This is a genomic window from Sphaerisporangium sp. NPDC049457 (assembly GCF_055586705.1).
Map to the genome: position 1 here is coordinate 137,489 of NZ_JBVJHR010000016.1, position 57,218 is coordinate 194,706.

At 71.2% G+C, this 57,218-nt stretch carries 49 protein-coding genes, 1 tRNA gene and 1 pseudogene (1 of these 51 cut by a window edge); 19 read left to right on the plus strand and 32 right to left on the minus strand.

The genetic code is table 11. From position 1 onward, the window contains the following. From ACZ6QO_RS24960 to ACZ6QO_RS24970, 3 genes are all read right to left on the minus strand, one after another. Positions 1–2,831: sialidase family protein (locus ACZ6QO_RS24960; RefSeq protein ID WP_465854010.1), on the minus strand; the 2,831-nt coding region annotated here is incomplete at its 3' end. Continuing rightward, complete coding sequence (locus ACZ6QO_RS24965; protein ID WP_465854011.1) at positions 2,828–3,082, minus strand: hypothetical protein; 255 nt, start codon at positions 3,080–3,082, stop codon at positions 2,828–2,830. The genes ACZ6QO_RS24965 and ACZ6QO_RS24960, both read right to left, overlap by 4 nt. A gap of 383 nt (positions 3,083–3,465) precedes the next feature. Next, positions 3,466–4,083: a hypothetical protein gene (locus tag ACZ6QO_RS24970; RefSeq protein WP_465854012.1), complete on the minus strand. Its 618-nt coding sequence runs from the start codon at positions 4,081–4,083 to the stop codon at positions 3,466–3,468. A gap of 269 nt (positions 4,084–4,352) precedes the next feature. On the opposite strand from ACZ6QO_RS24970, the gene ACZ6QO_RS24975 reads away from it, so the two are divergent. Beyond that, entirely contained in the window at positions 4,353–4,676 is a 324-nt protein-coding gene (locus ACZ6QO_RS24975) for a MazG-like family protein (RefSeq protein WP_465854013.1), read from the plus strand. A 120-nt stretch (positions 4,677–4,796) separates the two neighbouring features. Here ACZ6QO_RS24975 and ACZ6QO_RS24980 read toward each other — a convergent pair whose 3' ends face one another. After that, positions 4,797–5,357 (minus strand): TetR/AcrR family transcriptional regulator, encoded by a 561-nt coding sequence (locus tag ACZ6QO_RS24980; protein WP_465854014.1) that lies wholly within the window; start codon positions 5,355–5,357, stop codon positions 4,797–4,799. 59 nt (positions 5,358–5,416) lie between these two features. Here ACZ6QO_RS24980 and ACZ6QO_RS24985 point away from each other — a divergent pair, with 59 nt between their 5' ends. After that, the gene (locus ACZ6QO_RS24985) at positions 5,417–6,562 is read left to right on the plus strand and encodes an FAD-dependent monooxygenase (protein WP_465854015.1); all 1,146 of its coding nucleotides are present in this window, start codon (positions 5,417–5,419) and stop codon (positions 6,560–6,562) included. Here ACZ6QO_RS24985 and ACZ6QO_RS24990 read toward each other — a convergent pair whose 3' ends face one another. The 5 genes from ACZ6QO_RS24990 to ACZ6QO_RS25010 all read right to left on the minus strand — a co-directional run bounded on the left by ACZ6QO_RS24990 (position 6,563) and on the right by ACZ6QO_RS25010 (position 11,309). Next, positions 6,563–6,721, minus strand: a complete 159-nt coding sequence (locus tag ACZ6QO_RS24990) for a hypothetical protein (protein WP_465854016.1) — start codon at positions 6,719–6,721, stop codon at positions 6,563–6,565. Between the two features lie 96 nt (positions 6,722–6,817). After that, positions 6,818–7,015: a hypothetical protein gene (locus ACZ6QO_RS24995; RefSeq protein ID WP_465854017.1), complete on the minus strand. Its 198-nt coding sequence runs from the start codon at positions 7,013–7,015 to the stop codon at positions 6,818–6,820. Positions 7,016–7,307: 292 nt separating this feature from the next. Then, a complete protein-coding gene (gene ilvA / locus ACZ6QO_RS25000; RefSeq protein ID WP_465854018.1) occupies positions 7,308–8,522 on the minus strand; it encodes a threonine ammonia-lyase in 1,215 nt (404 codons plus the stop codon). 186 nt (positions 8,523–8,708) lie between these two features. Beyond that, entirely contained in the window at positions 8,709–9,728 is a 1,020-nt protein-coding gene (locus tag ACZ6QO_RS25005) for an ROK family protein (RefSeq protein ID WP_465854019.1), read from the minus strand. Positions 9,729–10,115: 387 nt separating this feature from the next. Next, positions 10,116–11,309 (minus strand): FIST signal transduction protein, encoded by a 1,194-nt coding sequence (locus ACZ6QO_RS25010; RefSeq protein WP_465854020.1) that lies wholly within the window; start codon positions 11,307–11,309, stop codon positions 10,116–10,118. Between the two features lie 170 nt (positions 11,310–11,479). Here ACZ6QO_RS25010 and ACZ6QO_RS25015 point away from each other — a divergent pair, with 170 nt between their 5' ends. The 4 genes from ACZ6QO_RS25015 to ACZ6QO_RS25030 all read left to right on the plus strand — a co-directional run bounded on the left by ACZ6QO_RS25015 (position 11,480) and on the right by ACZ6QO_RS25030 (position 15,933). Then, the gene (locus ACZ6QO_RS25015) at positions 11,480–12,949 is read left to right on the plus strand and encodes a sigma 54-interacting transcriptional regulator (protein WP_465854021.1); all 1,470 of its coding nucleotides are present in this window, start codon (positions 11,480–11,482) and stop codon (positions 12,947–12,949) included. 142 nt (positions 12,950–13,091) lie between these two features. After that, positions 13,092–15,050, plus strand: a complete 1,959-nt coding sequence (locus tag ACZ6QO_RS25020) for a vWA domain-containing protein (RefSeq protein ID WP_465854022.1) — start codon at positions 13,092–13,094, stop codon at positions 15,048–15,050. Between the two features lie 213 nt (positions 15,051–15,263). Continuing rightward, complete coding sequence (locus tag ACZ6QO_RS25025) at positions 15,264–15,425, plus strand: hypothetical protein (protein WP_465854023.1); 162 nt, start codon at positions 15,264–15,266, stop codon at positions 15,423–15,425. Positions 15,426–15,501: 76 nt separating this feature from the next. After that, complete coding sequence (locus ACZ6QO_RS25030; RefSeq protein WP_465854024.1) at positions 15,502–15,933, plus strand: hypothetical protein; 432 nt, start codon at positions 15,502–15,504, stop codon at positions 15,931–15,933. Positions 15,934–15,966: 33 nt separating this feature from the next. On the opposite strand, the gene ACZ6QO_RS25035 is transcribed toward ACZ6QO_RS25030, so the two are convergent. Beyond that, positions 15,967–17,112 (minus strand): cystathionine gamma-synthase, encoded by a 1,146-nt coding sequence (locus ACZ6QO_RS25035; RefSeq protein ID WP_465854025.1) that lies wholly within the window; start codon positions 17,110–17,112, stop codon positions 15,967–15,969. 367 nt (positions 17,113–17,479) lie between these two features. Between ACZ6QO_RS25035 and ACZ6QO_RS25040 the strand changes: the two genes are divergently transcribed. After that, positions 17,480–18,664: a sensor histidine kinase gene (locus tag ACZ6QO_RS25040; RefSeq protein WP_465854026.1), complete on the plus strand. Its 1,185-nt coding sequence runs from the start codon at positions 17,480–17,482 to the stop codon at positions 18,662–18,664. A gap of 2 nt (positions 18,665–18,666) precedes the next feature. On the opposite strand, the gene ACZ6QO_RS25045 is transcribed toward ACZ6QO_RS25040, so the two are convergent. Then, the gene (locus ACZ6QO_RS25045; protein ID WP_465854027.1) at positions 18,667–20,046 is read right to left on the minus strand and encodes a cystathionine beta-synthase; all 1,380 of its coding nucleotides are present in this window, start codon (positions 20,044–20,046) and stop codon (positions 18,667–18,669) included. Between the two features lie 287 nt (positions 20,047–20,333). Between ACZ6QO_RS25045 and ACZ6QO_RS25050 the strand changes: the two genes are divergently transcribed. The 3 genes from ACZ6QO_RS25050 to ACZ6QO_RS25060 all read left to right on the plus strand — a co-directional run bounded on the left by ACZ6QO_RS25050 (position 20,334) and on the right by ACZ6QO_RS25060 (position 24,163). Next, positions 20,334–21,392, plus strand: coding sequence for an SGNH/GDSL hydrolase family protein (locus ACZ6QO_RS25050; protein WP_465854028.1), 1,059 nt, complete (start codon positions 20,334–20,336; stop codon positions 21,390–21,392). Between the two features lie 51 nt (positions 21,393–21,443). Beyond that, positions 21,444–22,796, plus strand: a complete 1,353-nt coding sequence (locus ACZ6QO_RS25055; RefSeq protein ID WP_465854029.1) for an outer membrane protein assembly factor BamB family protein — start codon at positions 21,444–21,446, stop codon at positions 22,794–22,796. Between the two features lie 146 nt (positions 22,797–22,942). Further along, the gene (locus tag ACZ6QO_RS25060; protein WP_465854030.1) at positions 22,943–24,163 is read left to right on the plus strand and encodes an acetyl-CoA C-acetyltransferase; all 1,221 of its coding nucleotides are present in this window, start codon (positions 22,943–22,945) and stop codon (positions 24,161–24,163) included. Positions 24,164–24,187: 24 nt separating this feature from the next. Here ACZ6QO_RS25060 and ACZ6QO_RS25065 read toward each other — a convergent pair whose 3' ends face one another. From ACZ6QO_RS25065 to ACZ6QO_RS25090, 6 genes are all read right to left on the minus strand, one after another. Further along, positions 24,188–24,598 carry a PPOX class F420-dependent oxidoreductase gene (locus ACZ6QO_RS25065; RefSeq protein ID WP_465854031.1) on the minus strand — a complete coding sequence of 137 codons (411 nt, stop codon included), beginning with the start codon at positions 24,596–24,598 and terminating at the stop codon, positions 24,188–24,190. A gap of 279 nt (positions 24,599–24,877) precedes the next feature. Continuing rightward, a complete protein-coding gene (locus ACZ6QO_RS25070; RefSeq protein WP_248961667.1) occupies positions 24,878–25,111 on the minus strand; it encodes a DUF4287 domain-containing protein in 234 nt (77 codons plus the stop codon). Positions 25,112–25,326: 215 nt separating this feature from the next. Then, positions 25,327–26,115, minus strand: coding sequence for a Bax inhibitor-1/YccA family protein (locus ACZ6QO_RS25075; protein WP_465854032.1), 789 nt, complete (start codon positions 26,113–26,115; stop codon positions 25,327–25,329). Positions 26,116–26,830: 715 nt separating this feature from the next. Beyond that, positions 26,831–26,903: transfer RNA gene (locus tag ACZ6QO_RS25080), tRNA-Leu, on the minus strand. Between the two features lie 230 nt (positions 26,904–27,133). Then, the gene (locus ACZ6QO_RS25085) at positions 27,134–28,492 is read right to left on the minus strand and encodes an NAD(P)/FAD-dependent oxidoreductase (RefSeq protein WP_465854033.1); all 1,359 of its coding nucleotides are present in this window, start codon (positions 28,490–28,492) and stop codon (positions 27,134–27,136) included. 174 nt (positions 28,493–28,666) lie between these two features. Next, positions 28,667–29,461, minus strand: coding sequence for a uracil-DNA glycosylase (locus ACZ6QO_RS25090; protein ID WP_465854034.1), 795 nt, complete (start codon positions 29,459–29,461; stop codon positions 28,667–28,669). Positions 29,462–29,638: 177 nt separating this feature from the next. Between ACZ6QO_RS25090 and ACZ6QO_RS25095 the strand changes: the two genes are divergently transcribed. Continuing rightward, entirely contained in the window at positions 29,639–30,262 is a 624-nt protein-coding gene (locus tag ACZ6QO_RS25095) for a DJ-1/PfpI family protein (RefSeq protein ID WP_465854035.1), read from the plus strand. A 15-nt stretch (positions 30,263–30,277) separates the two neighbouring features. Here the strand turns inward: ACZ6QO_RS25095 and ACZ6QO_RS25100 are convergent. The 9 genes and pseudogenes from ACZ6QO_RS25100 to mfd form a co-directional block, all read right to left on the minus strand. Then, positions 30,278–30,511: pseudogene (locus tag ACZ6QO_RS25100) on the minus strand (Ppx/GppA phosphatase family protein); the annotation flags it as partial. A 42-nt stretch (positions 30,512–30,553) separates the two neighbouring features. Then, positions 30,554–32,314 (minus strand): RNA-binding domain-containing protein, encoded by a 1,761-nt coding sequence (locus ACZ6QO_RS25105; protein ID WP_465854036.1) that lies wholly within the window; start codon positions 32,312–32,314, stop codon positions 30,554–30,556. A 188-nt stretch (positions 32,315–32,502) separates the two neighbouring features. After that, the gene (locus ACZ6QO_RS25110; RefSeq protein WP_465854037.1) at positions 32,503–33,525 is read right to left on the minus strand and encodes a Ppx/GppA phosphatase family protein; all 1,023 of its coding nucleotides are present in this window, start codon (positions 33,523–33,525) and stop codon (positions 32,503–32,505) included. A 76-nt stretch (positions 33,526–33,601) separates the two neighbouring features. Further along, positions 33,602–34,165, minus strand: a complete 564-nt coding sequence (locus ACZ6QO_RS25115; RefSeq protein WP_465854038.1) for a DUF501 domain-containing protein — start codon at positions 34,163–34,165, stop codon at positions 33,602–33,604. 161 nt (positions 34,166–34,326) lie between these two features. Continuing rightward, positions 34,327–34,749 carry an FtsB family cell division protein gene (locus tag ACZ6QO_RS25120; RefSeq protein WP_465854039.1) on the minus strand — a complete coding sequence of 141 codons (423 nt, stop codon included), beginning with the start codon at positions 34,747–34,749 and terminating at the stop codon, positions 34,327–34,329. A gap of 57 nt (positions 34,750–34,806) precedes the next feature. Next, positions 34,807–36,084 (minus strand): phosphopyruvate hydratase, encoded by a 1,278-nt coding sequence (gene eno / locus ACZ6QO_RS25125; RefSeq protein ID WP_465854040.1) that lies wholly within the window; start codon positions 36,082–36,084, stop codon positions 34,807–34,809. Positions 36,085–36,420: 336 nt separating this feature from the next. After that, complete coding sequence (locus ACZ6QO_RS25130) at positions 36,421–37,422, minus strand: nucleoside triphosphate pyrophosphohydrolase (RefSeq protein WP_465854041.1); 1,002 nt, start codon at positions 37,420–37,422, stop codon at positions 36,421–36,423. Position 37,423: 1 nt separating this feature from the next. Further along, the gene (locus ACZ6QO_RS25135; protein ID WP_465854042.1) at positions 37,424–38,062 is read right to left on the minus strand and encodes a SurA N-terminal domain-containing protein; all 639 of its coding nucleotides are present in this window, start codon (positions 38,060–38,062) and stop codon (positions 37,424–37,426) included. An 86-nt stretch (positions 38,063–38,148) separates the two neighbouring features. Further along, positions 38,149–41,718 carry a transcription-repair coupling factor gene (gene mfd / locus ACZ6QO_RS25140; protein ID WP_465854043.1) on the minus strand — a complete coding sequence of 1,190 codons (3,570 nt, stop codon included), beginning with the start codon at positions 41,716–41,718 and terminating at the stop codon, positions 38,149–38,151. Positions 41,719–42,150: 432 nt separating this feature from the next. On the opposite strand from mfd, the gene ACZ6QO_RS25145 reads away from it, so the two are divergent. Further along, positions 42,151–42,882: a class I SAM-dependent methyltransferase gene (locus ACZ6QO_RS25145; protein WP_465854044.1), complete on the plus strand. Its 732-nt coding sequence runs from the start codon at positions 42,151–42,153 to the stop codon at positions 42,880–42,882. A 54-nt stretch (positions 42,883–42,936) separates the two neighbouring features. Here the strand turns inward: ACZ6QO_RS25145 and ACZ6QO_RS25150 are convergent, their stop codons facing one another. Both ACZ6QO_RS25150 and ACZ6QO_RS25155 read right to left on the minus strand, forming a co-directional pair. After that, the gene (locus tag ACZ6QO_RS25150) at positions 42,937–44,196 is read right to left on the minus strand and encodes a hypothetical protein (protein WP_465854045.1); all 1,260 of its coding nucleotides are present in this window, start codon (positions 44,194–44,196) and stop codon (positions 42,937–42,939) included. Continuing rightward, positions 44,193–44,723: a SigE family RNA polymerase sigma factor gene (locus ACZ6QO_RS25155; protein ID WP_465854046.1), complete on the minus strand. Its 531-nt coding sequence runs from the start codon at positions 44,721–44,723 to the stop codon at positions 44,193–44,195. The genes ACZ6QO_RS25150 and ACZ6QO_RS25155 overlap by 4 nt, the downstream gene beginning before the upstream one ends. A gap of 93 nt (positions 44,724–44,816) precedes the next feature. Between ACZ6QO_RS25155 and cysC the strand changes: the two genes are divergently transcribed. Beyond that, entirely contained in the window at positions 44,817–46,076 is a 1,260-nt protein-coding gene (gene cysC / locus ACZ6QO_RS25160; protein WP_465854047.1) for an adenylyl-sulfate kinase, read from the plus strand. A gap of 15 nt (positions 46,077–46,091) precedes the next feature. Here cysC and ACZ6QO_RS25165 read toward each other — a convergent pair whose 3' ends face one another. Next, positions 46,092–47,159 carry a glycosyl hydrolase gene (locus ACZ6QO_RS25165; protein ID WP_465854048.1) on the minus strand — a complete coding sequence of 356 codons (1,068 nt, stop codon included), beginning with the start codon at positions 47,157–47,159 and terminating at the stop codon, positions 46,092–46,094. A gap of 328 nt (positions 47,160–47,487) precedes the next feature. On the opposite strand from ACZ6QO_RS25165, the gene ACZ6QO_RS25170 reads away from it, so the two are divergent. The 6 genes from ACZ6QO_RS25170 to ACZ6QO_RS25195 are packed head-to-tail and all read left to right on the plus strand — an operon-like array spanning position 47,488 to position 55,174. Next, complete coding sequence (locus tag ACZ6QO_RS25170) at positions 47,488–48,744, plus strand: hypothetical protein (protein WP_465854049.1); 1,257 nt, start codon at positions 47,488–47,490, stop codon at positions 48,742–48,744. Next, positions 48,741–50,267, plus strand: coding sequence for an O-antigen ligase family protein (locus tag ACZ6QO_RS25175; protein ID WP_465854050.1), 1,527 nt, complete (start codon positions 48,741–48,743; stop codon positions 50,265–50,267). Before ACZ6QO_RS25170 ends, ACZ6QO_RS25175 begins: the two co-directional genes overlap by 4 nt. Next, entirely contained in the window at positions 50,264–51,481 is a 1,218-nt protein-coding gene (locus tag ACZ6QO_RS25180; RefSeq protein ID WP_465854051.1) for a hypothetical protein, read from the plus strand. The genes ACZ6QO_RS25175 and ACZ6QO_RS25180 overlap by 4 nt, the downstream gene beginning before the upstream one ends. Next, complete coding sequence (locus ACZ6QO_RS25185; RefSeq protein WP_465854052.1) at positions 51,478–52,335, plus strand: sulfotransferase; 858 nt, start codon at positions 51,478–51,480, stop codon at positions 52,333–52,335. The genes ACZ6QO_RS25180 and ACZ6QO_RS25185 overlap by 4 nt, the downstream gene beginning before the upstream one ends. Further along, positions 52,302–54,161 (plus strand): lipopolysaccharide biosynthesis protein, encoded by a 1,860-nt coding sequence (locus ACZ6QO_RS25190; protein ID WP_465854053.1) that lies wholly within the window; start codon positions 52,302–52,304, stop codon positions 54,159–54,161. The genes ACZ6QO_RS25185 and ACZ6QO_RS25190 overlap by 34 nt, the downstream gene beginning before the upstream one ends. Continuing rightward, positions 54,158–55,174 carry a sulfotransferase gene (locus ACZ6QO_RS25195; RefSeq protein WP_465854054.1) on the plus strand — a complete coding sequence of 339 codons (1,017 nt, stop codon included), beginning with the start codon at positions 54,158–54,160 and terminating at the stop codon, positions 55,172–55,174. Before ACZ6QO_RS25190 ends, ACZ6QO_RS25195 begins: the two co-directional genes overlap by 4 nt. On the opposite strand, the gene ACZ6QO_RS25200 is transcribed toward ACZ6QO_RS25195, so the two are convergent. The 3 genes in view from ACZ6QO_RS25200 to ACZ6QO_RS25210 are tightly spaced (each overlapping or abutting the next) and all read right to left on the minus strand, a layout consistent with a single transcriptional unit that may run on beyond the window. Beyond that, positions 55,107–55,994 carry a WecB/TagA/CpsF family glycosyltransferase gene (locus tag ACZ6QO_RS25200; protein WP_465854055.1) on the minus strand — a complete coding sequence of 296 codons (888 nt, stop codon included), beginning with the start codon at positions 55,992–55,994 and terminating at the stop codon, positions 55,107–55,109. The two genes, ACZ6QO_RS25195 and ACZ6QO_RS25200, sit on opposite strands and share 68 nt — an antisense overlap. After that, positions 55,994–56,890 (minus strand): glycosyltransferase family 2 protein, encoded by an 897-nt coding sequence (locus ACZ6QO_RS25205; protein WP_465854056.1) that lies wholly within the window; start codon positions 56,888–56,890, stop codon positions 55,994–55,996. The genes ACZ6QO_RS25200 and ACZ6QO_RS25205 overlap by 1 nt, the downstream gene beginning before the upstream one ends. Then, positions 56,887–57,218 carry the 3' portion of a sulfotransferase gene (locus tag ACZ6QO_RS25210; RefSeq protein WP_465854057.1) on the minus strand. Its footprint extends 637 nt past the window's final position, so only the last 332 of its 969 coding nucleotides appear in the window; its start codon lies off the right edge, out of view; its stop codon occupies positions 56,887–56,889. The genes ACZ6QO_RS25205 and ACZ6QO_RS25210 overlap by 4 nt, the downstream gene beginning before the upstream one ends.

Consider the following 57,218-nt stretch of genomic DNA (forward strand, 5'->3'; position numbering starts at 1 on the left):
CCCAGACCCGCCCCCTGCTCAGGATGCCCCGCCTGCTGATGACGCGCCGCCAGCACATGCAACGACCACGCGAACTGCTGCTGACGCTCCACCACCGCCGGATTGGCATTGGCCTGGTCCCGGAAGATCTGTGTCGCGGTAGAAGCGGCGTTGATCGCGGTGTCGCCGGGGACGATGTACCCGGTCACATAGTTGATGTCGGCGGCGACGCTGAGTCTCCCGGAGGGGGTCATCTCGGGCAGGGCCTCTAGGTAGAGCGAGAGAGCCTGCTGACCGGGCTCGTTCCCGGCGCTCGCGGCCTGGGCGGGCGGAGCCGCCGTGTAGCGGCGGACGGCGAGCAGGTAGAGGGCGGAGGCCAGCGCGAGTCGGTGCGCGGGGTCGATGGCGGCCAGCCGGCGGTAGAGTGCCACGCCCGCCTCGGCCGCTTCCACCGCCGGCTCCGGTGGAAGGTATCCGGAGAAGGCGACCAGGTCGCCGGCGACCTCGGGCGTTTCCGCGTCGGGATCGGTACGGGCGAGTGCCCGATAGGTCTCAAGGGCGTGCAGGGCGTTCTGCCGTGCGCCCTCGGTATCGCCGTCGGCCCATAACCGCTGGGTGAGGGTGAGCATTCGGCGTAGTTCCGGGATCAGGCGCACCTCTTGGGCGTGAACCGGCGGAGGAGGCTCGGTCGGCAGATCGCTGGCCCAGATGGACCATCCGTACGTGGACAGGTAGACGCGGCCGCCGGTGGTGTTCGCACGGAACCGCAGGTCGGCGCAGCGGGGATAGCGGGGAAGCCCGTCCGAGGCGACATACCAGGTGTGCCCCCAGTCATAGCTGGAATGGACCGCGGTCTCCGTCGCCGCCACGAGGACGGCTCCGTGCGCCTGATCGCCGCACACTTCGAAGGCCCAGATGGTGTCGCCCGGCTCGAAGACGGGCCGCCACGCGAATCCTCCGGACTGGTAGTGCAGGATCGACCCCTTGGCGGTCCGGTTGACGGCGAAGGCCGAGAGGTCCTCGAGTTGAACGATGCGGTGAATGACACCGGCGTTACGCGGAAGGTCGAGCACCCCGAATTCGGAGCGGTTGCCCTTACGGTCGAAGCTGAACATTCGCCGGTTTCCGGTGCCGGCGTAGACGAGGTCGCCGTTGTAAGAGCCCGCCGCCCACAGATGCAGGCCATCGGGTGCGGACCCGAGGTATCTCCACGCGGGGGTGCCGCCGCCCCAGATGACCTCGGGGCCGCCGCCGGAGGAACCGCCGCCGCCGAGGCCCGGTTCGGCGACCAAGCCGTACAGGTTCCCGCCAACCGTCGCCACCGCGTGCATGGCAGGGTCGTGCGAGTGCAACCGGGGACGCGGCACGGCCTCCACGCACAGCGGCGCGCGCAGCGGGTCGCCCACCTTCTGCCCGGGGCCGGCGGTTATGATCTTCGGCTCGTACGTCGCGTCGAAACGTTGTTCGGTCTCGTTCCAGTGGTGCGCGACGATGGGTGACGGGCTGGGCTGCAGGGACAGGACGGTGAGCACCCACGGAATCGTGGTGAGAGCGGCGCAGAATCCGCCGTCCCCGCCGGTGAGCGGCCGGTACTCCTCTCCTCCCGGCTCGACCCTGGCGAACACGTTGCCGTTGTCCTGGGTGCCGGTCGCTATGAGACCCGGGATCTGCGTGCTGACCCCGGCTCCTCCCCATGACTCCCGGGCGCCGTCGCTGCTGTAGCACTGCAGTGTCGGGAGGAACTTGTTCCACGCGCTGCGATAGGAGCCGCCCATATCGTCGGTGGAGAACACGCCGCCATCGCAGCCGACGTAGACCCGGCCGCCGCCGTCGGGGGCGAAGACGATCGCGTGCTTGTCGGCGTGGACGTCCCCGTCAGGGCGGGTCCAGGTGACTCCGGCGTCACTGGAGTAGGCAGGCCCGCCCAGCCAGCCCACCGCCAGCCTGTCGGGGCGGACGCGGTCCACGCCGATCGCGGAGTGGTACTGCCCGGCGTCGCCCAAGAAGCCGTCGAGCCGGCCGAACTCGTCCGGCTCGTAACGGCACACGTCCCAGGTGTCGCCGCCGTCGTCGGAGCGCAGGACGGCCAGCAGCCGCCCCGTCCGTCCGCTGACCGCGGCATAGAGGCGGCTCGGCTGCCGCTCGCAGGCCGCCACGGACACTACCGACATGTCGCTCGCGCTGACCCCGTTGACCGTGGCCTGCGTGAACTGGAGGGCTCCGCCGCGCCAGTCGCCGACCCAGATGCCGCCGCCCGCGGCGCCCAGGACGACCGTGGTGTCCTGCAGCCCGGTCGGCCGGGCCCGCAGGTTCCGGTCCCGCGACCCCATCGCCATGGTGAACACGCCAGGGGCGCCGGTCGCCGCGTTCCAGACGTATCCGTCGGTCCACCCGCCGGGAGCGGGCGCGGCCGGTATGTCGGACCACAGCACGCCCGCGCCGCACGCCACCACCAGGCGGCGCGGCTGGTCGAGGACGTTCAGCGCGATGACGCCTTGAGGGTTGTTCGCATCGATCGAGGTGATCTGATGCCAGCTGAGCAACGGCAGAAAGCTCGACTGGTCGGTGACGTACAGTCCGCCGCCCCCGGCGAAAACGTGTCCCTCGCCGTCCGGACCGAACGCCATGGCCCTGACCTCGGGATGCTCCCACGCCGCGCTGAGCGCCAGCCCGGCCCGGCCGTCCTCGTCCGTGACCCATACGCCGCCGGTCTCGGTCCCCGCCAGGACCCGGCCGTCGGATCGGACGAGCAGGCTGCACACCCGCCCTGACCACCATCGGTCGGCGGCATCGTCCACCTGTATGCCGAGCGAGCTGGCACGGGACCAGTGGAATCCGCCGTCACGGTTCATGAACGCTCGGCCGATCGGTGACGCAGCAGCCGGGTCACCCAAATGGTCGCGAACGCGGTGAGCGCCACCAGCGGGATGTCGAAGAGCAGGAATGCCCAGCTGATCTGGAACTCCCCGCTGACGAAGGTGGCCATGCCGCCCAGGAGGAGCGCGAGCAGCCCGCCGACCCAGAGCCGCGCCGCCGGCCGGATCAGCTCGATCAGCAATCCGCTGAGGATTCCGCTCACGATGGGGAACAATTCGCTGTCCACGCGGCCGTCCTTCGCTGCTAGACACGACAGGCGAGCACCAATTGCCGACATAACCGCCATAAGGGACGGGCCGGCCGAACAAGTGATCCCCCACTTGACTTCTTCTCGGTCTGAACGCCGCAGGGAATAGCAGCGAGGCTCGTTCCTTGCCGGCGCCGTACTTCAGCAAAAAACACCATCAGAGAAATGTCCAGTGGGTTTTGTCATCCTCGGTCCGAGGGTGGCCCAGGGTCTGAGAGGCGACCGGCCGCAGCGTGATCGCGGGGTCGGCGACCGGCCTCGAACGTGGCGAAGCGTTGGACGCCCCTCTCATCGTGATCGATGTTCGAGGTACTTTCCACGTGAACGACCAAGCCGGGTGAATGCGGTGCGGAGGCCGCGGGTCAGGTCCAAAGAATTTTCAAGGCGTCCAGCACGATGCTGGCGACGAAACCCAGGATGACGCCGTACAGCATGTACCGGCGCTGGGTTCCCCTCCCCCTTTGGTCGACCTTCTCGGCGACAGCGTCGATCTTGCTCTGCAGGAGCCGGTCGAACGCGTCGGCCTCCTCCTTGCGAAGCTGCGCGACCTCCCTGCTGGCCTCGGCCTCCATCTTGTTGCTCTCGGCCTCGGCCGCCAGCCTCCTGGCCATGGCGGCACGGGCGTGCATAGCGGCTTCGAGCTCTTCCAGCTCCGCGAACGTGCCCTCCAGCCGCTCGGCCAGGTCGATGAAGCGCGATTCCAAGTTCTCGTCGTCGCCCACCGCCGGGATGCGCGCCCGCTTGGACGACGCGTGGATGAGCTCCTCGATACGGCCCAACTGGGTCTGGGCACGAACTCCGTCGCGCAAGATGACGAGGCCGAAGAACCCCAAGACGATCAGGATGACGCTTTCGGTGACCGTGCCGGCGGGCAGCAGGTCCAGGGTGATGACAGCGACGATCACCGCCATGACGAGGCCGATCAGGGCGTCAACGTTCGAGGCCAGCCAAGCGAGAGAACGCCGGAGGGCGTGTGGCATGAGCACCACGATGCCGCTTGCGGCACCGGTGACGGAAGGGGCGGACGCGACCCCCTTCCGTCTCACGCGCCGGGGCAAGGCACCAAGAATTGGTGCAAGTACGCGAGGTATGCCATCCACCCCGAGCCGGCTTGGCAGGCCCGTCCATCCGAATGGATCGATCCGCACGCCCACGTCGAGCAGAAGGCGCCGCCGCCATGGCAGGCGATTCGGACGGCCAGCGAAAGGCGTTGTCGCGCCCTTCACGGCAGGCGGTAGCCTCGCGGGCCATGGATGCCGATGCGTGGGGAAAGATCGACCGACTGGTCACCTGGCTGGACACGGCGAGCACCCTCGCCCCTGAGACCACACTGCTGTTGCGGCTGATGAAGGTGTCAGAGGAGACGGGCGAGGTCGCTGAGGCCGTCATCGGCGTCCTTGGCCAGAATCCCCGCAAGGGGATCACCCACACCTGGGAGCAGGTCGACGGCGAACTCTGCGACGTCATCCTGTCCGCCATGATCGCTCTGAGGTCGCGGAACGCCGACGCGGCGGACGTCTTCGGAAAGCATCTCGCCCACGTGGTGAGCAGGGCGCTCAACCCGCCTGCCTAGACGAATAAGTCCTAAATCTGCTATCGGCATCGGGAGTTCGTCAGCGAGCTGATGATGGCTGCTCATGACGGGGCCGGGGTCCAGAAGCTGCGCTAGGTGCGGCGGTCCTGCCGTACCGATTCAGCAGGCACAGCCGTGCACGATGACCTGAACCACGTCCTGGACGACGTCCCTCCTAACGCTCCCTGGCGGCGCGGTGACCAGGGCGAACAGCGCACCCCCGTAGAGCGCGATCAGCGCGGGGATCTTCTCGCGTGGGATGGCGAGGCCGAGTTTGTCGTGGTGCCCGGCGGTGATCTGCAACGACGTGTCCTGCAGGCCTGCGAGCGCCGAGGCGAGCAGCGGCCGACGCTCGGCCTCCAGTTGAAGTTCGAAGATTGCCAGATAGCGGTTGCGCAGTGTGGTCGCTGCTGTGAGCAGCGACTCTGTCAGCAGGTCGACCATCGTCGCGGGCTGCTCGGTGGCCCGGTCGGTATCGGCGTGATGCAGCTCGGCGATGCGCTCCGCGGCGGCCACCAGCAGCGCTTCCCGGCTGCGGAAGTAGTTCGAGGCCGTTCCCGGCGGGAGGTCTGCTTCCTTCTCCACTGCGCGGTGGGTCAGTCCATGCACGCCCGACGACGCCAGTAGCTCGATGGCGGTATCGGTCAGGGCTCGGCGACGGGCCGGATTGGTGGGCGGCATGCGACCATGCTACCAATAGCCGTACTAGTACGACCGTAGTGAATCGGCGAGGAGGTCCCATGAGGGTCGTGGTGGTCGGTGCGGGCCTCGGTGGAGTGGCGGCCGCGGTGGGGCTGCATCGCCTGGGTCATGAGGTGACACTCTTCGAACGGGGCGCCGAGCTTCGGGAGGCGGGCACGGGGATCGTGGTCATGCCCAATGGGCTTCGCGCGCTGGACGCGCTGGGGCTGGCTGAAGACGTTCGCGGGCACGTCATGCCTGCCGCCCGCGCAGGATTGCGGGACTGGCGCGGACGGCCGCTGCTGGTGACCGATGCGGTCCAGGCGCAGCGGGAGGTCGGGACACCCGCCATCATCGACCGCGCTGAACTGCACCGGGCGCTACGCGCCCCGCTGCCCGCCGACCTGGTGCGAACCGCGACCCCGGTCGAGCGCCTGGAGCCCGGCCCCACCGGAGTGACCGTGATCAGCGGCGGAAACCCCGTCACGAGAGCGGATGCCGTGATCGCGGCCGACGGCATGGGCAGCAAGCTGCGCGGACAGCTCATTCCCGGCCACCCCGGGCTGCGGCGGACCGGCCGGATGGACCTGCGCGGCATGCTGCCACGCCCTCGCGGGCTGGTAACAGACCTGCTCGCCAGCCAGTTGGTCGACCGCCGCAGCGGGGCGATGTTCGGCCTGTTCCCCGTCGGCGAGGACCGCCTGTACTGGTTCACCGACTCCGTCCTGCGCGGCATGCCGCCCGGCGCGGACCAGGCACGCCGGCAGATGCTGTCCCTGATGGCCGACTGGCACCCCCTCGTCACCGCACTGATCGAGGCCACCCCACCCGCCGATATCCACGTCGACCCGATCACCCGCCTGGCCGAACCTCTGCCCTCGTTCGCGGTCGGCAGGATCGCGTTCCTCGGCGACGCCGCGCACGCCATGCCGCCCGACCTCGGCCAGGGCGCCAGCCAGGCCTTCGAAGACGCGGCCGCACTAACCCGCCACCTGACCGGCGCAGAGCCGGCAGACGTCGCCCAGCGGCTCCTGCGCTACGACGCCGAGCGCAGGCCCAGCGCCAACCTCATGATGCGGGCGGCGTCCCGGCAATCGCGGCTGACTTCCCAGACCGGCGTCGCCGCGTGGCTTCGCGACGTATTGCTGCGCGCCATACCGTCCCGGCTAGCCACCCGGCAGCTTGCCGCCCTCTGGCACGCCTAGTCAGTGGTCGTAGGCGACCAGCGATCGGGTGATGGGCGTCAGATCGACCAGGGTCAGGCCCGACTCGAAAGGCCGCAGGAAGGCCGCCTCCGCTTTGCTTCCCTGCCGCTTCTCGACGAGCTGGCACACCTCGGTCACCACAGTGGTGGGAACGAGCAAAAGACCCAGGATGAGTGCGCAGGAGACGAGTACAGGTTTCGTGGTGGTCGTCTCGGCTGTTCAACGCGGCGACGAGCGGGCCAGAATCGATCACGATCACAAAGAGTGATGGTCCTCCGCGGAGAGGATCTCCTCCGAGCGTTCCGCGAAATCGGGCTCCGCCTCCAGCAAGCCGACGAACGGCAGGTCACGAACGATCGGCCGCGCTTCGAGCTGATCACGAATCAGACGGAGGAGAGGAGCCACCTTGTCCTCTGGCAACCGGTCCACAAGATCGTGGAACTCCTCACGCATGACGCTCAAGTGTAGGCAGAGAGGCTCCCTTTCCGCAGTCCGCAGCCTGTGTCAGGGGTGGGGCAGAGCCTTCACCTCACCCCCATCGATCTACGTCACCTGAAGAAGCCGCCCGATCACCCGGATCCCTCGCCGCCAGAGCTACCGACGGCCGGACCGGCCCCATGGGGTCTACGCCGCCTCGGCGCCGCAAGCGGAGCGCCGGTCAACCCGCTCGCCATCTTTTAGTGAGTGCCGTGACCGAAACTGCTGGTGGGTGCCGTGACCGGAACACGGCGAAGCCGTTCCCGTATCAGCCGAAGATGAGTTTGTAGCCGTAGCGGCGCAGGCCGGCGAGGACCTCGTCGCAGTGGACGGGGCCCTTGGTCTCCAGATGGAGCAGGACCTCGGCCTCGTCCAGGTGCAGGCGGGGGTCGACCCGCTCGTGGCCGACGTCGATCACATTCGCCCCGAGATCGGCCAGCCGGGCGAGCAGCGTCGCCAGGGCACCGGGGCGGTCGGGGAGCCGCAGCCGGAAGGCGAGGTAGCGACCGGCGGCCGACAGGCCGTGGCGCAGCACCCTGGACAGCAACAGCGGGTCGATGTTGCCGCCGGACAGCACCGCGACCACCGGCGGCTCGAACGCGTGCGGCCAGTCGAGCAGCGCCGCGACCCCGGCCACGCCGGCCGGCTCGACGACGAGCTTGGTGCGTTCGAGGCAGAGCAGCAGCGCCCGCGACAGCGTCTCCTCCGAGACGGTGACGACGCTGTCGACCAGGTAGTGGATCATCTCGAAGGTGATGTCACCCGGCCGGCCGACGGCGATGCCGTCGGCCATGGTGGACGCCGGGTCGACCACGACCGGGTGTCCGGCCGCGAGCGAGGCCGGGTAGGCGGCGGCCCGTTCGGCCTGCACTCCGACGACCCGCACCCCCGGGCGCATGGACTTGACCGCGAGCGCCACGCCGGCGGCGAGCCCACCGCCGCCGACCGCGACCGTGATCGTGCCGACGTCGGGAAGCTGATCGAGGATCTCCAGGCCGACCGTGCCCTGCCCCGCCACGACGTCGGGATGGTCGAAGGGGTGGATGAACACCGCCCCGGTCTCCTCGGCGTGCTGCCTGGCCGCCGCCAGCGCCTGGTCGACCGTCGTCCCCGCGAAGATCACATCGGCCCCGTAGGCGCGGGTGGCCTCCACCTTGGGCAGCGGGGCGCCCTCGGGCATGAACACCGTGGACTTGCAGCCCAGCAGCCCGGACGCGAGCGCCACCCCCTGGGCGTGGTTGCCCGCGCTCGCCGCCACCACGCCCCGCGAACGCTCTTCGTCGCTGAGGCGGGCGATGCGGACGTAGGCGCCCCTCACCTTGAACGAGCCGGCCCGCTGGAGGTTCTCGCACTTGAGGTAGACCGGGCCGCCGATCATCTCCGACAGGACGCGCGAGTGCAGCAGCGGGGTGCGGATCACGACGTCCTTGAGCAGATCACGGGCGGCGACCACGTCGTCGTAGGTCACCTCAGAGCGCGCCATGCCCGCAGTCTCCCACCGAACCCTCCTTGATCCCCCACCGGCCCGCCAGGCGCGCGGACGACGCCTGGATGGTGGGCGGAGGCCTGCCGCCCGGCGCGTGCAGCTCCCGCATCGCCGTCCGGAAGATCCGCCGTCGCCTCCAGAGCTGGGCGGACCGGGCTCGCGTGGACGAAGGGTGGCGAAGCGTTACATGTCGGATGGGCCGGTCCAGTAGCGGGACGGGTGGAGGATCAGGGCGGCGGCGCCGATGAGGCCGGCGTCCTGGCCGAGGTGGGCGGGGACGACGCGGACGCGGCGGGCGAAGTCGAGGCGGGCGTGCGCGCGCAGGGCCTCCTCCAGGGGATCGAACAGCGGCGCGCCCGCCTGGGACAGGCCGCCGCCGATGGTCACGACGTCAAGGTCGCACAGGTGGGTGGCCGAGGCGATGCCGACGCCGAGGGCACGGCCGGCGCGGGCGAGGGCGCCGAGCGCGATGGGGTCTCCCGCGGCGGCGTCCGCCGAGAGCTGCCGTCCGCTGGCCTGCGCGGCCTCCACGTACGGGCCTTCGGGACGGGCGCCGGTGGCGCCGGGCCGCCACCCCTGTTCGAGGGCCCAGGCGGCCAGGCCGGGGCCGCGGCTGATGGCCTCCAGGCATCCTCGGCCGCCGCACTGGCACGCGGGGCCGTCCGGGTCGACCACGACGTGCCCGATGTGCCCGGCGTTGCCGGTGCCGCCGTCGATCAACCGGCCGCCGAGGATGAGGCCGCCACCGACGCCGGTAGACACGACCATGCCGAGCATGTTGTCGCTCCCCTGGCCTGCGCCCTTCCAGTGCTCGGCGGCCGCGACGCAGATCGCGTCGTTGTGGACGCGCACGGGCACGCCCGGGAACCGCTCGGCCAGCCGTGCGCGCAGCGGGAACCCTCGCCAGCCGGGCATGTTCAGCGGGGACACGGCCCCCTCGGGCCAGGTCATCGGACCGCCGCAGCCGACGCCCACACCGGCCGGGTTCGTCCCCGGCCGCCGCGCGAGGACGGAGTCGATCAGCGCGGTCAGGGCCTTCCACAGCGTCTGGGCGTCGCCCCCGGGCGGGGTGGCCACGCGGTCGGCGACGACGATCTCACCCTGGACGCCGACCAGCCCGGCGGCGAACTTGGTGCCGCCGATGTCGATCGCCAGCACGGAATCGAGGCCGGGCACGGCGTCCCGCGTCAGCTCATATGCCACCGACCACGCTCCAAGATCTTCCCAAGCGACCACCGCGACCCCGGAGACACGAACCCGCGCCTCCCGCCCCTCCAAGGATCACACGCCCCCGACCACAGAGGACGGCCATCCCTCGAAGCACCCGAGACAAAGTCAACACCGCCCGGCGCGCGGCGAAACCAGGAAACGCGGCCAGTGCCGTCTACGGGTGTTCGCCGGGTCAGCCGCCGTGCGGCGGCGCCGGCATCGCCGTACCACGACCCGCCGACCCGGCGCCGACAAGATCCGGCACACACCGGCGGAGCACGGTGGCCGCCCGCACACACCGGCGGAGCACGGTGGCCGCCGCCGCGCGTGGCGAGGTAGGGGCCGGAGATGACTTATCGGTGGATCTCAGGCGCTGGACGCCTAGTTTTCGGTGGTCGGGGGGGTGGTGGAGGAGAAGACGAGGATGGCGGCGGAGAAGCCGTGGACGTGGTTGTGGCCGCCTACCGGGCCGAGTTCGCCGGCGGCGAAGAAGCCGGCCATGCCGATGGGGCCGAGGGTGTCGTGCAGGGCGAGCACGTCGTGGTCGGAGCTGCCGAACATGGCCGAACCCCTGCCGTTGCAGGAGAACAGCAGCGCGCCGTCGATGCGCCCGCGCTGTTCCACGTGGGCGTCGAGCAGTTCGTACAGGTCCTCGTCGGCCGCGGCGGCGTCGCGGACCTGGAAGCGCACGCTCTGGCCGATGTCGAGGACGTCGCCGACGGCCACGGCCTCGCGTTCGGGGTCGATGCCGAGGATGCCGCGGATCAGGAAGTCGCCGCGCTCGTGGCTTTCGGCGTACTCGTCCATCGCGACGCCGATCTGCAGCCCGGAGGCGACGAGCTCGCGGTCCTCCTCGTCCAGGCCGCTGACGATGTCCTCAAGGCGCGCGAGCGCGGGCTGCCCGGCGAGCTCCAGCAGCAGGTTGTCCTCGGAGCGGGTGACGACCATGGTGGGGCCGATCGGGCGGCAGCCCTGGCTGACGACCGTGCTGACGTTGATGGGGCCGCTCAGCATGACGCCGATCGCGCCTTCGGTGTACATCTCGCCGCCGGCGAACAGGCGGACCGAGCCCTGGCCGCCCATGCCGTTGGCCAGCCCGCCCACGATGGGCAGGTCGCCGAGGACGTCGGAGGAGTGTTCGACGAAGGCGTCGGTGGGGAAGCTGTACGGATCGGCCAGCAGGATGGCGACCCGGTCGTCGGGGTCGCGGTCGGGGAGGCCGATGATCACGAAGCGGTCCTCCATGCGGAGGGTCTCCAGCGCGAAGGTGTTCACGCGCCCGCCGTCGAAGCTGGCCGCCCACGCGCTGACCGCCGAGGTCAGCTCGACGCCCTGGCCGTCGCCGATCACGCCGGTGGCGCTGCAGCCGATGACCTCGGCCCCGGGGGCCATGCGCATGACGCGCAGCCCGGCCTGGGCGATCTCCTCGGGGTCGTCGCCGCAGATGAAGAAGCACACGAGGTCCGGCGGGCCCGACAGGCCGGAGAGCGCTTGGCGCACCGCGGACTCCGCGGCGACGACCAGGTCGGAACCGACGGCGAGACCATCCGCGAACCGGCTCGTCAGCACTGCCACACGCCTCGCCTCCTCAACTGTCGCGAGTCGTAGTGTGTCGTACGTTCGCCCCTCTTAGCCGGATTCTCCCCACTACGGGACTAACAACGCGCACGGAGCGTCCCGCAATAGTCAAGATCCGAAATGTGGAAAGCTGCCGACACCCTCGCCCGCGACGTAGTCTCGTCTTCGTGCATGAATCGCCCACACAGCGAAGTGAAACGCCTCAAGCTCGCACTCTCCGCGAGCTGCGCGAAAGTGGACACACCTATCGCACGGTCAAGGCGGAGATCCGCGAAAACCTGCTGGCCAGGTTACGCGCACGGACGCCGAGATTCCCGGGCATCGTCGGATTCGACGAAACCGTGCTGCCCCACCTCGAACGGGCTCTGCTCGCCGGCCACGACCTGGTTCTCCTGGGCGAGCGCGGTCAGGGCAAGACCCGGCTGATCCGCACCGTCACCGGCCTGCTCGACGAGTGGACCCCGGTCATCGACGGCTGCGAGATCAACGACCATCCGTACGCCCCCGCGTGCGTGCGCTGCCTGAAGCTCTCCGCCCAGTTGGGCGAGGATCTCCCGGTCGCCTGGAAGCACCGCGACGACCGGTACGGCGAGAAGCTCGCGACGCCCGACACCTCGGTCGGCGACCTGATCGGCGACGTCGACCCCATCAAGATCGCAGAAGGCCGCACCCTCGGCGACCCCGAGACCGTGCACTACGGCCTGGTCCCCCGCACCAACCGGGGCGTGTTCTCGGTCAACGAGCTGCCCGACCTGGCCGAACGCATCCAGGTGTCGCTGCTCAACGTGCTGGAGGAGCGCGACATCCAGGTCCGCGGGTACAACCTGCGGCTGCCCCTGGACATCCTGCTGATCGCCAGCGCCAACCCCGAGGACTACACCAACCGCGGCCGCATCATCACGCCGCTGAAAGACCGCTTCGGGGCCGAGATCCGCACGCACTACCCCCTCACGCTGGAGGACGAGCTCGCGCTCATCCGCCAGGAGTCCGCGCTCAACTGGCGCGGGCACGAGCCGGAGGGCCAGGGCGACGCGGCGGAGGCCGGCCTGAGCGCCGAGCTTCCCGAGCACCTGATCGAGACGATCGCCCGGTTCACCCGCCTGGTGCGCGAGTCCACCGCGGTGGACTCGCGGTCGGGCGTGTCCGCGCGATTCGCCATCGCCGCCGCCGAGACGGCCGCGGCCTCGGCGGTGCGGCGCGCCGCGCTCACCGGAGAGGAGCGCCCGGTGGCCCGGGTGGCCGACCTGCCGGGCGTCGTGCCCACGCTGCGCGGCAAGGTGGAGTTCGAGGTCAGCGAGGAGGGACGCGAGGTCGAGGTGCTGGCGCACCTGCTGCGGCGGGCCGTCGCCGAGACCTTCCGCGGCACCCTGGGCGGCATGGACCTGTCCGCGCTGCTGGACAAGTTCTCCGAGGGCGCCCAGATCGAGTCGGGCGAGCTGACGCCGGCCACCGAGCTGCTCCAGCAGATCGGCCCGGTCAACGGACTGTCCAAGATCATGGCGGGCGTCGGGATGGGCGAGGGGGACGAGTCCCCCGGGCACGCCGCCGCCGCGCTGGAGTTCGCCCTCGAAGGGCTCTACCTCATGCGCCGCCTGTCCAAGGACGAGGTCGACGGAGGCGCGGTCTACCGCACGTGAGCGTCCCGGGCCCGGACGGCCCCCGCTCCGGCCGGGCCGACCTCGGGGAGGCCGTACGTCCCCGCACGCCCTCAGGGCCGCCCTCGCGGCCCTAAGGGACGTTCTTCGCACACCGGACACACGACGATTAGGCTCACATGCGATGAGTGGCTACCGATACGGCGAGTACCACGACGGGCCCGACCCGCTGGCGCCCCCGTACGATGTCCGCGCCGCGCTCGACGAGATGGGCGACGCGATCCTGTCCGGCTCCACCCCGCTGGACTCCCTGCGCGACCTGCTGAGGCGGGGCCTGCCCGGAGCCCCCGACCGGCGCGGCCTCGACGAGCTGCTGCGCGAGGTGCGCCGCCGCAGGCGCGAGCTGCGCGAGCGCGGCGACCTGAACGGCACCCTCGAACGGGCGCGCGCCCTGCTGGACAAGGCGATCGGGCAGGAGCGCGCCGAGCTGTTCCCCGACCCCTCCGACGACGCGCGGCTGCGCGAGGCCGAGCTGGACTCGGTGCCGGGCGACACCGCGAGCGCCGTGCAGCAGCTGAGCTCCTACGAGTGGCGGTCGGCCGCCGCGCGCCAGACGTTCGAGGAGCTGCGCGACCTGCTGCGCAGGGAGGTCCTGGACAGCCGGTTCCGCGGCATGCGCGAGGCGCTGGCCAATCCGGACCCGGAGGCGATGGAACGGGTCCGGCAGATGATGTCGGATTTGAACGACATGCTGGATCGGGACTCCAGGGGTCAGCACACTCAGCAGGATTTCCAGCAATTCATGGATAAATATGGGGACCTTTTTCCGGAGAATCCCCGCAATCTGGAAGAGCTGGTCGACATCCTCGCCCGCCGCGCCGCCGCGGCCCAGCGCATGCTCGCCTCCATGTCCCCCGAGCAGCGCGCCGAGCTGCAGGCCCTGATCGACCAGACCCTCCAGCAGGCCGGGCTGGCCGAGCAGATGGCCCGCCTCGGCGAGGCCCTGTACGCCCGGCGTCCCGACCTCAACTGGGACGGCTCCGAGCGCATGGAGGGCGACCAGCCCCTCGGCATGGGCGACGCGGTCACCGCCCTGGAGGAGCTGGCCGACCTGGACCGGCTGGAGCAGTCGCTCGCCCAGGACTACCCGGGCGCCCGGCTCGACGACGTCGACGAGGCCGCGATCCGCCGCGCCCTCGGCCGTTCGGCGGTCGACGACCTGGAGGCGCTCAGGCGCATCGAGCGCGAACTGGAGGAGCAGGGCTACCTGCGCCGGCAGCGCGGCAAGCTGGAGCTGACCCCGAAGGCCGTGCGCCGGCTCGGCGAGACCGCGCTGCGCCGGGTGTTCGACTCGCTGGACTCCGGGCGCCGCGGCGACCACGACCAGCGCGACGCGGGGGCCGCGGGCGAGCTCACCGGCTCCACCCGCCCGTGGCGCTTCGGCGACGAGCAGCCGATCGACGTGGTGCGCACGCTGGTCAACGGCGTGCGGCGCGGCGGGCGCGGGGCCGGCGACGGCCGCGTGTCGCTGGCGGTGGACGACTTCGAGGTGGCCGAGACCGAACGGCGCACCGCCGCCGCGGTGTGCCTGCTGGTCGACCTGTCCTACTCGATGGCCCTGCGCGGCACCTGGGCGCCCGCCAAGCAGACGGCGCTCGCCCTGCAGTCGCTGGTCGCCTCGAAGTTCCCCGGGGACGCCGTGCAGATCGTCGGCTTCTCCAACTACGCCCGCGTGCTCCAGCCCGAGGAGCTCGCCGGGCTCGAATGGGACATGGTGCAGGGGACCAACCTGCACCACGCGCTGCTGATCGCGGGCCGCCACCTCGACCGGCATCCGGACTTCGAGCCGGTGGTGCTGGTCGTCACCGACGGCGAGCCGACGGCCCACCTGCTGCGCAACGGCCGCTCGTGGTTCGAGTGGCCGCCCTCGCGCGAGACGCTGGAGCTGACCCTGGCCGAGGTCGACAAGATGACCCGGCGCCGGGCGACGATCAATGTCTTCATGCTGGCCACCGACGAGCGGCTCAAGGAGTTCGTGGACGAGGTGGCGCGGCGCAACGGCGGCCGGGTGTTCTCCCCCAGCGCCGACCGCCTGGGCGAGTACGTGGTCAGCGACTTCCTCCGGGCCCGCCGCACCCGCTGAACGTCATACCCCTGTGAGCTGGCCTATCATCCGGTTTACGGGGGTATGCCCATTTCATCGGACCGGCTCCGGGAAATGATCCATCGCGTTTCGATGCGCATCGTTAATCGGTTGATGATTGATATGCAATCCCGGAGGATATTGATTGATGGTGTTCCACCGCGAACCATAAAGCGACGGGCCGGTGCCGGCCCCGCACGGAAGGAGAGTGCAATGTTCGCCGCAGTCGCTCTCCTGGCGCTCATGATCGTCACAGTGGCGTTGTTCGAGCTCACCGTGAACAACCGCTGCCCGGGGGTCAGGCCGCAGGCGGCCGAGCCCGCCGTCGTCCCCGAAGCGGCCACCGAGGACGCCCCGAACGTCCCGAACCCATGAGCCGCGTCCCATGATTGCGTACGGCCGTCCACAAGACCGTTCCCACGCTGATCACTGAGACGATAGCCTCAGCGGCATGTCGTTCCTCGACAAACTCCTGCTGTGGCTGCACATCGGCTTCGCGATCTTCGCGATCGGCCCGGTGACGGTCGCCACCAGCTTCACGCCCCGATACATCCGGGCCAGAGACGTCGGAGTGCTGCGTCACCTGCACCGCACGACGCGCGTCTTCGGCATCATCACCCTGGCCGTCTTCCTGTTCGGCATCGCGCTGGGCCGCAGCGCCCTCGGGCTGCCCTACCTGTCGATCTCGATGACGCTGTTCATCGTGGGGGCGGTGCTGCTGGTCGTCATCGAACGCGACCAGCGCGCCGCCGTCCGGGCGCTCTCCAGCGAGACGCCCGAGGACGACGCCAAGGTGCAGACCGGCCGCATCGCCACCCTGTCGTCGATCATGGCCCTCATCTGGCTGGTGATCCTCGTGCTGATGGTGTGGTTCAACCCCTGACGCCGCCGGCGCCAGGGGTCGCGTCCCAGATCGTCAGGAGCCCAGGGCGTGCGTCAGGTCCGCCAGCAGGTCCCCGGCGGTCTCGATGCCGACCGACAGGCGCACCAGGTCCGACGGCACCTCCAGCGGCGAACCCGCCGCCGAGGCGTGCGTCATGCGGCCGGGGTGCTCGATCAGCGACTCCACGCCGCCGAGCGACTCGCCCAGCGTGAACAGCTGGGCCCGGTTGCAGATCTCGACGGCCTCCTCCTCGCCGCCGGCGACGCGGAAGGACACCATGCCGCCGAAGCGCCGCATCTGCTTGGCCGCCACCTCGTGCCCGGGGTGGCTCGCCAGGCCGGGGTAGAGCACCTCGATCACCCGGGGGTGCGACAGCAGCAGGTCGACGACCCGCTCGGCGTTGTCGCAGTGACGCTCCATGCGCAGCGCGAGGGTCTTGATGCCGCGCAGCGTCAGCCAGGCGTCGAACGGGCCGGCGATGGCGCCCATGGCGTTCTGGTGGTAGGCCAGCTCGTCGCCGAGGTCGCGGTCGCGGGCGATGAGCGCGCCGCCGACCACGTCGGAGTGCCCGCCGACGTACTTGGTCGTCGAGTGGATCACCACGTCGGCGCCGAGCGCGAGCGGCTGCTGCAGGTAGGGCGAGGCGAAGGTGTTGTCCACCACGAGCCTGGCGTCCGCCTGGTGCGCGATCGAGGCCAGCGCCTCGATGTCGGCGATGTTCAGCAGCGGGTTGGTCGGGGTCTCCACCCAGATGGCCTTGGTGCTCTCGGGACGGACCGCCGCCCGGACAGCGTCCAGGTCGCCCAGCGGCACCGGGTCGAAGTGCAGGCCCCAGCGTTCGAGCACCTTGGCGAACAGCCGGTAGGTGCCGCCGTAGGCGTCGTCGGGGATGATCACGTGGTCGCCCGGCCGGCAGATCGTGCGCAGCAGCGCGTCCTCGGCGGCCAGGCCGGAGGCGAACGCCATGCCGCGCGTCCCGCCCTCGATGGCCGCCAGGCACTCCTCCAGCGCGGTCCTGGTCGGGTTGGCCGAGCGGCTGTACTCGTAACCCGACCGCAGCCCCCCCACACCGTCCTGCTTGTAGGTCGACACGGCGTATATGGGGGGCACGACCGCACCGGTGTGCGGGTCGGCCTCCTGGCCTGCGTGAACGGCCAGTGTCTCAAAGCCTTCAATCATGACTTCACGGTATCGCCCTTCCGGAGGGCGCATCGGCGGCAGGGACCGCGGCCGCGGGACGGGGCCGGACGCGGCCCTCGCGCGGGCGGGCGGCGTCGGCACGCACCCCTAGCGCCGGCCGCCGGGCCGCCTGCGGCCCCGGACGGCGGCCCCTGCTTCGCCGCACCACGCGACGGCCGCCCGGAACGGGCCGCACGAGCGCGCGGGCATGACCACAAGGTCGCGTTCCCGTGAACCCCCGCCTTCGCACCCGGCCGCCCCGGCCCGAGGTGATAGGGTCCCCAGCTTCCCGAAGGGGGCTCCCCAGGCAGGTCTCGGCCGAAAGGCCGATACGGCCGCGCGGGGGCGGCGGCTAACCTCGGTGACCGTGAGGGACACCCCGCCGCTGGTCCACTGGGTCCAGCGGCTCAGCGAGATAGCGCTGGTCGGGTTGCTCGTCCTGCTCGTGCTGGCCGACGCGGCGATCGCCATGGTGTTCCGCGAGACGCAGTTCGCGGTCCCGCCGTGCGGGCTCATCGGCATCGGCGCCTACCTGCTGCGGCACCGCTACCGCGTACAGGGCATCGCGCTGTTCATGGCGATGTCCGCCGCGGTCTCCATCGCGATGCTCGCGCTCCGCTTCCACGGCCCCCCGGGTTTCGCCGAGGCCGGCGCGCTGCTGCTGCTCACCGTGGGCGTCGTGCGCTGGGTGCGGCCGCTGCGCCTGGCCGTCCTGCTGGCGGTGCTGGCGGCCGCCACGTTGCAGCTGGCGAGCCTGCGGCCGAGGACCAACGCCTCCCTCGCCTTCGGGTTCATGATGTTCGTCGCGTGGGCCGTCGCGATGGGCGTCGGCAGCTACCTGCGCTACCAGCTCGAACGCCGCCAGGAGACCGTGAACGCCGTGCGCAGGGCCGAGCGCCTCGAACTCGCCCGCGAACTGCACGACCTGGTCGCCCACCACATCACCGGCATCGTCGTCCAGGCGCAGGCCGCGAGGACGGTGGCCGCCCAGCGGCCCGATGCCGTCGAACCGGCGCTGGCCGCCATCTCGGGCGCGGGGGCCGAGGCGCTGGCCTCCATGCGCCGCCTGGTCGGCGTCCTGCGGGCCGAGGGCGACGCCTCGCGCCAGGCGGGTCCCACTCTGGCCGACCTGCGCCTGCTCGTCGAACGCTTCTCGGCGTCCGGGCCGCCGGTGGTCTTCGACGTGGGGCAGGGCGTCGCGGAACCGTCGATCGCGCCCGAGGTGGTCACCACCTTGCACCGGGTGCTGCAGGAGGCGCTGACGAACGTGCGGCGGCACGCGCCGCACGCCGCCTGGGTGATGGCGGACCTGCGGCAGGCCGAGCGCGGGGTGCTGCTGCGGGTGCGCAACCAGCGCACGTCCGCCGACCCGCGCCTGTCCAAGATGGGCGGCGGATACGGCCTGGTGGGCATGGCCGAGCGGGTCAAGGCCCTCGGCGGCGACCTGCGGGCGGGCCCGGCCGGGGACGGCGCCTGGGAGGTCAGAGCGTGGTTCCCGCTCGACCGCCTGGACCGTCCCGACCGCCCCGGCCGTGAGATCGCCGCCTCCTAGGGTCAGGAGCTGAGCGTGCTGGCGAGGAAGGCGAGCAGGTCCTGCCGGGTGATCAGGCCGATGGGCTTGCCGTCGTCCAGGACCACCGCGGCGTCGGCCTTCTCCAGCGCCTCGATGGCCACCGCGACCGGCTCCCCCGCGCCCACCATGGGCAGCGGCGCGGACATGTGGTCGTCGATGGGGTCGTCGCCGCGCACCTTGCCCCGGTAGAGGGCCTCCAGCAGATCGCGCTCGACGATCGAGCCGACCACCTCGGCCGCCATGACGGGCGGCTCCTCCTTCATGACGGGCAGCTGCGAGACGCTGTACTCGTGCATGATCGCGATGGCCGTGCTGACCGACTCGTGCGGGTGGGTGTGCACGAACTCCGGCAGGCCGGGAGACTTGCGGCCGAGCACGTCGCCCACCAGCCCCTCGTCGCTGGAGGAGGTCAGGAAGCCGTAGTCGGCCATCCAGTCGTCGTTGAAGATCTTGGACAGGTAGCCGCGCCCGCCGTCCGGCAGCAGGACGACCACGACGGCGTCCGGCCCGGCCTCGGCCGCCACCCGCAGCGCCGCCACGACCGCCATGCCGCAGGAGCCGCCGACCAGCAGGGCCTCCTCGCGCGCCAGGCGTCGTGTCATCCAGAAGGAGTCCTTGTCGGAGACCGCGACGATGCGGTCGGCGATCTTGGTGTCGTAGGTGGCGGGCCAGAAGTCCTCGCCGACGCCCTCGACCAGGTAGGGCCGCCCCGAGCCGCCAGAGTAGACCGACCCCTCGGGGTCGGCGCCGATGATCTGCACCCGGCCGCCGGAGACCTCCTTGAGGTAGCGGCCGGTGCCGCTGATCGTGCCGCCCGTGCCGACGCCGGCCACGAAGTGGGTGATGCGCCCCTCGGTCTGCTCCCAGATCTCAGGGCCGGTCGAGTGGTAGTGGCTCTCGGGGTTCTCCGGGTTGGAGTACTGGTCGGGCTTCCAGGCGTTCGGCACCTCGCGCACCAGCCGGTCGGAGACCGAGTAGTAGGAGTCGGGATGGTCGGGCGAGACCGCCGTCGGGCAGACCACGACCTCGGCGCCGTACGCGCGAAGGACGGAGATCTTGTCCTGGGCGACCTTGTCGGGCACGACGAACAGGCAGCGGTAGCCTCTGTCCTGCGCCACGATGGCCAGGCCTATGCCGGTGTTGCCCGAGGTGGGCTCCACGATGGTGCCGCCGGGCCGCAGCGCGCCCGAGCGCTCGGCGGCCTCCACCATGCGCAGCGCGATGCGGTCTTTGACCGAACCGCCGGGGTTGAAGTACTCGACCTTGGCGAGCACCTGAGCCGATATGCCGGCCGTGACCTTACGTAGCCGTACGAGCGGAGTGTCGCCCATGAGCTCGATGAGCGAATCGTGTACGCGCACCGGGAATAACACCTCATTTGCCGAAGCTTTGTCAGCTTGTCGATGCCGGGTTCCGGTGCGAGATCCGGGGTCCGGCCAGGTTCCAATTCCTCACCGTACCGTCACGACCAGGGCCACAGGGGACGGGCCGCCACGAGTCCGGGGACCCCTAACGATCAAAGGGGCCGCCGCCGTGCGCGGCCGTGTCGGCCGCGCCGGGATCACCGTCGCCCGGCCGTCGTTGTGAGCACCGCATCCGTGACGGGAATCATCACGAAAGTAAGAGGATCCAGGAAGGGACACCTGAAGTGATCTGGACGCCCGCGAGCGCACGGGCGGCTCGCCGGATCGCCACCGCGGCCGCGCTGGGCGGTGGTGGCGTGACGGCGCTGGGAGCCGCCATGTACGCACTCCTCATCGCCGAGGCGATGGTCGCCCGCCGAATCGTCGGCACCCCCCACGGCATGGACGGCCCTGTCTCCGACGGCCTGTACGGCGAGTGGCCGGCCCATCCGGGCGGCGAGCCGGTCAACCCCCTCAACGCCGTCCCCCCTATCACCCCTATCACCCCCATCACCGCCGTCACCCCCATCAACATGGTCATGCTGGGCGACTCCACGTCCGTCGGGCTCGGCGTGTCCGACCCGGCCGACACCCCCGCCGTGATCATCGCCAACGGCCTGGCCGCCGCGGCCGGGCGCCCAGTGCGGCTCGGCGTCTTCGGCCGGTCGGGCGCGGTCTCCGCCGACCTCTCCCACCAGGTGGACCGCGCGCTCAAGACGCGTCCCGAGATCGCCGTCATCTTCGTCGGCGCCAACGACGTCACCACCAAGACCAAGCCGGCCGACGCGGTCGGCCACCTGCGCAGGGCCGTGGCGCGGCTGCGCGAGGCGGGCGTGGAGGTCGTCGTCGGCACCTGCCCCGACCTGGGGACGATCCGCCCCATCGCCCAGCCGCTGCGCTGGGTGACGCAGCGGTGGAGCAGGCAGCTCGCGGCGGCGCAGACGGTCGCGGTGATCGAGGAGGGCGGCCGTACGGTGGCCTTCGCCGACATCCTCGGCCCGGAATTCGCGACATATCCCGGCGAGATGTTCGGACCCGACCGATACCACCCATCTGCCCGAGGTTACCAACGGTCCGCTTACGTAGTGCTACCTTCTGTATGCGCCGCGTTGGGATTCGGGCCCGAGCCCGAGCCCGAGCGCGGCGAGGGATCGCAATCGATTTACCTCGCGGCGGCCAAGGCCGCGGAGGAGTCCGGCACCGAGGTCACCGCGACCCGCGTCGCCGGCCGCGCGACCGGCCCCCACGGAAGATGGGCCATGATTCTTCGCCGGCGGCCAGGGGCGATGCCTCGCAGCGCCTAGATCCGGTCACCCTCCGCGACACGGTCGTCACTCTCCCCGCATTGGAGTGTAATGTCCGTGATCCGGCCTCTCGCGAAACCGGCCCTGGCGCTCGCCGGGATCCTGGCCCTTGCCGGCTGCTCCAGCAGCAAGGCGGCCAGCGACGAGACGCACCCGACCTGGCGCAACGACGAGGTCAACGCCGTCAGCCGCGCCACCGTGGCCGCCGGGGTGGCCGCGGTGACCTCGCTGAGGCCGGACGGCACGCTGGAGACCACCGCCCTCGACCTGTCCGGCGGCAGGCGCCTGTGGGCCCACCCCGCCACGATCGCCGGGCGCCTGCCGGGCATGGGCGTGCAGCCACCGGCCGCCGTCGAGACCGGCCCCGGCCAGGGCGTCATAGCCGCCGTCGAGCCGGTCCGGCAGGGCAGGTGGACGGCGTCCCTGGTCGCCGTGGACGCGCGCACCGGGCAGCGGAAGTGGTCGCGCCCCGTCCACTCCACCTTCGGCCCCCAGCGGTGCGGGCCGTACGTCTGCGTGTCCGAGAACACCGCCCTGGCGTCGGCGCGCATGGTCGTGCTCGACCCGCGCACCGGGCAGACCCTGTGGAAGCTCCCCGGCATCGCCGAGGTCGAGTGGTCCGACGCGGCCCGGGTCGTCATGCTCCGCATGGCCAAGCACCCCGTGCTGTCCGCCCATGATGTCAAGACCGGCAAGCCGGTCTGGACGCTGCCGGTCGAGCAGGCGCTCAGCCCCGGCGTCGACCTGTCCGGCGGCTGGTCATTCGGCGCCTCGGGCGGCGATCTCGTCGGCTACGTCGCCCCCTATACCAACCCCGAGAAGAAGCGCACCTCCTCCTTCGGCGTCTTCTCCGTGCGGCTGTCCGACGGGCAGGTCAACTGGCTGCGCCCGTCGGTCGTCCGCGTCTACCCCAGCGGCAGCCCCGGCCAGGCCCCCGTCGTGCGCCCCATCGACGAGCAGGGGCAGTACGGCGGCTTCGCCCGGCTCGACCCGGGCACCGGCCGGGTGGCGGGCCAGATCACCGCCGAGCAGGTGCCCGGCACCGGCTGGTGGCTCGCCTTCCCCGGCGACATGGCGAGGCTCGGCTTCCTCAAGCCCGGCGGGGCCGGCTCGGCGTTCGACCTGGCGTCCGGGCGTCCCGCGCCGATCCAGGGGCAGCACGGCTGGTCGTTCTGCGTCACCGACCCCAAACCGCTGCCGCTGCGCGGTGCGTCCGGGGGCTTCTACTCCGTGGCGGCCCTGTGCGAGTTCGACCTGGCCACGGGCAAGCGCCTGCCGGGCGCGGCGACCCCGCCCGCGTGGTTCACCGGCAGCCAGGACGGCTGGCGCCTGTGGCGCGACGAGAAGGGCGCCGTGCACGCCGTACGGGACGCCATCGGCACGGCTCCGGGCATGTACGGCTGACACCTGGGCCGGGGCACAGGCCGGCGGAGCCGCGAGCGTGTTGGCCGTACATAGTTCTGTTTCTTGGCGCCCTGGTGCGTGGCAACGGGCCTACCAGACGGTAACCTCCGCTGGAGGGAGCCCTGCCACGAACCCAGGAGAGCCACATGCCCGAGGCAGTCATCGTCGCGACCGCACGTTCGCCGATCGGCCGCGCCTTCAAGGGGTCGCTCAAGGACATCCGTCCCGACGACCTCGCCGTCCAGATGGTCAAGGCGGCGCTGGACAAGGTCCCCCAGCTCGATCCCAACGACATCGACGACCTGATGCTGGGCTGCGGCCTGCCGGGCGGCGAGCAGGGCTTCAACATGGCCCGGGTGGTGACGGTGCTGCTCGGTCTGGACGGCGTGCCCGGCACCACCGTCACCCGTTACTGCTCCTCGTCGCTGCAGACGACGCGCATGGCCTTCCACGCGATCAAGGCCGGCGAGGGGGACGTGTTCGTCTCGGCCGGCGTCGAGTGCGTCTCCCGCTTCGTCAAGGGCAGCTCCGACTCGCTGCCCGACACGACGAACCCGCTGTTCCTGGACGCCAAGACGCGCACCGACGCCCGCGCCGAGGGCGGCGCCCCCGCCTGGCACGACCCGCGCCAGGACGCCCGGATGCCCGACGTCTACATCGCCATGGGCCAGACCGCCGAGAACGTCGCGGGCCTGCGGGGCGTCAGCCGCCAGGAGCAGGACGAGTTCGGCGTCCGGTCGCAGAACCTCGCCGAGAAGGCCCTCGCCAACGGGTTCTGGGAGCAGGACATCACCCCCGTCACGCTCCCCGACGGCACGGTCGTCAGCAAGGACGACGGACCGAGGCCCGGCACCACCTACGAGGCGGTCTCCCAGCTCAAGCCGGTGTTCCGGCCCGACGGCACGGTCACGGCCGGCAACTGCTGCCCGCTGAACGACGGCGCCGCCGCGGTCGTCGTGATGAGCGACGTGAAGGCCGCCGAGCTGGGCATCACACCGCTGGCCCGCATCGTGTCGACCGGCGTCACCGGCCTGTCCCCCGAGATCATGGGCCTCGGGCCGGTGGAGGCGTCCCGGCAGGCGCTGCGCCGGGCCGGAATGTCGATCTCGGACGTCGACCTCGTGGAGATCAACGAGGCGTTCGCCGCCCAGGTGATCCCGTCCTACCAGGAGCTCGGCATCGACATCGACCGGCTGAACGTCAACGGCGGCGCCATCGCCGTCGGGCACCCGTTCGGCATGACGGGCGCCCGCATCACCTCCACGCTGCTCAACGGCCTGCGCTTCCACGACAAGTCGATCGGCCTGGAGACGATGTGCGTCGGCGGCGGCCAGGGCATGGCCATGCTCCTGGAGCGCCTCGCCTGACCCGGCGACCGGCCCGGCTGCGGCTCAGCCGTGGACGTCGGGGCCGGCTCGGGTGAGGTCGATGCGGACGATCACCCGCCGGTCCCGCGTCATGGCCGCCCGGTAGTCGTCCCAGTCGGGATGCTCGCCTGAGACGGCGCGGTAGTAGCCGACCAGGTGCTCCATCGCCTCGGGCAGGGACACGACCTCGGCGGTGCCCTCGATCTGGATCCAGTCGCCGTAGAAGCCGTCGTTCATAACGCACAGCGCGACCTTCGGGTCGCGGCGGAGGTTGCGGGTCTTGGCCGCGGTCTCCCTGGTGCTGACGACCGCGTACCCGTCGGCGTCCACGCCCACCGTGACCGGGGACATCTGGGGGCGGCCGTCCGGATGGGAGGTCATCATCACCGCGCGGTGGTTGTTCCTGAGGAATGCACGGGCCTTGTCGAGATCCATGTCCCCATGATGATCCATGCTCGCCGGGAAGGACGACGGCGACTCCAGGGACTCCAGGGGAAGGGATGGGCTCGCCGGAGACGTCACGGCGGCTCTCAGGGCCTCAGGGAGGTCATGGCGGCCTGTCGAAGGGATTCCCCCGTACAGGTTCAGGGGCGGCCGGGCTGAGCCGCCGGTCAGGCCGCCGCAGGCGGACGCGTCCGCACCGGACCGCACGGGACGCCCGCACAGGAGTGCGCCCACGCCAGGCGGTGGCGTGGGCGCGAGGACTGCAGGGGCTTACATGAAGCCCATGCGGGAACGGCGCTGCCGCTCGTGCTCGATGACGATCGCGGCGGCGTAGCCGTGGGTCAGCCCGTGCTCGTCGGCGAGCCAGTTGGCCCGCTCATCACAGCGGAGGAACGACGGGCCGTTGTCGATGGCTTGGAACCACTCTGGGAGTGCGCGTCCGGTGATGTCCGGAACCCTGGCGATCAGCTTGTTCTGCGTCTCCGGTGAGTGGTTCAACGACATGGGCACCTCCATGAGTGAAGCCTCTTTTGCTCGACACTGCATCACCAGCCCCGTGAAGGCAAGGGCCCAAAAGCCAGACTTCCCTCACACGAGGTAGATCATTAGTCGCAGTCCGTGGACGTACCCATACCTGCGCTTGCCATGCCTCTTTCCGGCAAATCCCCACAAATACGGACGCCCCGCCCAGAACTGGACGGGGCGCCTCGAGTGAGGATCTAGTCGTTGTTGAAGAAGTAGCTGATGAAGCGCAGGATCTCGAGGTAGAGCCACACCAGGCTCACCGTGAGACCGAAGGCCATCAGCCACGAGTACTTCTCGGGGACGCCCGCGCGCACGCCCTCCTCGACGGCGGCGAAGTCGAGCAGCAGGAAGAAGCATCCCAGCAGGATCATCGCCACGCTGAAGATCCAGCCGATCGGGCTGTCGGAGCGCAACCCGAGGCCGCCGTTGGTGAAGATGCTCGCGATCCAGTTGACCAGCATCAGGCCGACGGCCGCGAAGCCGGCCGCGACGACGAACTTGGTGAACTTCGGCGTGGGCCGGAAGATCTTGAGCGCGTACACGGCGAGCACACCGCCGAAGGCGACCATCGTGCCCAGCACGGCCTGGAAGACGATGCCCTCGTAGACGTAGTTGTAGTAGTTGCTGATCACGCCGATGGCGATGCCGTACGCCACCGAGTAGCCCAGGATCAGCGCCGGGTTCGTGCTCTGCTTGAAGGAGACGATCAGGCCGAGCACCAGACCGACGATCACCGCGGGAGCGATCACAGCCGGGCCGAAGTTGAAGTACCAGGCGATCGCCGCGGACACCACGAGGGTGCCGAGCGTGATGAAACCGCGGACGACGACGTCGTCGACCGTCATGGGCCGCGCCGCCGTCGGCGGGGCGTAGGCCGGGGCGTTGTACATGTCCTGCAGGTACTGAGGACTGGCGGTGGGGCCGACCCGCGACTGACGGTTGTTCTGCCCCAGTCTGCTGAGAACCGGGTTCCTGCTCTGCATCACTGCCTCCACTGCGACCTGCGATCAGCCTGCTCGTCGAGCCTCGCAGGGACTGCCGCCTGTAGCAATAACTGTTCATCGGTCATGGCGGTCAGGACGACCCTGCCGTATTGCGCCGCCGGGGACCGGCATCCCGGCCTCCGGCGGCAACGTGTACAACGATCGACCCGGCACCGGAGTTCCGCCCCTCATGTTGCGTTTGCATCACCGGTGGCGCTCCGGCCGCACCCCTGTCTTCGACCGTCTTCGACCGTCTTCCGCCGTCTTCGACCGTCTTCCGCCGTCTTCCGCCGTTGTCCGTCGTCTTCCGCCGGCACGAGGGGCGCGGACCCGTGACCGATGAGCGCCCACCGAGGCGGACAGGCCACAGCGGAATGGGAGGTTCCGCCCTACCCCTAACCTCCGCTGTAGACGGATTTTTCCATCATTGTTCGGCAGTAACCCGTTTATTGATGCCTTTATTGCTCATAAGCAATTACTGTGCGTAGATCATCGTCCGGCCGGCGGCCGAATGCCCCGCCCGCGACGGACGCCGCCGCTGGTGCGGCGAGGCAATGACACAAGATGGTAACGATTGCCCCTGGGAGGCGGGGAGGCCGCCGACCGCCCGTTTGGCGGCCCGGCGATAAAGGCTCGGCACGCACGGCAAACAGGCAAGGATATGGCCAGAGGGCCGCCGTTACCGGCACGGGGACGTTTCATATACCCGGCAGAGTGCCCCCGGTGGGACTCGAACCCACACTGGAACCCTTTTAAGGGGTTTGCCTCTGCCATTGGGCTACGGGGGCGCCGTAATCATACGTAACGGACCACACTTGCGTAACGGGTCAGAGCCCACGTCTCCGCTCTTCCTTCCGTAGTCCGCAAGATAACCGTATACGTCGCATGCCCCCGCGACTCGGGCAATGAACAACAGACCGCTCAAGTAGCCCAATTCCACCACGCACCCTTGTTATGCCTACAGACAACGGTACGGCTCGCGCCCGAGGTCTTCGGGTGCGAGCCGTACCTGGACCCGTCAGCCGGTGGCGGCGGCCGCCTTGAACTCCTCACGCGGAGACTCGATCTCACCGAGTGAGAGGGTCTCGCGCTTGAAGAAGAGGGCGAGCGTCCAGTCGGCCACCACGCGGACCTTGCGGTTCAACGTAGGCACCCGGGACAGATGGTAGGTGCGGTGCATGAACCACGCAGGAAATCCGTGAAGCTTGACGCCGTAGACGTTCGCGACGCCCTTGTGCAGCCCCAGCCCGGCCACCGAGCCCGCGTACTTGTGCCGGTACTCCACCAGCGGACGGCCCCGCAGGTGGCGGACGATGTTGTCGGCGAGCACCTTGGCCTGCCGCACGGCGTGCTGGGCGTTGGGCGCGCAGTACTGCCCGGGGTTGGTCACGTCGGGCACGCCCGCGACGTCGCCGGCCGCGAACGCGTCCTTGACGCCGGCCACCGTGAGCCTGGTCGTGGTCTTGACGCGCCCGCGCTCGTCCAGCGGCAGGTCACCGGCGTTCACGACCGGGCTCGCCTTGACGCCGGCGGTCCACACGATCGTCGCCGACTCGAAGCGGTCGCCGTCGGAGAGCATCACGTGCCCGCCCTCGCAGGACTCCAGCAGCGTGCGCATCTTGGTCTCGATGCCCCGCTTGCGCAGTTCCTCCAGCGTCCACTTGCCCATCTCGGGGCCCACCTCGGGCAGGATGCGGTCGCTGGCCTCGACCAGCACCCAGCGCAGGTCCTCCTCGCTGAGGGTGTCGTAGTAGCGCACGGCGTCGCGGGCCATGTCCTCCAGCTCCGCCAGGGCCTCGACGCCCGCGAAGCCGGCGCCGACCACGACGAAGGTCAGCGCCCGGCGCCGGACCTGCGGATCGTCGGTGGAGTCTGCGCGGTCGAACAGGGAGAGCACGCGGTTGCGCAGCGCGATGGCCTCGCCGACCGTCTTGAAGCCGATCGCGGCGTCCTTCAGGCCCGGGATGGGCAGGGTGCGCGAGATGGAGCCGGCCGCCATGACGAGGACGTCGTAGTCGATCTCCTTGCTCGGGCCGGTGGGGGGCTCGAACGTCACCGACTTGTTGGCGTGGTGAACCTTGGTGACCTTGCCGTTGAGGATGCGGACCTTGGACAGCACCCGGCGCAGAGGCGCGACGACGTGGCGCGGCGACAGGTTGCCGGCCGCGGCCTCCGGCAGGAACGGCTGGTAGGTCATGTAGGACTGGGGGCTGACGATCGTGATGCGGACGCGCCCGGAACGCAGCTCGCCACGCAGCAGACGCTGCAGCCGCAGGCCCGTGTAGAGGCCGACGTACCCTCCGCCGACGATCAGGATGTGCTTCGCCTTCTGGTCCACGTGAGTGCCCCTTCGCGGCATGGTCGCTTGTGAAACCATTCACAAGGTTACGTCACGGCCCGCTATCGACGCCAATCCCCCTAGGCATCAAACTTTGGCGATTTTTCCCAAACTAGCCGCCTGAGCAGCAGTTTCTCCAGAGAAGATCTGTAAAGCTTTCCTCTAGTGACGAACTTCACTCATCCGGCCTCACCCAGCACCCGCGCGCCGCGCTCAGCCGGCCAGCGCCACCGCGCGGGTGAAGATCGCGTCGAGCATCTCTTCGGTGACCCGGCCGGTGAAGGTGTTCTGCTGGCTCGGGTGGTAGCAGCCGAGAAGCCGCACCGGCGCACCGCCGTGGGAGATCTCGACCTCGGCGCCGTGGCCGAACGGCGGCCTGCTGCGCGGCAGCGCGTATCCGGCCTGCCGCAGCGCCGGCCAGACGGCCTGCCAGGCGTACCCGCCGAGCGCCACGATGACCCGCACAGGGTCGGCGACCAGCTCCAGCTCTCTGGCCAGCCACGGGAAGCACGCCGCCCGCTCTTCGACGGTGGGCTTGTTGGCCGGCGGGGCGCAGCGGACGGCCGCGACCATGCGCGCGCCGAGCAGCCGCTGCCCGTCCCCCGCGTGGGTGCTGGTCGGCAGCGCCGCCAGGCCGGTGCGATGAAGGGAGGCGAACAGCCAGTCGCCGCTGCGGTCGCCGGTGAAGATGCGCCCCGTGCGGTTGCCACCGTGCGCCGCAGGGGCCAGCCCGACGAGCAGGATGCGCGGTTTGTCCGCGCCCCAGCCGGCGATGGGCCTGCCCCAGTAGGTCTCCCGCATGAACGCCCGCCGCTTGACGTCCGCGACCTCCTCCCGCCACTCGACCAGGCGAGGGCAGGCACGGCACACCGACTGCCGGGCGGTCAGCTCGGCCGGCGTGCCGCTGCTCGCGGCGAGCGCGGCGACCTCCTCGGGCGTGCGGGCCACAGGCGTGCCCGGCCCGGCCGGATCCTCCGGCCACCCACTACCAGGGGGAACAAAGCTCATACCCCGATCGTGCCAGCCGCCCCGCCATGCGCCGACCACTCCATGGACACCCGCGCCATGCCCCGCGGCCCTTGGCAGAATGCGTAATGCGGCACAACATCATCATTCCCGCCGCAACCGTCGAGGGACGGCCCCAGAGCCCCGCGACACCCGACCGACCGGCGATGGAGGATTCAGATGCGCATCGTGATCCCGCTGTTCGAACGATTCACCGCGCTCGACGCCGTCGGCCCCTACGAGGTGCTCAGAATGCTGCCCGAGGCCGAGGTGGTGTTCGCCGCCCCGCAGGCCGGCCCGGTCCGCGACGGCGCTGGGCTGCTCTCCCTCAGCGCCACGGTCACGCCGGCCGAGGTGGACTCCTGCGACGTCCTGGTCGTCCCCGGCGGGCCGGGCGCGCGGACGATGATGCGCGACGAGTCCTTCACCGGGTGGATCCGGCGGCTGCACGAAACGTCCACCTGGACGACCTCGGTGTGCACCGGATCCCTGATCCTCGGCGGCGGCGGCCTGCTGAACGGGCTCCGCGCGACGACCCACTGGGGCGCCGTCGAGCCGCTCGAATCCTTCGGTGCGACCTACACGCCCGAGCGCGTCGTGTTCCAGGGCAAGATCGTGACGTCCGCCGGGGTGTCCTCCGGCATCGACATGGCGCTCGCCCTGTTCGAGCGGATCGCCGGACGGACGGCGGCCGAGGCCGCCCAGCTCGCCATCGAGTACGACCCACAGCCGCCCTTCGACGCGGGATCGCCGGCCAAGGCGCCACGCGAGGCCATGGAAGCGCTCAGGTCACGCCGGCGCTGACCACGCCCGGGTCCGTCAGGAGGCCAGACCGCGGGCGATGCCGTCGAGGATGTCGTGCTCGCTCACGACGACCTCCGCGAAGCCGAACCGAGCGACGATGCGGTGGAGGATGAGCGCGCCCGCGCCGATCACGTCCACCCGGCCCGGGTGCATCACCGGGATCGCCGCCCGCTCGTCGTGGGTCATGCCGAGCAGGCTCTGGGAGATCTCGTGCACGGTGGCCGTTGGGACACGCGCCCCGTGGATGCGTGCCGAACGACGTCGTCGGTCCAACGGACGGAGACGCCTTCATCAGAAGAGGAGTTCCTCATCCCCTCCCGATGTCTTCCGAGGCCGTGAGACTCTGGCGCGGACCCTCTTGCCCGGGAAGGAAGGTCCAGGGCCGTAGCGGACGGCGGTTCCTCTCTTCTGCTCGGAAGTCCGCGTTATGATCTCGCGACCTACGAGATCACGGAGGATATCGCGCGCCTGGTAAACATCGACGTCAAAGAGACGTTGAATAGTACGACTATTCACCTCACCATAGTCCCTTATGTGATCGACGACCTTACGATCGATCTCTTCCGTCGCCCTGCTGTGATAGGCGACAGCCGCTCCCAGTCGCGCCACCACCTCACCGCGGAGTCGATATGACGGGAAGCTTCGACGCATCGTCCCTCGGGTCGGCTCCAGAATGTCGACCGGAGTCGTCGACAACCGAAGAAGACTCGCCTGGGCCTCATCGGCGGAGCGTTGGACCACGGGAGCGATCTCTTGTGCGTTGACCGTCCGCTTGCGGCAGAGAGTAAGAATTATCAGCAGGGCATCGGTGTCCTCCTGCTCCTCCATGGGCAAGGTCGTGAGAAAGCGAGCGATCTTCGTGTTGGGCGGTTGACCGCGAAAGACCACGTTCACACGATCCTGCTCTTCGGTGATCACTGGCGTGTCACGGCCCGACTTGATCATTTCTCGGTACATCCGGTCGACTCCCTGCCCCACCTCCTCCGCCAGGCCCAGGAGACGGAACGCGGCGGCCAAAGTCGGGTAGCGAGCACGGGAACCCATGGTCAGGATGTTGTTCACGGTGATGCCGTTGACCAAAGGGCCTGGGGACGTGATCCGCAGGTACTCGACCGAATGATCGACATGGACCGGAGTGCGCATACGCCAATCGCCATGGATGAACGCGTTCGCGATCGCTTCCCGCACGGCCGCTGACGGGTAGTCCTCGATTTGTATCTGCTGCCCATCCGGAAGAGTCAAAGGTGTGATCCCCTGTCGGGATCTGATCGATTGGAGAACTTCCTCGAAGGCGAGCACGAGAGGTGATTGCATTCGAAGTATGGCGTCCGCCTCGCCGGCCTGCGTCCTACGATGCTGATATACCACGAGATCAATTGACGTAGAGCCGGAGTCAGGGCACAGAAGCATCTCGCCGGCACGATTCATCGATCCGTCTTCTGCGATAAGCCTCATCGCACGGAGAAGATCGATGTCGGTCATTCGCCCATACGACTGCCGAGATACATCGAGAGAACTCTGCAAGAGGCGTCTACAGTAACGGAGCGCCAGCGGGTCGATATCCTCGATCGCCCGCCCACTGGAGGTCGCAGACCAGTCCAGCCCTCTTCGCTCCTCCGTGAGCCGACTGATATCGAGAGGTCGCATAGGCAGACACTGGTCATTTATACGCTGGTAGGCATAGCCCTTTGCTGTGGCATGGACCTCCAACCCTGCGGGCACTGTGATCACCACAAGCCTCGCGCCAGCGAAGTCGAGAGCCGTGACCTCGACCAGAAGGCTGGGGTTGGTGAGTTGATGGATCCGCCCCCGCAGCACTGCAGGGTCCAGTTGACACCCGACGAACGCCTCGGGACCCGACGCCGCGTCCGCCACTCCGACCACCACATGACCACCGCTGGCGTTCGCGAAACACACAGCCGCTTCAGCAAGGTCGTTGCAAGCCTCCTTCAGATCGGGCTTGGCCTCCTTGAAGTCCAACCGCTCGTGCTCACACTTACGCGCTGTGGCACCTTTGAGCACCGCCTCCAGGGCGCTGAGGACAAGCTCCACCTTTGACACCTCCTTTGGGGGAAGTAACACAGGAAGAGTATCCCCAAAGGACGCTCAAAGCTCGGGACCCACCGAGGACTTGGATCGAGTACTCGATGTGCGCACGCCGCTAGGTGCAGCCTCTGTGCCGGCTTGCGGAGAAGGCGGCGAATCGGCTTGGCGGCGACGATTGGAGACCAGGCTCTCGCTCAGGAGGCCAGGCTGCGGGCGATGCCGTCGAGGATGTCGTGCTCGCTGACGACGACCTCCGCGAAGCCGAAGCGGGCGACGATGCGGTCGAGGATGAGCGCGCCCGCGCCGATCACGTCCACCCGGCCCGGGTGCATCACCGGGATCGCCGCCCGCTCGTCGTGGGTCATGCCGAGCAGGCTCTGGGAGATCTCGTGCACGGTGGCCGCGGGAATGCGGGAGCCGTGGATGCGCGCCGGGTCGTAGGCCGGCAGGCCGAGGGCGATGCCCGCGACGGTGGTCACCGACCCGGCGAGACCGATCAGCGTGCGCGCCTCGGCCACCGCAACGGCTTCGGCCACCCGGTCCAGGGCCGCCTCGATATCGTCGGCCGCCGCCGCCACGACATCGGTACCCGCCGCCGCTACGGCATCGGACCCGGCACCGGGACGCTCGCCGCCCGCCCCTGTGGACGCGGCCGCCGCGAGGTGGCGCTCGGTGAGGCGGACGCAGCCGATGTCGACGGAGATCGCACTGTCCACATCGGCGGCGCCGAGGACGAACTCGGTGGAGCCGCCACCGATGTCGACCACGAGGACGGGCGGCTCGACCCCGGTGAGCCCGGCCGTGGCGCCCAGGAACGACAGGTGCGCCTCCTCAGCGCCGGTGACCACCTCGGGGTCGACGCCGAAGATCTCGCGCACGCCGGCGACGAAGTCGGCGCGGTTGGCGGCGTCCCTGGTGGCGCTGGTGGCCACCACGCGCACGCGCTCGGCGCCGTGCTCGCGGATCAGCTTGGCGTAGCCGCGCATCGCGGTGAACGTGCGCTCAAGCGCCTCGGGGGCCAGCCGCCCGGTGCGGTCGACCCCCTCGCCGAGGCGGACGATCTCCATGCGCCGCTCGACATCGGTGAGCGCGCCCGCGGACGCGCCGCCAAAGGGGCCGCTGGAGGAGTCGCCGCCGGAAGCGGCACCGTCCGCGATGTCGGCGATGAGCAGGCGGACGGAGTTGGTGCCGCAGTCGATGGCCGCCACGCGGGTCATAGGCCCTCCTCAGAGTCGTCGGAGCCGGCGAGAACGCACGAGACCGCGGCCTCCGCGAGCGGCCGGCGTCCGCGGGTCATGCGTCCTCGTCCGGGCCGGTGGCGACGCACGGGCCGTCGCCCCACCACTCGGGCAGGGCGTCGAGCGCCTCGCGACCGAAGGGGTTGACGCCCGGCATGGCCAGCTCGTGGCCCACGAGGGCGTGCAGGCACTTGACCCGGCCGGGCATTCCGCCCGCGCTCTGCATGTCGCGGGGCAGCGGTTCGAGGCCGTCTTCGGCCGCCGCCCGGTCGCGCCGCTCGATGTACAGGGCGTGCGCCCGCTCATAGGCCTCGGCCAGGTCGGGATCGTCCGCGAGCCGCGCCTGCATGCGCTTCATCAGCCCCGAGGACTCCAGCGTGCCGATGGCAGAGGCGGCCTTGGGGCAGGTCAGGTAGAACAGCGTGGGGAACGGCGAGCCGTCGGCCAGCCGCGGGGAGGTCTCGACGACGTCCGGCAGCCCGCACGGGCACCGGTGGGCCACCGTCCGCAGCCCCCGGGGCGGCCGGCCGAGCTGACGTTCGACCACGGCCGCGTCCGCCGGGTCCACCCCCGGCGCCCCTTCCTGGCCTCCGGCGGCCGTGTCGGCCGGATCGACCATCGCGCACTCCCCCTGAAACGACGAGCACGCCCGTCGGACACGCCCGCACCGAAAACCCGGACACGTAAGTATCCAGCACCCCACGACCCCCGACGCCCAGAGGACACAGAGCCATGCATCCCGAACGAGACAACTCCCAGACCGTCGTAAAGCCGTTGGGGTCAGGGGGCGGGGGTGCGGGAGGTGAGTTCGAGGCGTTCGCCGGTGCCGCGGTCGGCGGCTTCTATGGATTCCCACAGCGTCTGGTACCAGGGGGGCGCGGCCTGGGGCGTCGCCCCGGCCGCCGGCTGCCTGGTCTTCTTCGTCCTGTCGAGCAGCACGTAGCAGGTCTGGTGGCCGTCGCCGCAGTAGTGCAGCCGGCCCCTGGCGAGCTGCCTGATGTAGGCGGGGTCGTCCAGGCGCCTGCTGCGCTCGGCCAGCTCCTGAAGGTCCTTGAGCGCCTGGGCCTGCTGCCTTTCCAACTGGGCGATCTGGCGTCGCTGCGCGACGTACTCGCGCACGGGATAGGCAAGGCTCATGGCGATCGCGCAGACGACGACCGCCAGGATCGCGGCCCGCCCCGTCAACTGCGGTCGCTTCTTCATGATCCTCCCGGGTCCGTACGGCTTGCGCCCATAACCGCGCAAGCCGTACGGGAAAAACTAGCCCTGGAAGCGCGGAAAAGCTCCGCGACCCGCGTAACGGGCGACATCGTCGAGCAGTTCCTCGATGCGGAGCAGCTGGTTGTACTTGGCGACGCGGTCGGAGCGCGCCGGGGCGCCGGTCTTGATCTGGCCGCAGTTGGTGGCCACGGCGAGGTCGGCGATCGTGGTGTCCTCGGTCTCGCCGGAGCGGTGGCTCATCATGCAGCGGTAGCCGCTGCGGTGGGCGAGGTCGACGGCGTCCAGCGTCTCCGACAGGGTGCCGATCTGGTTGACCTTGACGAGCAGGGCGTTGGCCGTGCTCGCGCCGATGCCCCGCTCAAGGCGCTCGGGGTTGGTGACGAACAGGTCGTCGCCGACGAGCTGCACCTTGGCGCCGAGCGCGCCGGTGATGGCCTTCCAGCCCTCCCAGTCCTCCTCGTCCAGCGGGTCCTCGATGGACACCAGCGGGTAGGAGCGGACCAGGTCCTCGTAGAAGGAGATCAGCTCGTCCGAGCCGTGGCCCTTGCCGTCGAGGGTGTAGACGCCCTTGGAGTGGAACTCGGTCGCGGCCACGTCCAGGGCCAGCGCGATGTCCTCGCCGGGGGTGTAGCCGGCCTTCTCGATGGCGACGAGGATCAGGTCGAGCGCGTCGCGGTTGCTCGGCAGGTTGGGCGCGAACCCGCCCTCGTCGCCGAGGCCGGTGGCGTACCCCTTCTCCTTGAGGACCTTCTTGAGCACGTGGTAGGTCTCGGCGCCCATGCGGACGGCGTCGGAGAACGTCTCGGCGCCGATCGGCGCGATCATGAACTCCTGGATGTCGACGTTGCTGTCGGCGTGCGCGCCGCCGTTGAGGATGTTCATCATCGGGACGGGCAGGATGTGGGCGTTCGGCCCGCCCACGTAGCGGAACAGCGGCAGGTCGGCGCTGTCGGCCGCGGCCTTGGCCAGGGCGAGGGAGACGCCGAGGATGGCGTTGGCGCCCAGCCGGCCCTTGTTCGGTGTGCCGTCCAGGTCGATCATGGTCTGGTCGACGAGCCGCTGCTCTTCGGCGTCGAAGCCGATGATCTCGTCGGCGATCTCGTCGGTGACGTTGAGAACGGCCTTCTGCACGCCCTTGCCCAGGTAACGCTCATCGCCGTCACGCAGCTCCACGGCCTCGAACTGGCCGGTGGAGGCGCCGCTCGGTACGGCCGCACGGCCGGTGCTGTAGTCGTCGAGCAGGATCTCCACCTCGACCGTCGGGTTGCCCCGGGAGTCGAGAATCTCGCGTGCGGTAACGGCCTCGATGGCAGCCACGAAGCGCTCCTATGAGTCAGTAGCCCGGGGACGGGTCCCCGGAACCCATCACCGCACCGTCGTACGCGATGCGGTTGCGGACGGTTTGCCTCATGAGCCTATCGGTGTCTACCGGCCGGTACGGATACCGCCGTCGCCGACCGGGTGTCTGGTTGACCACACTTGAGTGAACCCGGCCACATGGCCGTCCCTGAGACGGGTTCGGTCCTCGGGGCGTCCCTGCGACGGGCCCTCAGGACGTTCCTCGGGCGGTTCTCAGGGTCCCTTGGAAAGGTTTCCCGAGCCGTCCCTAGGACGGACATCCGGGCGTCTCCAGGGCGGGTTCTCGGGGCGTCTCTAGGACGGGCTCTCGGGGCGTTCCTCGGATGGGTCTTGCGCGGGGGCCTGCGAACGCTCCCAGGCCTGTACCCGGTCGCGGTAGGTGCGGGCGGCGGCGCGGAGTTCGGCCTCGGGGTCGAGGCCGGCGGCGCGCGCCCGGCGCACCAGGTCGAACAGCTCGCGGCCGACGCCCTGGCCGATGGCCCGGGACAGCGACTCGGGGACCCCTGCGCGCTCGGCGCGGCTCTGCAGCCCGCTCGCGAGCGACAGCGCGGGCTGGCCCATCGGCACGCCGTCCAGCAGCGACCGCGAGCCCTTGGCGGCCCGCTCGGCGGCCTTGATGGTGTCCCAGTTGGCGTTGACCTCGTCGACGCCGCTGACCACCGTGTCGGCGAACACGTGGGGATGGCGCCGGACCAGCTTGTCGACGATGCCGCCCGCCACGTCGTCCACGTCGAAGCCGCCCTCCCCGGCGGAGCGCTCTTGCGCCAGGCGGGCGTGGAACATCACCTGGAGCAGCAGGTCGCCGAGCTCCTCGCGCAGGGCGGCGTAGTCGCCGTCCTCGATGGTCTCCAGGACCTCGTAGGACTCCTCCAGCAGGTAGGGCACGAGGGACTCGTGGGTCTGCTTGGCGTCCCACGGGCACTCGCGCCGCAGCCGGTCCATGACGGCGACCAGGTCGAGCAGCCGCGCCCCCGGCAGGTCGTAGGAGCCGGGGACGAGCTCGATGACCGGCGGGTCGTCCATGTCGAGCGCGGCGTGCCCGACGGCGCGCATGAGCGACTCGTCGCCGTCCTGGGCGGCGAGCCAGACCACGGTGCCGTCACGGCCCGCGCGGGCCAGGGCGGCCGGGTCGGGCGTCACCACCTCGACCGGGATGTCCTCCTCCGCCAGGTACGGCAGCAGCGGGTGGCCGGCGGAGCCGGTGAGCACCCGCCCCGAACCCAGGGCCGCCCACGCCCGCCCGCTCAGCAGGCCGGGGGCCACCCTGGGCGAGGACGTGACGACGAGGAGGGGCATGTCACTGGCCGGCGGCCGGATCGGCCGGCTGGGCGGCGGCGTCGAGCTGCCCCTCAGCGGGCTTGCCGAAGCGCACCTCGTCGATGAGGCCCTGCTGGGTGTTCCAGGTGCCGTAGCGGTGGGAGACCTGGACCGGGATGGCGTCGAGCTCGGTGAAGAACTTCTGCTGGGCGGCCTGGACGGAGGCCTGGTCGGTGAGGTTGGCGCCGTAGCGCTCGAGCGCCTTGCGGTAGATCAGCGAGGCGCGGACGCCCTTGCGGGTCTCCGACGGCGGGACGCCCTCGCCGAGCAGGCTCGGGCCGACCTTCTCGATGCCGCCCTGCTCGGCGATGAAGTCGTCGACGTCGCCCTCGGTGACGGTGATGCCGTTGCGCTGGGCGTACTGCTCGAACTTGCTGAAGAAGATGAGCTGCATCAGCACGGCGCGCGGGATCGAGGGCATCCGCAGCTGCGCCTGGTTGATCTTGGCCTGCTTCAGCGCCGCCTGGTACTCGCGCACCTCGGAGTCCAGCCGGCCGGAGCTGATGCGCTCGCCGCCGACGATGGCCGCCGTGCCGACCTGCACGGGCGAGGAACAGGCGGTCAGCGCGACGCCCGCGGCCGCGGCGGCCAGGAGCACGCGCACACGATTCGACTTCACTAGCGGTCCCTTCGACAGACGCGGGTTACTCTACTCAAACAGCGCGCCGGATCCCTCATCAGACCGGCTCGGGGCCGACGGCGCCCTCACCGGGCGCCCGCCGCTCGCGCCGGCTCCAGGAACATGGCCTCGACCAGGTCGGTGCACCACTTCAGCAGGTCCAGGTCGCGCAGCGGCTGCCCGCCGAGCGGCCGGGTCTTCGGCACCGGCACCAGCAGCGTCTCGGCGGCCACCTTGTAGAGCGCCTTGGGGTACAGCCGGTCGAGGCGGACCTGCTGGGACTCCTTGAGCATCACCGGGGCGAACCTGATGTGCTGGCCCTGCAGGGCGACGTCGGTCAGCCCGGCCTTGCGCGCGTGGACGCGGAACCGGGCGACCTCCAGCAGGTTGTCCACCTCCTGGGGCGGGCGCCCGTACCGGTCGACGAGCTCCTCGCGGACGGCGACGATGTCGGCGCCGTCGCCGACCGCGGCGATGCGCTTGTACGCCTCCAGGCGCAGCCGCTCTGAGGTGACGTAGTCGTGCGGGATGTGCGCGTTGATCGGCAGCTCGACCTTGACGTCGGCGCGCCCCTCGGCGACCTCCTCGCCCGACAGTTTGGCCTTCTGCTCCTGCACCGCCTCGGCCATCATCCGGACGTACAGGTCGAACCCGACGCCCGCGATGTGGCCGGACTGCTCGGCGCCGAGGATGTTGCCGGCGCCGCGGATCTCCAGGTCCTTCATGGCGACGTACATGCCGGCGCCCATCTCGGTGTGCTGGGCGATCGTGGCGAGGCGCTCGTGGGCGGTCTCGGTGAGCGGGGCCTCCGGCGGGTACAGGAAGTAGGCGTAGCCGCGCTCGCGTCCCCGGCCGACCCGGCCGCGCAGCTGGTGGAGCTGCGACAGGCCGTAGTTGTCCGCCCGGTCGACGATCAGCGTGTTGGCGTTCGGGATGTCCAGGCCGGACTCGACGATCGTCGTGCTGACCAGCAGGTCGAAGTCGCGCTCCCAGAACCCGACCATGATCTTCTCTAGCTGCTGCTCGTTCATCTGGCCGTGCGCGACGGCGACCCTGGCCTCGGGGACCAGCTCGCGCAGCCGCGCCGCCACCTTGTTGATCGACGACACCCGGTTGTGCACGAAGAACACCTGGCCGTCGCGCATCAGCTCGCGCCGGACGGCGGCGGCGATCTGCTTCTCGTCGTAGGGGCCGACGAAGGTGAGGATCGGGTGCCGCTCCTCCGGCGGGGTGAGGATGGTGGACATCTCGCGGATGCCGGTGAGGCCCATCTCCAGCGTGCGCGGGATGGGCGTCGCCGACATGGCGAGCACGTCGACCTGCGTGCGCATGTGCTTCATGGCCTCTTTGTGCTCGACGCCGAACCGCTGCTCCTCGTCGACGATGATGAGGCCGAGCTCCTTGAACCGGACGTCGGGGTTGAGCAGGCGGTGGGTGCCGATCACGATGTCGACGCCGCCGTCCTTGAGGCCTTCCAGCGTGGCCTTGACCTCGCCATCGGTCTGGAACCGCGACACCGGCCTGACCACCACGGGGAAGCTCGCGAACCGCTCGCCAAAGGTCGACAGGTGCTGCTGGACGAGCAGCGTGGTGGGCACCAGGACGGCCACCTGCTTGCCGTCCTGCACGGCCTTGAACGCGGCGCGCACCGCGATCTCGGTCTTGCCGTAGCCGACGTCGCCGCAGATCAGGCGGTCCATCGGCACCGCGCGCTCCATGTCGCGCTTGACCTCGTCGATCGCCTCCAGCTGGTCACCGGTCTCGGCGTAGGGGAAGGCGTCCTCCATCTCGCGCTGCCACGGGGTGTCGCCGGCGAAGGCGTGGCCGGGCGAGGCCATGCGGGCGCTGTACAGGCGGATCAGCTCGCCGGCGATCTCCTTGACGGCCTTCTTGGCGCGGGACTTGGCCTTGGCCCAGTCGGCGCCGCCCATGCGGTTGAGCGTCGGCGACTCGCCGCCGACGTACCGGGTGACCTCGTCGAGCTGGTCGGTAGGCACGTACAGCCGGTCGCCCTTGGCGTACTCGATCACCAGGTACTCGCGGGTGGCGCCCTGAACCGCCCGCTGGACCATCTCGACGTAGCGGCCGACGCCGTGCTGGCCGTGCACCACGTAGTCGCCGACCTTGAGCTGGAGCGGGTCGACCATGTTCCTGCGCCGGGACGGCAGGCGCCGCATGTCCTTGGTGGAGGCCTTCTGCCCGACCAGGTCGAGGTGGGTGAGGACGGCCACCGTGCCGCTGACGAAGCCGTGCTCGACCCGGCCGGTGGTGACGTGCACGACGTCCTTGCCGGGGGCGGTGTCCAGCGCGGGCACCAGCCGGGCGGCGACGTCCACGCCCTTGAGCAGCTCGACGATGCGCTCGGCCGGGCCGTGCCCCTCGCTGAGCAGCACGACGGCGCGGCCCTCGCCGAGCCAGCCCTTGATGTCGCCGAGCGCCCGCTGGGTGTCGCCGCGGTAGGACTCGGCCTCGCGGGCCGACAGCTCGACGATCTCGCTCTCGCCGTAGACGTCGCCTTCGCCGGCCGGGGGCGCGGGGGCCGCCTGGCCGTCGGCGGGCTGGTCGGTGGTGGCGAACGGCGCGATCGTCCACCACGACTGGCCCAGCTCGCGGGCGTGGCGGCGCACCTCGGGAAGGTCGCGGAACGCCGCCGCGCCGAGGTCGATGGGCGCCTCGCCGCCGGCGGCGGCGTTGATCCAGGACGCCTCCAGGAACTCCTGGCTGGTGCGGACCAGCTCGACGGCGCGGCCGCGGATGCGCTCGGGGTCGCACACGAACACCGACGCGCGGGCGGGCAGGTGGTCGAGCAGCAGGTCCATGCCGTCGACGAGCACGGGCGCGAACGCCTCCATGCCCTCGACCGGGATGCCGTCGGCGAGCTGGTCGAGGATGTCCTTCAGCGCGGGATGCCGGTCGGCCAGCTCGGCGGCCCGCACCCTGACCTCGTCGGTGAGGAGCAGCTCGCGGCACGGCGCGGCGAACAGCCCGCCCTCGGCCACCTCCAGCGAGCGCTGGTCGGCGACCTTGAACCAGCGGATCTCCTCGATGGTGTCGCCCCAGAACTCAAGGCGCAGCGGGTGCTCCTCGGTGGGCGGGAAGACGTCCAGCAGCCCGCCGCGCACGGCGACCTCGCCGCGCTTCTCCACCATGTCGACCCGGTGGTAGCCGTTGCCGACCAGGCGCGCGACCACGTCCTCAAGGTCGGCGTCGTCCCCCGAGCGCAGCCGTACCGGCTCCAGGTCTCCGAGCCCGGCGACGAGCGGCTGCAGCATGGCGCGGACCGGCGCGACCACGACCTCCAGCGGGCCGGCCGCGGCGTCGCCGGGGACGGGGTGGGCCAGCCTGCGCAGCACGGCCAGGCGCTGGCCCACGGTGTCGCTGCGCGGCGAGAGCCGTTCGTGCGGCAGGGTCTCCCACGCGGGGAAGACGGCGACGGCGTGCTCGCCGACCAGACCGGTGAGCGCGGCGGCCAGGTCTTCGGCCTCGCGGCCGGTCGCGGTGACGGCCAGGACCGGACGGCGCCGCGCGAGGGCGGCCACGGCGAACGGCCGCAGCGCGGGCGGCGCGACCAGGTTGACGTCCTCGCCGTCGCGTCGCAGGGCACCGGCGAGCTGCGAATCGGCGACGACAAGGTCGAGCAGTCCGGAAAGACTCATCAGAAGTGCCCCCACATGGTCATCCCCGCCTTCTTCGGCGCCTTCGGGACGGCCTGCTCGGCTGTGAACGTCCCACGTGGCGCCCCACCGCCGCACGTATCGCGCCGCACGGCCATATAGCCATATATGACGACATCGACGGCACGCGCCGGGACTCGGCTGTCCACGGCGGCACGCGCGACCCCGGCTCGTCGGAGTCCGGGGTTAACCCAAGGCTACTTCCCCACCGGGGCCGCCATGCCGGGAACCGCCCCTCCATCCCATCGAAACCCTTTGTCCGCCATGCCGGTCCGCCATGCCGGTCCGCCATGCCGCCGGGAACGCGGGCGTCAAGGGCCGCCCGTCCGGGCGGCGGGCCTCCGGAGGGCCGGGCGGAAGCTTTCGTAGGGTGTATCCAATACAGAAGGAGTCACGATGACTACTCTGAGTCACATGTCAGAGGTTCGATGGTGGCCGGAGACCCAGGGCGACGTGTTCGGGCACCGCATCCGCGAGCTGTGGACCGAGCAGCTCGGCCGGCGGCTGGACATCCTGATCGCCGGGTGCGGGCGGGGCCACGGGGTCGGCGCCGACCGCGTCGAGACCAGGGTCACCGGCATCGACGAGGACATCCCTGTGCTGCGGGCCTCCATCGAGCGCCGTGACGATCTCGACGCGCGGTTCATCGGCGACCTGCGCGACGCCCCGCTGCTGCCGCGCACCTTCGACGTCGTGCACGCCGCGTTCCTGCTCGAACGCCTGCGCAACGCCGAACTCGTGCTCGACCGCATGGTCAACGCGCTGCGGCCCGGCGGGCTGCTGCTGATCAGGATGCGCGACCGCGCGTCGGCGTACGGCTTCTGCGACCGCGTGACGCCGTGGTGGCTGCGCCGTCTCGTGTGGCGGGGCCTCGCCCCGGCGGGCGCGGTCGGGCCGCTTCGGGCGATCTACGAACAGGTGGCCTCCCGCGAGGGCATCCATTCGTACTGCCTGATGCGCGGGCTGATGATCGCCGAGGACTATTCGGCGTCCTCGGGCCCGGCCCTGCGCGGCCGGCACCCCAGGCTGGTGCGGGCCGCGCTCCGCGTCGTCGAGCACCTGTCGGGCCGGCGCCTCCCCGCGGGCCGCGACGAGATCACCCTGGTCATTCGCAAGCCGCAGAACCACTTCGCCCGCCTGATCTGAGCCGCCTCCGGGGCCGCCCGGCCCCGGAGGCGGCGGCCCCGGAGGCGGCGGCCGTCAGCGGCGGGTGAACAGCGGCCGCCAGGTTCCGGCCTCGGCGGCGTTCTCGCGGTCGGCCGAGAGCCTGGTGACCTGCTTGCCGTCGACGCTCACCAGCACCAGCCCGTTGTGGAACTCGTTCTCGCACGCGCCCGCGCAGCCGAGGCCGATCAGGTGCCCGTCGTCCGCCCAGGCGAGCAGCTGCAGCATCTCCTGGGTGCCGAAGAGCGCGCCGGTCTCGACGTCCCGCACCGCCGTCTGCGGACCGGGCGGTTTCCCGCTGTCGGCGTACAACCGCCCGTCCGGGGACAGGCCCGCGTCCTGCGAGCTCATCCATGGATGGGTCCATCCGTTGGGCGGGTCGTGCGGCCTGCCCTGAAGGTCGTAGAACACCTTCGACGGGGTCGTGCACGTCGGCTCCCAGATGAGCGCGCCGTCATGGGACCAGCCGAAAGGACCGCCGCCCATGAGGCACTGGACGCCGCTCCGCGCCATGACGGACGGGTTCTCCATGGCGTGGAACCGCGCCGTGCCGGCGTTCACGTCCACGACGTGGTACCCCGTGCGGTCGTTGCTCAGCTCGTCGATCGACACCGGCCCGGACGACCGTTCGATGCGGACCCGGGGATCCTTGTCATAGGCGGTGGTGAGGAGTTTCGTCCCGTCCGGTGACCAGGTGACCATGCCGACCGGATGATCCAGGTCGATCCACTTCACGACCTCGCGGGTGGCCGTGTCCAGTACGCCGACCCGCCGGGTGGGCAGCTCGTCCTCCAGCACCGCGGCGTACCTGAGCCCCGGCGCGACGTCCAGCGCCGCCCATGGCGTCTTCTCGTAGTTCTCGGTGGACGGGTTGTACAGGTACCAGGTGGAGCGGTAGCGCACCGCGCCGTCCGGGAGCTTCTCCGCGCGGTCGATGTAGTACGCGGACACGGCCGTCCGTCCCGCCGCGATGAGCTTCAACGGCGGAGAGTGCCCGGTGTCCGTGCGCACGTCAGTGTCCGCCGGTTCGGCCGGGGCCACGCTGATCCGGACATCGCCCGACGGGTCGGCCGGCACCGCGGTCACCGGGGCGCGGTCGTCCCGCACAAGCTGGGGCACGGCGACGGCGGCGGTGACGACCGCCGCGGTCAGCCCGACCGTCAGCGCCGCCACCCTGAACCGGTGCCGGGCACGCCCCCGCAGCGCCCGGTCGGCGAGGCCGGCGAGGTCGTGCGGCGTCACGGCGTCCTTGGACCAGTCTCGAAGGGTGTCCGACAGCAGGGTCGGCGACTTCATGAGATGACCTCCTCGAAGGAGTGGCGCGGTGCACGGAGGTCGGCGAGCTCGGGCGCGGCGGCGCGCAGGCGGGCGAGCGAACGGTGCGCCGTGCTGCGCACCGTCCCGACCGAGCAGCCCATGATCTGGGCCACCTCGGCCTCCGGCAGGTCCTCGAAGTACCGGAGCACCAGCACGGCGCGCTGGCGCGAGGTCAGCCGGGCCAGCGCGTGGCGCAGCACGAGTTTCAGGTCGGCCGCGTGCGTGTCGTCGTGGCCGGGCACTTCGGGCGCCTCGGCCACCATCGTCTCCCGGCGCGTGGAGGCGAGCCGCCACCAGCTCACCTGCTGGCGGTACATCGCCCGCCGCACGTACGCCTCCGGCTCGTCGATGCGGGACCATCGGACGGCGACCTTGGCCAGGACCGTCTGCAGCAGGTCCTCGGCCGCGTGCTGGTCGCCGCCGGTCAGCAGATATCCCAGCCTCATCAACGCGGGCGACCTCGCCGACACGAACTCGCGGAAACGTCGCTCCTCGGCAACGTCCACGATCACCTCCAAGAAGTCGTCGTCGGCCCCTAGGACGCCGCCCGCCCGCCCCGGCTATGTCCCGCTCGTCTCGGAGGTCAATATCCTGTCCCGGTGGGAAACGTGGAGCAGACGACGGCGAACCCTGACCCGAGCCCCGAATGGGCGCCCGACGCGCGCGAGCTCGCCGACCTCGAGCTCCTGCTCTCCGGCGCGTTCGCCCCGCTCACAGGGTTCCTGGGCTCGGCGGACGCCGCGTCGGTCACCGAGAACGGCCGCCTGGCCGACGGCACGCCGTGGCCCGACCCGGTCACGCTCATGCTGCCGCACGACCACCCCGTCTCGGCCGGCGACGAACTCACCCTGCGCGACCCCGAGGGCGCCGCGGTCGCCGTCCTCAGCGTGACCGAGCGCACGGCCGACGGCATGGTCGCCGGCCCGGTCAAATCGCTCGGCGCGCCCGAGCACGGCCCCTTCGCCCGTCTGCGGCGCTCTCCGGCGCAGGTGCGGGCCGAGCTGGGCGAGCGTCCCGTCCTCGCCGTCACCATGCGGGGGCCGCTGGACGACCTGGACGAGATCACCGCCACCGCCCGCGAACTGGACGCGGTGATCCTGCTGCTGCCCCTGGCCTTCGGCGAGGGCGGCCCCGCCGTCGTCCGGGCCGCGCTCAAGGCGCGCGACCGCCTGCCCGCGGGCACGACCGTCGCCGTGGTGCCGCTGGCCCCGCGCGAGCCCGAGATCGACCTTGAGCTGCGCGAGCACATCGCCACCGCGTACGGGGCCGTCGAGCACCTGGCCGGCCCCGAGCCGGTCACGCTCCCCGGACCGCCGCACCGGCGCGGCCTGGTGGTGTTCTTCACCGGCCTGTCCGGGTCGGGCAAGTCGACGATCGCGCGCGGCCTGCACGACGCGCTGCTCGAACGCGGCACCCGCACGGTGACCTACCTGGACGGCGACGTCGTGCGGCGGCTGCTGTCGGCGGGGCTCACCTTCTCAAGGCAGGACCGCGACCTCAACATCCGGCGCATCGGCTACGTCGCCGCCGAGGTCGCCCGGCACGGGGGGCTGGCCATCTGCGCGCCGATCGCCCCGTTCGCGGCGACGCGCGGCGAGGTGCGCCACATGGTCGAGGCGGTCGGCGCCGATTTCGTGCTGGTGCACGTCGCCACGCCGCTCGCCGAATGCGAGCGCCGCGACCGCAAGGGGCTGTACGCCAAGGCGCGCGCCGGGCTCATCCCCGAGTTCACCGGTATCTCCTCCCCCTACGAGGAGCCCGACGACGCCGACCTGACGCTCGACACCACCGGCACGACGGTCGAGCACGGGGTCGGGCGGGTGCTCGACCTGCTCACCGCCGGCGGGTGGCTCCGCTGACGCCCGCGCCCCGGCTCAGTGGTCGGGGACGGGGGTGGAGCTGAAGTACGGCGCGCGGGCCAGCTCGGTGAAGGCCCGCCGGGCGGCGACCGTCGAGTCGAAGCGCGTGTCGCCGCGGGGCGCCCTCGGCGAGTCGAAGTACACCAGTGCCTTGATCTGCGGGTATCCCTTGATCTGGCGGCGCACCGAGTTGAAGAACGACACCTTGAACGCCGGCTCGTCCTGCCGCTCGAAGGCTCCCCACTCGGCCACCATGATGGGCTTGCCGGGGAAGCGGGCCTGCGTCCATCGGTAGAAGCCAGGCCAGCCGGCGTGGTCCTCGCGGGTCTTGTCCACCAGGTTGGCGAAGTCGTTCACCCGGCGGTCGGCGTAAGGATCCAGGCCGATCCAGTCGACCACGTCGTCACCGGGATAGAGCCGCTCGAACCACGGCTTGGACGCCCAGTTCGGCGCGCCCATGTACGTCATGACCGTGACGGCGTTCTTGACCCCCCGCTCGCGCAGGCGCAGCACGACGTGGCGGTACATGGCGGCGTAGTCCTCGGCGGTCATCCCCGACCCCGGGCGCGGGCGCACGTCGTTCTCGGGTTCGTGGTGGACGGTGAGGAAGAAGCGCTCGGGCAGCGTGCGCCTGATGCGCCGCGCCGCGCGGTCGATGCGGTCGTCGATCGCGCCGCCGGCGATGTCGGCCCATGTGTGGCGCAGCGAGGGCTTCCAGTTGATCAGCAGGATGCGTTTCCTGGCCAGCCGCCGCTCCTGCGGCGTGGGGAACGGCTCGCCGCCCCGGTGGTAGACGTGCAGGATGTCGGCCCTGCGGCCCATGCGCTCCTCGGCGGCGGCGATGGCCTGCTCGGGAGGCCGGCCCGCGAAGACATCCGGGGCGACTCCCCACCAGGCGCCGCAGCTCGGGATCAGCTTCGCGGTGGCCACGCAGCCGGGGGCGCCGTCCGTGGCGGTCATGCCTGCGCCCGGGACGCGGTCTCCCACGACGGCGGGCTGCGGGGGCTTCGCGGAGGCCACGGCGTAGACGATCAGGCCGCAGCCGGCGGCGAGCCCGGTGCCGAAAAACCATATTCCCGTCACTTTTCGCAAGGCACTCAAACCCCCTTCTCCCCGGTTTTCTCCGAAGACTGGTATTCACCTTCCCACTAATCGGGGCCGGGCCGCCGGGAACTCGGCGTCCCGTCGGACGACAGCCGTTCCCCAATCACCGAAATATCCGACTATGGGGGTGAGCTGGGGCGATTCTCCGTTCCACAAAAACTCCTGTATGCGATCGCGGCATCCCGCGTTGTGCCTATAGTTCTCTGGATCTGCCCCACGAGCGCCGCCATCCCTACGGCGGCCCGCGTGAAAGAACAAAAAGCAGATATCGCACGAGCAACCCCGCACCGAGAGGCATGCCGTTTCCATGAGCCACCCGGCGTCCTCAGTTTCCGGCCCGGCCACCGGGCGCGAGCTCGCCGCCTTCGGCTCGATGCTGTTACGGCGCCGCGTCGCGCTGGCCGTGTTCCTGCTCGCCGGCGTGTGCGGCGGCGGCGTCGTGCTCGCCACCACCCCGCCGTCGTACACGGCCACCGCCGAGGTGCTGGTGGCGCCCACCGGTGTGCAGGAGCAGATCAACCCGACCACGCCCCGCCAGCGCGAGCCCCTCAACCTCGACACCGAGGCGCAGGTGGCCCGCTCGGCCGTGGTCGCCACGCGGGCCGCGCGCGTCATGAAGGTCAACGATCCCGACCCGCTCCGCGAACGGGTCGCGGTGGCGGTGCCGCCCAACTCGGCCGTTCTCGCCATCTCCTACACCGCCGGCGACCCGGTCAGCGCCGCCGCCGGAGCGCAGGCGTTCGCCAAGGCCTATCTCGCCAACCGCGAGGCGACGGCCACGCGCGCGCTCGACGCCCAGCTCAGGGTGCTCGCCGGCAAGCTCCGCGAGGTCGACTCCCAGCTCGCGGCCGTCGTCGCCGGCCTGCCCCGCGCCACGCCGGGCTCGGCGGCGCGCACCATCGCCAACCAGCGCCAGGGCGTCCTGATCAGGCAGATCTACGCCCTCACCATGAAGTACGACGCGCTCAAGACGGTGGCGATCACCCCGGGCACCGTCATCAGCGACGCCCGCCCGCCCGCGTCTCCCTCACAGCCGAGCCCGCCGCTCTACCTCGGCAGCGGACTGTTCCTCGGGTTGCTCGCCGGAGCCGGGGCCGCCGTGGTCCGCGACCGGTTCGACACCCGCCTCAGGACGGCCGCCGACGTCGAGCGGCTCACCGGCCTGCCCGTCCTGTGCGAGGGCGAGAACGCGCGCGAGCTGCGTGAGCTGGCCGTCGCGGTGGCCCGCCACCTGCGCGACGGCGGCGAGCTGCTGGTGCGCGGCGTCTCCCCCGACACCGACCCCGAGCCGATCGCCGACGACCTGCGCGTGGCGCTCACCGGCCTGGCGCCGATCTGGGTGCGCACCGACCAGGCGGCCCGCGCCGACGCCGCGCTGCTGGTCGTCGAGAGCCGCGCGGCCCGGTCCAAACAGCTCGCCCAGGCGGTGCGCCAGCTCAGGCGCACCGACACCGCGCCCCTCGGCGTGATCCTGCTGCCCACGGCGGCGCCGCTGCCCCGCGGCGACTCCTCGCCGCACGGCCACCACCGCCACCCCGGCGATCCCGCCTCCCGCGCCTCATGAGACCGCCGCCCACGGCCCGATGGCCGATCACCGCGCTGCTCGTCGGATACCCCCTGTGGTGGGCGCTCGGCTTCGGCGGCCTGTCGCTGGTCGTCCTCGCCGTCCCCATGGCCGTCGTGCTCTGGCGCCGCCGGCCGATCGCGGTGCCCAAGGGCATGGGCCTGTGGGCGCTGCTCATCGCCGGATACCTGGTCAGCGCCCTCATGCTGGGCGAGATGCCGCCCGGCACCTACGGCGAGCTCGGCGCGGGCCGCGTCCTCGGGTACGCGATGCGGCTCGCGCTCTACCTCTCCCTGATGATCATGGTGCTCTACCTGGGGAACCTCACCCTCGACGAGCTGCCGCAGCGCACGCTGGTGCGCATGCTCGGCGTGCTCTGCGTGACCACCGTGGCCGGCGGGCTGCTCGGCGTGCTCGCCCCCGGCTTCCAGTTCACCTCGCCGATGGAGCTGATCCTGCCCGAGTGGATCAGCGGCAACTCCTACGTGCGCAACCTGATCCATCCGACGGCGGCGCAGACGCAGCACGTCCTCGGGCACGCCTCCCCCCGTCCCGAGGCGCCGTTCGAGTGGGCCAACGCCTGGGGGAGCAACATCTCGGTGCTGCTCATCTGGTTCGTCGTCGGCTGGTGGACCTACGGCGGCCCGGCGCGCCGGCTGATGTGCGCGGCCGTCGTGGCGCTGGCCACCGTCCCGATCGTCTACTCGCTCAACCGCGGCCTGTGGATCGGCCTGGCGGTCGCCGTCGGGTACGTCCTCGTGCGGGCCCGTCCGCGCACGGCGCCCGCGGTCGGCGCGGCCCTCACGGCGGGCACGGTCCTCGCGGCGGCGGCGCTCGCGTTATGGGCCGGGCCGCTCGGCACCATCGTCGCCGAGCGCCTGGACAGTCCGCACAGCAACCGCATCAGGGCGTTCACCGTCACCAGCACGGTCGAGGCCGCCACGCACTCGCCGATCATCGGGTACGGCAACACCCGCAACGCCTTCGGCAACTACCAGACGATCACCACGGGCAAGACCGGCTGGTGCGCCGAGTGCGGCCATCCCCCGCTCGGCAGCGACGGGCAGCTCTGGCTGCTGCTGATCACCCAGGGCTTCACCGGGGCCGCGCTGTACGTCGCCTTCTTCGCCGGCGCCGTACGCCGCTTCTGGCACGACCGCACGCCGATCGGCCAGGCGGGGACGCTGGTGATGATCCTGGTCCTGCTGTACATGTTCGTGTACGACGGGCTGGTCACCGCGCTGATCCTCTACCTGATCTCGTTCGCCCTGCTCTGGCGCAACGGCAGCGGCGTCGCGGCCGAGAGGCCACCCGCCACGGGGGTGCCGCCGGGCCCGGCCGCCGCGTCCCTGGGCACGGCGCCCACCGGCCCCATGCACCTCGGCGGCACGGCGGTCACCGATCCGACGCGGACGCCCGGCGGCGTGACCGGCGAGCGGATCCGGGCAGTCAGTACGGTGGCCGGCCGTCCGACCCGGACCACCGGCACGATGACCACCGCACCCATGGAGGCGTTCCGGTGAGGGACTATCGCGCCCGTCTGGGCTATCTCGACGAAGTGACCACGCTGCTCTACCCCGCCGCCTCACCCGCGAAGACCACGCCCGCACCGGCCTCGCCCACCGAAGCCGGGTCCACCGAAGCCGGGTCCACCGCCCCCCACCCCGAACCCTCCGCCCCCCGCCCCGGCGGCTCGCCCGCGCACCCCGCCGGATGCTCCACCCCGTACGCCCTGCTGCCGAGCAGGTACCTGCCCCGGCGGCTGGTTCCCCGGTCGCGCTGGCTGCCGGGACGGCGGCGCCTGCCGCAGGGGCCGGGCACGATCGAGAGCCACCTCAGCGAGGTGTTCGCCGAACGCGTCCGGGCCACCGTCCACGTGCGGCCGGCCCGGCGCGCCAACCGCAAGCCCATCCTGGAGATCCGCGGCGGCTCAGGCGAACTCCTCGCCTTCGTCAAGATCGGTGACACCGACCGCTCGCGTGCGCTGGTCCGGCACGAGAGCGCGGTGCTCACGGCGCTGGCCGGGCTGCCGCTGCGGGTCGTGGCCGCGCCCGCCGTCCTGCACCACGGGGTCTGGAACGGCCTCGACGTGCTCGCCCTCTCGCCGTTGCCCACCCGCCGGCGCCGCGTCCCCGCGTCCCTGCTCGAAGACGCCGTCCGCGAGATCGCCGCGCTCGCCGCGCCCCGCCCGGCACCCCACTCCGCGCCCCGCCCTGCCCCGGGCGACGACCGCCGTTCCCCGTTCGTCCCCTCCCAGCGGGCCAGCGAGGATGACCGCCCCGCCCTCACCACGGCCGGCGGACGGCCCGCGGCCTCCGATGGCGGCGCGGCCGGCGACCAGAGCCAGATCCTGCACCTCCCGGCCGACGCGCGGGGCGACCACGCCTGGCACGGTGACTTCTCGCCGTGGAACATGGCCCTGGCCCCCGACGGCCGTCTGGCGGTGTGGGACTGGGAGCGTTTCGCGACCGGCGTGCCGCTGGGCTTCGACGCGCTGCACCACTTCTTCCAGCGGGCGCTGCGCCGGATGCCTCCCCGGCTCGCCGCCGAGGCCTGCCTGGCGAGCGCCGTGCGCACGCTCGCGGCGTTCGGCCCTTCGGCGGGCGACGCGCGGCACACCGCCGTCCACTACCTGATCGCCCTGGCCGACCGCTACGAACGGGACGGCCACCAGCCGCTCGGCGCGCCCGCCGAATGGCTCAACCCCGTCCTCGACCATCAGGAGGTCCTGCGGTGAACCAAGCGGTGAAACGATCCGCGCACGCCTTCTCCCACACGGCGGGCCGGCTCACCGTGAGCGGGCGGCTGCTGCCGTCCTTCCTGATCGCCGGAGCGCAACGCTGCGGCACCACCTCGCTGTACCGCGCCCTGGCACAGCACCCCCTGGTGCTGAAGCCCGTGCTGCGCAAGGGCGTGCACTACTTCGACATGGCGTACGGCAAAGGGCCCTCGTGGTACCGCGCGCACTTCCCGCTGAAGGTCACCGCGCACCGTCTGGAACGCAGGTTCGGCCTCCGGCCGCTCACCTTCGAGTCCTCGCCGTACTACCTGTTCCACCCGCTGGCCGCGTCGCGCATCGCCGCCGACCTGCCCGGGGCCAAGCTCATCGTCCTGGTCCGCGACCCGGTCGAGCGGGCGTACTCGGCGCACGCGCACGAGGTGGCGCGCGGGTTCGAGACCGAGCCGTCGTTCGAGCGGGCGGTCGAGCTGGAGCCCTACCGGCTGGACGGCGAGGCCGATCGGCTGTGCGCCCACCCGTTCGCGCGCAGCCACGCCCACCGGCACCACGCCTACGTCACGCGCGGGCAGTACGCCGAGCAACTGGCGCGGCTGGAGCCGCTGGTCGGCCGCGACCGCATCCTGGTGATCGACAGCGGCCGCTTCTTCGCCACGCCCGAGCGCGTGTACGACCGGGTGCTGGAGTTCCTCGGGCTGCCCCGCCTCGGCGACCCGGTGTTCGAGCGGCACAACGCCCGGCCGCGTCCGTCCGGCATGCCCGCGGGCCTGCGGAAACGGCTGTCGGAGCACTTCGCCCCCTGGGACGCCCGCCTCGAACCGTGGCTCGACGACAGCCCCTCATGGCGCCGCTGACCCGGCGTTCGCTCGCGAAGGGGGGCGCGGCCGGGCTGGCGGGGGCGGCGGTCAGCGCCGGCGCGCAGTTCCTGGTCGTGGTGGCCGTCACCCGCGGCTTCGACGCCCGCACGGCGGGCGGCTTCTTCACGGCGACCGCGTTGTGCCTGATGGCGGCCGGCGTGCTCCGGCTCGACTGCGGCAACGGCCTGGTCTACTTCATCGCCGCCTCCCGAAGGACCTCCCGCCACACCTCACCCGCCAACGAAACCACCCCCGGCACACCGGGCAATCCCGGGATCACCATCCCCCCCGGCACACCCCCGGGCCACAGAACCACTTCGCACACAGAACACAGCAACGGGACCACCCTGAGATCCGGCTCACCGGACAGTCCCGGGATCACCATCCCCCCCGGCACACCGCACATCCCCGAGACCACCGTCACCGCGTCCGGCTACCTGCGGGTGGCCCTGCCGCCGGTGCTCGTCCTGTCCCTCGCCGCGGCGGCCCTTGTGACGCTCTACGCGGACCCGCTCGCCACCGCCCTCACCCACTCCGCGGCGGTCACCCCACCCACCGCCGACCCCGCGACTTCCGCTCCGCACCTGCCCGGCGCCCCGGCTCCGTACATGCCCGACGCCTCGGCACCGGACGGCGCGGAGGCCGATCCCGTCGCCGCGCTGCTCGGCGCGGCCCTGCGCACGCTCGCCCTCGCGTTGCCCGTGATCGTCCTGGCCGACATCCTGGTGGCCGCGACGCGGGGCTTCGGCGCCATGCGCCCGACCGCCCTGCTGAGCGGGGTGCTCCAGCCCGGCGCGCAGATCCTGTTCGTCGGCGCCGTCGTCCTCACCGGCGCCACCGGCGCCCTCCCCGGCCCGCCGAGGGACGCGGCCACGGCCGGGTGGATGCTGGCCGCGGCCTGGGCGGCTCCCGCGCTGCCCGTCCTGCTTCTGAGCGCCCTCTGGTTACACCGCCGAACGACTTCGGTGACGTACCCACCCGGACCACACCATCCAGGGACGAACGGTCCCGCGACACCCCCTTCCGAAACGCACGTTCCCCGGCCGCGCCTTTCCCTGCTGCGCCTTCCCTGGCCGCGCCTTTCCTGGCCGCGCCCTTCAGGGACATACGGCCCCCGGCCGGGCCCTTCCGAGGCGCGCGTCTCCGGGGCGGCGCGCGCGTTCTGGCGTTACACGGCGCCACGCTCTCTCGGCGGTGCGGCGCAGGCGGTGTTCCAGCGGCTGGACGTCGTCATCGTGGCGGTGCTGGCCGGGCCCGCGCAGGCGGCGCTGTACACCGCCGCCACCCGGTTCAAGGTGGTCGGCCAGTTGGTGAACCAGGGGTTCGCCCAGGCGGCGCAGCCGCGCCTCGTACGCGCCATGGCCGACGGCGACCTCCCGCTCGCTCGCAGGCTGTACCAGATGACCACGATGTGGCTCGTCCTGCTGACCTGGCCGGTATGGCTGGGTTACGCCGTGCTGGCGCCCTGGCTGTTGCGGGCGTTCGGCGACGGCTACCCGGACGGGGCCGCCGTGGCGGTGGTCCTGGCGGCCACCATGATGCTGGCGACGGCGTGCGGCATGGCCGACGTGATGCTGATCGCCGCCGGGCACACCGCCGCGAGCATGGCCAACATTCTGACCGCGATCGCGGTCACCGTCGCGCTCGACGCCGTGCTGGTCCCCTCGCACGGCGCGCTGGGCGCCGCTCTCGGCTGGTCCGGCGGGATGTTCGCCAAGAACCTGATGCCCCTGCTGACGATCAGCCGCCGGTACGGGCTGCGTCCCTTCGGCGCGCACAGCCTGCCCTCCCTCCGCCTCTGGCGTCCCGAGGAGGCGACATGAGGGAAACCAGCGGCATGAGCGGAACCGGGCCGCCGATCCTGGTCACCGGGCTGCCGAGGAGCGGCACGAGCTGGGCCGGCAAGATGCTCACCGCCGGCGGCGGCGCGGTGTACGTGAACGAGCCGCTCAACCCGCAGCGCCCGCCCGGACGCTCCCCCGGCGTGCTGAACGCCACGGTCGGCCACCGGTTCCAGTACATCTGCCGCGACGACGAGGACCCCTGGCTGCGCGCCTTCGCCGACACCGTCGCCCTGCGCTACCGCTATGCCGCCGAACTGCGGCGCAACCGATCCCCGGGCGACCTGGCGCGGCTGGCGAAGAACGCCTCCGCCTTCGCGCTCGGCCGGTCGCTCCGCCACCGCGCCCTTCTGGACGACCCCTTCGCGCTCTTCTCGGCGGGCTGGTTCGCCGAGCGCCTCGGCTGCCGGGTCGTGCTGCTGGTGCGCGATCCGGCGTCCCTGGTGGCGAGCTGGCGTCGGCTCGGGTGGACCATCCACGTCCATGAGCTGCTGGACCAGCCGCTTCTGGTGCGCGACCATCCGGCGGTGGGACGGCTGCGTCCGCTGACGGACTCGCAGGACCACATCGCCAAGATCGCCGCCCTGTGGTCCGTGGCGCGGGAGGTGGCGGGAGAGCTGTCCGCCCGCCACCCCGCCGTCCGCCTGGTGTCGTACGAAGACCTGGCCGCCGACCCGCTCGCCGGCTACCGCGACCTGTACGCCTGGTGCGGTCTGCCCTGGACCTCCGCCGCCGCCCGGCGCGTCGCACGCGCCTGCACGACCCCGGTTCGCTCTCCCCGCGTCGGCGGCTTCTCCTGGACCGGTGTCGGCGGCTTCTCGTGGACCGGTCTCTCCCGCACGGCCTTCCGCCCCATGAACTCCGCCACCGCCGCCACGCGTCCCCCCGCCGGTCTCACCGCGCAGGACGTCGCCCGGGTCAACGAGATCACCGGTGCATCGTTCGGGCATTCGGGCGGAGTCTGCGGATGGCGTGATGGCAGAGGCAGGAGGTGAGCAGGCGGAGGGCGAAGGGGAGGTCGTCGACCAGGTAGCGCCGGGCGAGGCGGCCTGGTTCGGCGGCCAGCCGGAACAGCCATTCGAGGCCGGAGCGCCGCATCCACGCGGGCGCCCGGCGTACCGAGCCGGCGGCGAAGCCGATGGCCGAGCCGCACCCCATGAACCACGTCTTCGGCAGGTCACCGCGGAGGACGCCGATGAGGCGATCTTGCTTGGGGAACCCGAGCCCGACGAAGACGAGGTCGGGCCGTGCCCGCAGCAATGCCTCCCGTACGGCGGCGAGCCCTTCCGCGGAGGTCTCGAACCCGAACGGAGGGGACGCCACCCCCGCGACGCACAGCCCCGGGCAGCGGTCGGCCAGCGCCTCCGCCGCGCGCGCGGCGACACCGGGAGGTCCGCCGAGCAGGTAGACCGACAGCCCGCCGGACGCCGCCGCCGCCGACAGCGACCAGATCAGGTCGGCTCCGGTGATGCGCCCGGGCACCGGAGTGCCCAGCAGCTTCGACGCCCACACCAGCGGCATGCCGTCGGGCACGGCGAGATCGGCCCCTGCCACGATGGCCCGCACCTGGGGGTCGCGGGAGCAGGCCCGGCAGATGTCGACGTTCGGGGTGACGACGTGCCCGCCTCGCCCTTGCCCGAGCGCGGTGATGACGTGGCCGACCACTTCCTGCTCGGTGAGGGTGTCGACCGTGACGCCGCCGACCGTGACGCGGGCCCGCCTGCCGCCGCCGCCGGTGCCGGGGGCGGGAGGCGGGCTGAGAAGTGTGCGAGGTGGCGCCGGGTGCCGTGCCGCCGTCGAAGGATGCCGTGCCATCAGATGCCGTGCCCGCGGGTGTGCAGCAGGCCGAGCATCGTGCGAGCGGGGACGAGGCCGAGCGCGACCGCGAGCGCGATGGGGACGCGCGGCTCACCCCGGCGGGCGGCGAACGCCCGGCGAGCCCAGTGCCATGCCGTCGCACGCCGTCCCAGTGCGGCGTGGTGGAAGGCGAGCTGACCGTAGATGCGCGCGGCCCCGCGCGGGTCGGCGACCAGGTAGGGGTGGCGGGCCAGCATCCATTCCAGGCCCGCGATGCGGTCGGCCCAGCGCGTCGCGTAGGCGGACCCGCCCCAGCGGACCCGCACGAGCGGCCGGTCGACGTAGGCGATCGGATGGCGGCCGACGGCGCGCAGCGCCAGATCCCAGTCTTCGTTCTGCCCGCCGGGCGCGCTCTCGTCCGGCCAGATCGACCCGCGCTCGAACAGGAACGTCGAAGAGTGCACCATCACCATGCGCGAACGGGTGAGATGTGCCTTGGTCACCCGTTCGGTGCCGGCGAGGCGGACGACGCGCCGCGAGCCGTACTCGACCTCGATGGCGCAGCCGGCGAACTCGGCCCCGGGATCGGCGTCGAGCGCGGCGAGTTGTGCGGTCAGCTTGCCCGGCAGCCACACGTCGTCGTCGTCACAGAAGGCCACCAGATCGGTGTCCAGCGCGGAGATGCCGGTGTTGCGCGCCCCCGGCAGCCCAGGGCTCAACCGGTTGGCGACCACCCGCACCCCTTCGGCGGGGAGCCGGCCGGCGACCGTGCCGAGCTCGGCGGGACCGTCGACGACCACGACGACGTCCTCGACGCGCGGGCCGCTCTGTGCCAGGACGGCGGCCACCGCCGCCCGGAGCAGACGCGGACGGTCTCCGCGCGTGGGGATGACCACCCCCACGGACCGGCTCATCGGCACTCCTGAGCCGCGACGCCGGCGGCGAGCCACGGCCCCGGCGTGGGCTCGACGGCACGCCGCTCGCGCAGGCGATAGCCGTACTGGAGCATCAGCGGCCAGGTCAGCGCGGTGACCAGCCATCGGTGCCGTCCGGCCAGCTGGTCGCTCCAGGAGTCGTCCCTGGCGAGTTTGAGCGGCCCGGCGGTGAAGCGCATCGGATTGCCGGCGCAGGTGTGCGTCTTCGACAGCTCGGCGAGCCCCGGACGCAGGAACGCCAGGTCGCCGCCGCCCAGCCGCAGGTCGGCCACCAGCGCGGCGAGCACCGAACGCGGGTCGGCCACCA

Bases quoted from the DNA above. Each gene is read 5' to 3' on its own strand.
- ACZ6QO_RS24970 (WP_465854012.1), bottom strand. From the start codon at position 4,083: ATGCCACACGCCCTCCGGCGTTCTCTCGCTTGGCTGGCCTCGAACGTT.
- ACZ6QO_RS24975 (WP_465854013.1), top strand. From the start codon at position 4,353: ATGGATGCCGATGCGTGGGGAAAGATCGACCGACTGGTCACCTGGCTG.
- ACZ6QO_RS24980 (WP_465854014.1), bottom strand. From the start codon at position 5,357: ATGCCGCCCACCAATCCGGCCCGTCGCCGAGCCCTGACCGATACCGCC.
- ACZ6QO_RS24985 (WP_465854015.1), top strand. From the start codon at position 5,417: ATGAGGGTCGTGGTGGTCGGTGCGGGCCTCGGTGGAGTGGCGGCCGCG.
- ACZ6QO_RS24995 (WP_465854017.1), bottom strand. From the start codon at position 7,015: ATGCGTGAGGAGTTCCACGATCTTGTGGACCGGTTGCCAGAGGACAAG.
- ilvA (WP_465854018.1), bottom strand. From the start codon at position 8,522: ATGGCGCGCTCTGAGGTGACCTACGACGACGTGGTCGCCGCCCGTGAT.
- ACZ6QO_RS25020 (WP_465854022.1), top strand. From the start codon at position 13,092: ATGAGTGGCTACCGATACGGCGAGTACCACGACGGGCCCGACCCGCTG.
- ACZ6QO_RS25025 (WP_465854023.1), top strand. From the start codon at position 15,264: ATGTTCGCCGCAGTCGCTCTCCTGGCGCTCATGATCGTCACAGTGGCG.
- ACZ6QO_RS25030 (WP_465854024.1), top strand. From the start codon at position 15,502: ATGTCGTTCCTCGACAAACTCCTGCTGTGGCTGCACATCGGCTTCGCG.
- ACZ6QO_RS25035 (WP_465854025.1), bottom strand. From the start codon at position 17,112: ATGATTGAAGGCTTTGAGACACTGGCCGTTCACGCAGGCCAGGAGGCC.
- ACZ6QO_RS25055 (WP_465854029.1), top strand. From the start codon at position 21,444: ATGTCCGTGATCCGGCCTCTCGCGAAACCGGCCCTGGCGCTCGCCGGG.
- ACZ6QO_RS25060 (WP_465854030.1), top strand. From the start codon at position 22,943: ATGCCCGAGGCAGTCATCGTCGCGACCGCACGTTCGCCGATCGGCCGC.
- ACZ6QO_RS25065 (WP_465854031.1), bottom strand. From the start codon at position 24,598: ATGGATCTCGACAAGGCCCGTGCATTCCTCAGGAACAACCACCGCGCG.
- ACZ6QO_RS25070 (WP_248961667.1), bottom strand. From the start codon at position 25,111: ATGTCGTTGAACCACTCACCGGAGACGCAGAACAAGCTGATCGCCAGG.
- ACZ6QO_RS25075 (WP_465854032.1), bottom strand. From the start codon at position 26,115: ATGCAGAGCAGGAACCCGGTTCTCAGCAGACTGGGGCAGAACAACCGT.
- ACZ6QO_RS25085 (WP_465854033.1), bottom strand. From the start codon at position 28,492: ATGGTTTCACAAGCGACCATGCCGCGAAGGGGCACTCACGTGGACCAG.
- ACZ6QO_RS25090 (WP_465854034.1), bottom strand. From the start codon at position 29,461: ATGAGCTTTGTTCCCCCTGGTAGTGGGTGGCCGGAGGATCCGGCCGGG.
- ACZ6QO_RS25095 (WP_465854035.1), top strand. From the start codon at position 29,639: ATGCGCATCGTGATCCCGCTGTTCGAACGATTCACCGCGCTCGACGCC.
- ACZ6QO_RS25110 (WP_465854037.1), bottom strand. From the start codon at position 33,525: ATGACCCGCGTGGCGGCCATCGACTGCGGCACCAACTCCGTCCGCCTG.
- ACZ6QO_RS25115 (WP_465854038.1), bottom strand. From the start codon at position 34,165: ATGGTCGATCCGGCCGACACGGCCGCCGGAGGCCAGGAAGGGGCGCCG.
- ACZ6QO_RS25120 (WP_465854039.1), bottom strand. From the start codon at position 34,749: ATGAAGAAGCGACCGCAGTTGACGGGGCGGGCCGCGATCCTGGCGGTC.
- ACZ6QO_RS25130 (WP_465854041.1), bottom strand. From the start codon at position 37,422: ATGCCCCTCCTCGTCGTCACGTCCTCGCCCAGGGTGGCCCCCGGCCTG.
- mfd (WP_465854043.1), bottom strand. From the start codon at position 41,718: ATGAGTCTTTCCGGACTGCTCGACCTTGTCGTCGCCGATTCGCAGCTC.
- ACZ6QO_RS25145 (WP_465854044.1), top strand. From the start codon at position 42,151: ATGTCAGAGGTTCGATGGTGGCCGGAGACCCAGGGCGACGTGTTCGGG.
- ACZ6QO_RS25150 (WP_465854045.1), bottom strand. From the start codon at position 44,196: ATGAAGTCGCCGACCCTGCTGTCGGACACCCTTCGAGACTGGTCCAAG.
- ACZ6QO_RS25170 (WP_465854049.1), top strand. From the start codon at position 47,488: ATGAGCCACCCGGCGTCCTCAGTTTCCGGCCCGGCCACCGGGCGCGAG.
- ACZ6QO_RS25175 (WP_465854050.1), top strand. From the start codon at position 48,741: ATGAGACCGCCGCCCACGGCCCGATGGCCGATCACCGCGCTGCTCGTC.
- ACZ6QO_RS25195 (WP_465854054.1), top strand. From the start codon at position 54,158: ATGAGGGAAACCAGCGGCATGAGCGGAACCGGGCCGCCGATCCTGGTC.
- ACZ6QO_RS25200 (WP_465854055.1), bottom strand. From the start codon at position 55,994: ATGGCACGGCATCCTTCGACGGCGGCACGGCACCCGGCGCCACCTCGC.
- ACZ6QO_RS25205 (WP_465854056.1), bottom strand. From the start codon at position 56,890: ATGAGCCGGTCCGTGGGGGTGGTCATCCCCACGCGCGGAGACCGTCCG.